Here is a 54,667-nt window from a genome sequence, read left to right on the forward strand (position 1 = left end):
CTGTAGTTTGGGGGGCGTGTGGGGCCGGGGGGCGGCTCCGCTTTCCGGGGCAAAAATCACCGGGTCGGGGGGGTACGGCCCCGCCGCCACCCGACATAAAAAACGGGCCTACCGGCCCGTTTTTTTTACTGACTGTCTTTCTGGATCTTCTTAATGATGTTGGTGGTTGAACACCCGTCCTCAAAGTTGAGCACCATCACCTCGCCGCCGTTGGCCCAGACCTCTTCGCTGCCCGCGATTTGCTCCGGCCTGTAATCCCCGCCTTTTACCAGCAGGTCCGGCAGAATCCCGGCAATCAGGCGCTGCGGCGTGTCTTCTTCAAACGACACCACCCAGTCCACGGCCTCCAGCGCGCCGAGCACGATCATGCGCTGCTCCAGCGGGTTCACCGGACGCGTTTCGCCCTTCAGGCGTTTGGTCGACGCATCGCTGTTGACCGCCACAATCAGACGATCGCCCAGCTTGCGCGCGTTCGCCAGATAAGAGACGTGGCCCGCGTGCAGAATGTCGAACACGCCGTTGGTCATCACCACTTTTTCACCGCGCTTGCGCGCGGCGGCGACGGCCACCTTCAGCTCGTCTTCGGTCATCACGCCAAAACCGGTGTCCGCACGGCCGCGCACCGCGTTTTCCAGCTCGATTGGCGAAACGGTTGATGTCCCGAGCTTGCCGACCACCACGCCCGCCGCGGCGTTGGCGAAGTAACACGCCTCTTCCAGGGAATTGCCCGCGGCCAGCGTCGCCGCCAGCACGCCGATCACCGTATCACCGGCACCGGTCACGTCGTAGACCTCCTGCGCCTGGGTTGGCATGTGAAGCGGCGCCTTGCCCGGCTGCAGCAGCGTCATTCCCTGCTCGGAGCGAGTCACCAGCAGCGCGGACAGCTCGAAGTCAGCAATGATCTTCATGCCGCGCTCAACCAGCTCTTCCTCGGTTTTGCATTTGCCCGCCACCGCTTCAAACTCGGAGAGGTTTGGCGTCAGCAGCGTCGCGCCGCGATAGCGCTCAAAGTCGGTGCCTTTCGGGTCGATTAGCACCGGCACATTCGCTTTACGCGCCAGCTGGATCATCGTCTGCACGCTGGCCAGCGCGCCTTTCGCGTAGTCGGACAGCACCAGTGCGCCGATATTGCCCAGCGCCTGGTTGATGCGCTCGTGCAGCGGCTCGGGATCGACGCCTTCAAACCCTTCTTCAAAGTCGAGGCGGATCAGCTGCTGGTTGCGCGACAGCACGCGCAGCTTGGTAATCGTTGGGTGGGTCGGAACCGAAACGAAGTCGCACTTCACGTTCACGTCCGCCAGCGACTTGCCCAGCGCGCGGGCCGCATCGTCGATGCCGGTCAGGCCAACCAGACGCGACTGCGCGCCCAGGGAGGCAATGTTCATCGCCACGTTTGCCGCGCCGCCGGGACGCTCTTCAATGGTGTCGACCTTAACGACGGGTACCGGCGCTTCCGGAGAGATGCGGCTGGTCGGCCCATACCAGTAGCGATCCAGCATCACATCCCCGACAACCATTACTCCAGCACGTTCAAACTCTGGCAGTGTTACTTTCATTCCTGACTCCAGAAAGATTCACAATTTGCGCGCGATAATATCACACTTGATTTGTTACGCACGGCTCCACCAGCCATTTCTGCCAGCTTGCCGTTACCTGGGCGCGCTCTGCGACAAAACGGTCCAGCGCCACGTGGCCCGGCTGCTCCTGCAGCGCAAGGTGATGAAGCTCGTCGCGCAGCGTGGTGTAGGCGCGGGTTAAGGCCTGCGCCTCCTGCTCGTCCATGATGTCGTTTTGCGCCAGCAGCTCCAGAATGCGCACGTTGTCGGACCAGCGCGTCAGCTTCGGCCTGTCGTGGGCGTGCAGCAGCACCAGATACTGGGTAATGAACTCAATATCGGTAATCCCGCCCTCGTCGGCTTTAATATCAAAGCGATCGCGATGCTTATTGCCCAGGTGCGCGCGCATTTTCTCGCGCATTTCGCGCACTTCGGTTTGCAGCGTGCAGCCCTCGCGCACGGTGGTCATCACCGCTTTACGGATGGCATCGAACTGCGTTTTGAGCTGCGGATCGCCATACACCACGCGGGCGCGCACCAGCGCCTGATGCTCCCACGTCCAGGCTTCATTCTTCTGGTAGTCGGCGAAGGACTCCGTCGAGGTGACCAGCATCCCCGCCGCGCCGGACGGACGCAGGCGCGCATCCACTTCGTACAAAATGCCCGATGAGGTGCGGGTACTGAACAGGTGCATAATGCGCTGGGCCAGGCGCAGATAGAACTGACGCCCGTCAATCTCGCGCTCGCCGTCGGTCATCACGTCAACCGGGCAGTCGTGCAGGAAGATTAAATCCAGATCGGAGCTGTATCCCAGCTCCCAGCCGCCGAGCTTGCCATAGCCGACCACCGCAAAGCCGCGCCCTTCTCGATCGGCAAGGTGCTTCGGCTGGCCGTAGCGGGCAACCATCTGCACCCACGCCTGCTGCACGACCGCGTCGATGATTGCTTCCGCGAGCCAGGTTAAGTGATCGCTCACTTTCATCACCGGCAGCGTTCCGGCGATATCCGCGGCCGCCACGCGCAGCATCTGGGCCTGCTTAAACTGGCGCAGCGCCTCCAGCTGCTGCTCTTCGTCCTCTTCCGGCACGCGCAGCAGATACTGGCGCAGCTCGTCCCGGTAGGCGTCGGTCGCCGTCGGCTGATAGAGGGTATTCGGATCGAGCAGCTCGTCCAGCAGCAGCGGGTAACGCGCCAGCTTGTTGGCCACCATTGGCGAGGCGGCACAGAGGGAAATCAGGTGCTTGAGCGCCCCCGGGAACTCGCTCAACAGCTCAAGATAGGTGGTACGGGTGATAATCCCGCTCAGCAGCGGCATCATGCGCGACAGCGGCACCGGCGCATCCGCGCGCGCGCAGACCTCGCTCAGCAGGTGCGGCATCAGGTGATCCAGCACCTGCCGACCGCGCGGGCCGATGGCGCGCTTGTTCAGCTCAAGACGGAAATCGGCGATCAGCGCCACCACGCGATGGCGCGCGTCGTCGGTCAAGTGCATCAGCACCGGCGTGGTGTCATCTTCCTGAAGCGCGTCCTGCCACAGCTCGCGCCAGTGCTCGGAGATCGCATCGTCCGGCGATTCACTTTCGTCGTCGCCAATCAGATCGTTAAAGATGCGGCGCACGCCTGCCATGTGTTCGTCCAACCGTTCGATCAGCGTTGACCAGTTTTCCACGCGCATCCCCCAGGCCAGACGCGCCCGATTCAGGTCATCGCCCGGCAGGGTCTGGGTCTGTTCGTCGTTGATGCTTTGCAGCAGGTTTTCCAGACGACGCAGGAACAGATAGGCCTCGCGCAGGGTTTGCGCGTCGCCGTCCGGCAGCAGGTGCAGCTGCTCAATGGCGCTCAGCGTCGGCAGCAGCGAGCGGGACTGCAGCGACGGCTCGCGCCCGCCGCGAATCAGCTGGAAGACCTGGACGATAAATTCGATTTCGCGGATGCCGCCCGCACCGAGCTTAATGTTGTCCTTCAGCCCACGACGGCGCACCTCGCGGGCAATCATCCCTTTCATATTGCGCAGGGACTGAATCACGCTGAAGTCGATATAGCGACGGAACACGAACGGGCGCAGCATGGCGCGCAGCTCGTTGGCGTAGGCGTCGTCGCTGTCGCCCATGATCCGCGCTTTGACCATCGCGTAACGCTCCCAGTCGCGCCCCTGCTCCTGGTAATAATCCTCCAGCGCGGCAAAGCTCAGCACCAGCGGGCCGCTGTCGCCAAACGGGCGCAGTCGCATGTCCACGCGGTAGACAAAGCCGTCCTGCGTCGGCTGGTCCAGCGCCGTAATCAGGCGCGGGCCGAGGCGGGTGAAGAACTGGGCGTTGTCCAGCTCGCGACGCCCGCCGCGCGTCGAGCCGTTTTCCGGCCAGGCAAAAATCAGGTCGATATCGGAGGAGAAGTTCAGCTCGCAGCCGCCCAGCTTGCCCATTCCCAGAATCAGCAGCGGCTGAGGAACCCCTTCCTCACTGCACGGCGTACCCCACTCTTTACAGCAGGCGGCGTAGAGCCAGTCGCGCGCGGCGACAATCAGCGTTTGCGCCAGCTCGCTCAGCTGCTGCAAGGTACTCTCTTCGCTCACCAGCGCCAGCGACTGCGCCCAGGCAATGCGTACCATTACCCGACGGCGGAACTGGCGCAGAACGCGCATCAGCGAGGCTTCATCCGCTACCTCCGCCAGCGCGGTGTGCAGCCAGCCGGCATACTGCCGCCACTCGTCCGCCTGCGGGGGGGCATTTTCAAGCTCCGCCAGCCAGTCCGGATTAGCGGTGATACTTTCCTGCACAAAATCACTGAAGGCGAGCACGCTCCTGGCCTGCTCGCTTAACGATGACGCCGGTAATGACTCGGGCAGACGTTCGCAAACGGTCTGCCACTGCTGCTGTAACTGCGAAGAAAGCGGCATTTTGGGGGTTCCTTGCCAGAGTTAACGTTTTCCGCTGTGCAGCCAGAACGGCTCCTGCGAAATGGCCTCGTTACGGAAATGCTCAATCTCAATATGCTGGCGGGTTTCAATGGCATGCTTCAGCCCCTGCCAGTTTTCCAGCCAGGCCTGCGCCCGTGGCCCGTCGTAGGCACCCGAAAGGAGCAGCATGCTGTCGATGTTGCGCGAAAGGCGGGGCAGCTGATCGCCATACTTATCGCCGAGCGGATACGCAAAGGTGCTCTTCAGCTCGGCAGCATGACGGGAAAGATGAATGTCCGCGAAACGCTTAAAGTTTTCCGCGATTTTGGCCTCTGCTTTCGCATCCAGGAAGGCGCGCCAGCCGCGCGTGACCAGAAACTCGGTTAGCGCCAGCTTTGCGGCAGCGGCTTGCGGGCTGTAGATCGCCGTTTGCGCGGAGACGTCCGAGAGCATCAGCGTTTCGGTTTGCGTCAGCAGATCACGTAAGTGAGCGCTCGCTTTGCGAGGAACGATACCGCCGAACAGCGCCAGGGTATGGCGCACCAGGGCAATGGCCGCCAGCACGTGGGTTTTGGCATGCTTCACATTACGCGCCCACAGCTCTTCGTGGTACTGCCACTGCGAAAGCGCCAGCTCCAGCGCGGCTTCCAGACCCTGCTCAACGCTGGCTTTCGGCGCAACGTGCAGGATGGTCGTCTCTTTCAGGACGCGCGGCGCATTTCCGGCGGCCAGATGGTAACCGCGCGCGGCTTTACTCAGGCTTCCCTGACGCAGTCCGGACTGATTCACCAGCCTGCGCGCCAGCTTCAGCACGTCATTCGCGTCCCCTTCCAGCAGCTCAAGCTCCAGTTCGCAGATCGGTTCCTGGTACTCACCCGCCTTCACGTCGCCCAGATCGAGGGCGATTTCGATACGGCTTTTACCTTCCGTCACCAGCCATTTCTCACGCCAGAAATCGGTGCTGAACAGCGGCTGCACCTGTTCCGCCAGCGTGGCAGGCAGTCCACCTTCCGGCCAGACGTCCGCCGGAAAACGTTCCAGCTCAAGTTCTGGCTGGTTGATGTCGATATTGTATTCCGGACGCTGATGTAAACCGCCGACCACGCGGCCAGCAATTTTCATCGTCATCTCGTAGCGGCCGTTCGCGCCACGGATGCGCAGGCCCATATCGTGGCGACGCAGCCAGTTGTCCGGCGTTTCGTAATAGATATTAAGCAGTTGTACCGGTGCATGGTGTTCGCCGGAAAGGGTATGCAGATGCTGGCGGAGTGCGTCAACGCTGTCTTTTTCGACGATAAATTTTAATTCGATTTCCTGAGCCATAGCCTTGTACTTTTGCGGGCGTCACAGACGCGTCAATGAGGGCGAACTTCCTCGCCATTTGTTTGTCAGTACATAGTATTTTGCGCCAAATTGCCATGCAATGAGCAATTTGTCGGGCGTAAATGTGTAGAGTCGTGACACAGATGATTCCGATTGCTGACGAATGCTTTGCGTAGAGACACTGTTGCCACTACTATCGTTCCACTATTTATGAAAATAACGACTGATGATGCTTAAATTACGCCTGATTGGACTTACTTTACTCGCTTTTAGCGCCGCAACCGCAGTGCACGCTGAAGAGAAGCGTTACGTTTCTGACGAACTGAACACCTGGGTACGCAGTGGCCCCGGAGATAATTATCGCCTCGTGGGCACGGTGAATGCCGGCGAGGAAGTCACCCTGTTACAGACCAACGCCGACACCAACTATGGTCAGGTTCGCGACAGCACCGGCCGTACGTCCTGGATCCCGCTGAAAGAGCTGAGCACCGTCCCTAGCCTGCGCACCCGCGTGCCGGATCTGGAAAATCAGGTGAAAACCCTGACCGACAAGCTGAACAACATCGACGGCACCTGGAACCAGCGCACCGCAGAAATGCAGCAGAAGGTAGCGCAGAGCGACGGCGTGATTAACGGCCTGAAGGAAGAGAACCAGAAGCTGAAAAACGAGCTGATTGTCGCGCAGAAGAAAGTGAATGCCGCCAATCTGCAGCTCGATGACAAACAGCGCACCATCATCATGCAGTGGTTTATGTATGGCGGCGGCGTGCTGGGCGTGGGTCTGGTGCTGGGTCTGGTCCTGCCGCATCTGATCCCAAGCCGTAAGCGTAAAGACCGCTGGATGAACTAACTCGTCTTCTCTGCCAGACTTACGTATCATTCTGGAAAAGAGAAAACGGGAGAGTGGGGCGTGAAGAGTTATCTGGTCGGTGGTGCGGTTCGTGATGCGTTGTTAGGTCTGCCGGTCAAAGATAAAGACTGGGTGGTGGTGGGCGCCACCCCGGAAGAGATGCTCGACGCGGGCTACCAGCAGGTAGGCCGCGATTTTCCCGTGTTCCTGCACCCGAAAAGCCGTGAAGAGTATGCCCTGGCGCGTACCGAGCGGAAATCCGGCTCGGGCTATACCGGCTTCACCTGCTATGCCGCGCCGGACGTCACGCTGGAGCAGGATCTGCTGCGTCGCGATCTCACCATCAACGCGCTGGCGCAGGACGAAAACGGCCAGATCGTTGACACCTATGGCGGCCAGGACGATCTGCGCAACCGCCTTTTACGTCACGTCTCCCCCGCGTTTTCTGAAGATCCGCTCCGCGTGCTGCGCGTAGCCCGCTTTGCCGCGCGCTATGCCCATCTCAGCTTCCGTATTGCCGATGAGACAATGACGCTGATGACCGCCATGACCGAGGCGGGCGAGCTTGAACACCTGACCCCCGAGCGCGTCTGGAAAGAGACGGAAAATGCCCTCACCACGCGTAATCCGCAGGTCTTTTTCCAGGTGCTGCGCGACTGCGGCGCGCTGAAGGTGCTGTTCCCGGAAATCGACGCGCTGTTTGGCGTCCCTGCCCCGGCGAAATGGCACCCGGAAATTGATACCGGCGTGCATACGCTGATGACCCTGAGCATGGCGGCCATGCTCAGCCCTGACGTGGACGTGCGCTTTTCGACCCTGTGCCACGATCTCGGCAAAGGCTTAACCCCTAAAGAATTCTGGCCTCGCCACCACGGGCACGGCCCGGCAGGGGTGAAGCTGGTCGAGGGGCTGTGCCAGCGTCTGCGCGTGCCGAACGAAATCCGCGATCTGGCGAAACTGGTGGCCGAATTCCACGATCTGATCCACACCTTCCCCATCCTGAAACCGGCCACCATCGTGAAGCTGTTCGATAACATCGACGCCTGGCGCAAGCCCCAGCGCGTGGAGCAAATTGCGCTCACCAGCGAAGCGGACGTGCGCGGTCGGACCGGGTTTGAAGCGTGCGACTACCCGCAGGGACGTTTACTGCGTAAAGCCTGGGAGGTGGCAAAAGCGGTGCCGACGAAGGACGTTGTCGAGGCAGGGTTTAAAGGCCCGGAGATCCGCGAAGAGCTGACAAAACGGCGGATTGATGCCGTCGCGGCGTGGAAGGAAAAGCATTGCCCTCAGCCAAAAGACTGAGGGCTGTGGGTCATCAGAAGAAGACCACGTATACCGCAGCTGCCACGATAAAACGATAGATCGCGAACGGAATAAACGAGATGCGCTTAATCAGCTGCAGGAAGGTTTTGATGGCAATCAGCGCCACGATAAACGCGGTGATGAAGCCGACGGCGAACATCGGAATGTCGCCAGCCGTCAGGAAGTGATAGCTCTTATAGACGTCAAGCACGGTGGCGCCCATCATCATCGGCACCGCCAGCAGGAACGAGAACTCTGACGCGGCGTAACGGCTCACGCCCATCAGCATCCCGCCGGAAATGGTTGCGCCTGAACGGGAGAAGCCCGGCCACAGCGCCAGACACTGGAAGCAGCCGATCATAAACGCCTGACGATAGGTCATATCGTCCAGCCCTTCCGCGCGCGGCGTTTTTGGCTTCAGCACTTCGGCGGCAATCAGCAGGAAGCCGCCGACCACCAGCGCATACATCACGTTAATCGGATTAAACAGCGATTTGATGGCGTCGTGGAAAACCAGGCCCAGCACCACCGCCGGGATCATCCCGAGCAGAATATGGATCAGCGACAGGCGGCCTTTACCGGCCCCCTCGTGCTGAGGCGGACGGCCAAAGTGAATGCCGATCAGGCCAAACAGGCGGCGCCAGAACATCACCACCACCGCCAGAATGGACCCCAACTGGATCACGACTTCAAACGTTTTCGCGGTATCGCCTTCAAAGCCCAGCAGATGGCCAACGATAATCATATGGCCGGTACTGGAAACCGGTAAAAACTCCGTCAATCCTTCGACCACACCCAGTATTGCCGCCACCAGCAGCGAGTGCATATCGCTCATCTATAAACCCCTAAAAAAGATATAAAAAAACGGCGTCCCATGCGGACCACCGATAAGATACAGTCTTGAGACCGTTATAGCCTAAAATGGTTTAGCTATTATGACGTTAAATCTTTCCTTTCAGATTTGTGCCACGCTCGATGATGACCCCCACGTTGGCGGCGCGCGCCACCGCGCCAGGTTTGCTCAGCTTGATGCGCACCCACGGTGAGTTGAATTTTTTCAGCAGCAATTCTGCGACCTCTTCCGCCACCCGTTCAACCAGCGCAAAACGCTGCCCTTCCACATGGCCGATGACCGTTTCGCTGATGTCGGCATAGCTCAGACAGTCGTTCACGTCATCGCTTTTTGCCGATTTGCGGTTATCCCATCCCATTTCGATATCGAACACCAGCTTCTGCTCGATGGTCTGTTCCCAGTCGTAAACACCAATAGTGGTGATTACCGAAAGTTGCTCTATAAATACAATATCCATCACGACCTGCCTGCTTTTTGGCTAAACCGGATACCACTTCCGGCGAATTATGCGTATTATCCACAGATGCTGAGAATACAGATACCTTTTCAAAACGGAACAGCGTTATGAGTGCAATCGCGCCTGGAATGATCCTCCTCGCCTATCTTTGCGGCTCAATCTCCAGCGCCATTCTGGTCTGCCGCATTGCCGGGTTACCTGACCCGCGTGAAAGCGGTTCCGGGAATCCGGGAGCGACCAACGTACTACGAATTGGCGGCAAGGGAGCAGCCGTAGCGGTATTGATTTTTGATGTTCTGAAAGGAATGCTGCCCGTCTGGGGTGCCTATGCGCTGGGCGTCACGCCGTTCTGGCTGGGGCTGATTGCGATCGCCGCCTGCGTCGGCCACATCTGGCCCGTATTCTTCGGTTTTAAAGGCGGCAAAGGCGTTGCCACCGCCTTTGGTGCCATTGCGCCCATCGGCTGGGACTTAACCGGCGTCATGGCCGGAACCTGGCTACTGACCATTTTGCTGAGCGGCTATTCGTCGCTGGGCGCTATCGTCAGCGCGCTCATCGCCCCGTTTTACGTCTGGTGGTTCAAGCCGCAGTTCACCTTCCCGGTGTCGATGCTCTCCTGCCTTATCCTGCTGCGCCATCACGACAATATTCAGCGCCTGTGGCGTCGTCAGGAGACCAAAATCTGGACGAAGCTCAAGAGGAAGAAAAAAGACGCCCCGTAAGGTTAGTTATGCCTTATAGCCAAATGTGATTTTGGTCACCTTCTGCCTGTGGTAACTGTTAATGACACAACACAACCACACAAGAAGAAAATGGCAGAAATCACAGAAACAACTCCCCTTTCAACGGCAGGAAAACGCCCCGACGGCGACATCCAGTGGGTGCGCAGCGCATCGGATGTATCACGCCTCGTTAATGACGGTTCTCAGGGCCGGGCAAACGCCCGTATCGTGGTCGGTATCGCACTGGGCGGGATATTCCTCGATGCCTACGATCTGGGCGCGCTGGCGTTCGGCATTAAAGACATTACTCGCGAATTTAACCTGACGCCCGCCGGTACCGGTATGGTGGCCTCGGCGATTACCTTTGGTGCCATTGTCGGGGCGCTGCTCGGCGGTTACCTCACGGATAAAATCGGGCGCTACCGCGTTTTTATGGCTGATATGGTGTTCTTCGTGGTAGCGGCCATCGCCTGTGCGCTGGCCCCGAACGAATATGTGCTGGCGGGAGCCCGTTTTGTGATGGGGCTTGGGGTCGGGATCGACCTTCCCGTCGCGATGGCGTTTTTAAGCGAGTTCGCCAGGCTGAAAGGCCCCGGAAACAAGGCCTCCAGCGTCGCGATGTGGTGCCCCACCTGGTATGCCGCCATCAGCGTCTCCTACCTGCTGGTGCTTTTCTTCTACGCCGTGCTGCCGGCAAGCCACAGCGACTGGCTGTGGCGTTTGATTCTCGGCTTTGGCGCGGTGCCCGCGCTGGTCATCATCACCATCCGCAGCCGCTATATGAGCGAATCGCCGGTCTGGGCGGCGAATCAGGGTAACCTGAAAGAGGCAGCGTCGATTTTACGCCAGTCCTATAACATCAATGCCCACGTGCCGCAGGATGCGCTCGGCCGGCCAGCCCCTGTGGTGAATAAAGCGAAATGGTCAAACTATCTGAACCTGTTTCGTGGCATTTATCTAAGGCGCACCACGCTCGCCACGCTGCTGTCCGTCGTCTCCTCGTTTGCCTATAACGCCGTGGCGTTTGGTCTGCCGGCGATCGTCTCCAGCTTCTTTGTCCAGTCGATGCTCGCCACCATCCTGATTTCTCTGGCGCTTAACCTGCTGTTTGCCTTCTTCGGCGGGCTGCTGGCGGTACGCTACGTGCCGCGCTTCGGCGCATGGCGAATGTCGCTTGCGGGGTATGCCTGCCAGCTTGTCGCGCTGCTGGGCCTGGCGCTGATTGGCCGACCGGAAGGCACCGCTGAAGGCGCGCTTGCCGTTGCGATGCTGGCGCTTTTCCTGTTTGGTCAGGGCTTTGGCCCGGGCGCGCATACCATGACGTTTGCCTCGCTGAGCTACCCGACCTCGCTGCGCGGCGTGGGCGTGGGTCTCAACCAGACGCTGATGCGCAGCAGTTCCACGCTGTCGCTGTTCCTGTTCCCGCTGCTGGTCGCGTCGCTCGACACCGCCGTATTCTGGGTGATTGCGCTGGCGCCGCTTATCGGCCTGGCGTCGCTGCTGGCGATCCGCTGGGAGCCGTCCGGATATGACGTAGATGCGGAGGACTATCGGTAACAACACATCGCTTCGGTGGGCCAACCCCACCGAAGCGCTCTTAGAAATCGTCCAGCAGCGTTCTGGAGAGTCTTTTTAACATCTCCAGCTCTTCATCATTCATCCGCATGCTGCAGCGAATCTGGTCCGGCAGCGCCATCACCTGTTTTTTCAGAGCGTTAGCCTTTTCTGTCAGGACGACATTTTTCATTCTTTCATCCCCCACAACCGCGACCCGGTTGAGAAATCCTTTCGCCTCAAGCTTTTGAACCAGCGGGGTCAACGTGCCCGAATCAAAAAACGTCTTATCGCTGAGCTCGCGAAGCGGGATGTTGTCTTTCTCATAAAGCGCCATCAAAACAACGAACTGCGGGTAGGTCAGATCCATCTCCAGCAGTAAGGGACGATACTGGCGAACGAACGCATTGGTGACCGAGTACAGCGAGAAGCAAAGTAAATCGTCTAGCGTTTTGTTTTCTTTCATTTTTCTAGCCACTCCTAATGTGTTGCCTAAAAAAATTATAAATAATGTTTGACTAAAAGTATCTTGCGCGCAAGTATTATGTCAGAAACTAAATAGCGCACTACTTAGTTAATCAATCCGATCAAATACGTTAAAGAGGCAACACCATGAAAACACTCACCGCCATCCTGGTTTCTTCCGTCTTCGCGTCAGCTGCGGCGTCTGCCCAGACCACCAATACCCCAACGCCGACCGCAGGCGTACAGGCATTTCTGAATGTACTGAATTCTGGAAAAGGGAAACCGATGGAACAGATGACCCCTCAGGAGGCCCGCCAGGTGCTGATCGGCGCGCAGCAAGGCGCAAAACTGCCGCCCGCTCAGGTTTCTGAAAAAACAATCCAGGTAAACGGTCAGGCGATCAAGCTGAAAATAGTGAAACCTGAAAACGCGACCGGCACGCTCCCGGCATTTATGTTCTTCCACGGCGGCGGCTGGGTGCTGGGTGATTTCCCAACCCACGAACGCTTAATCCGCGACCTCGTTCGCGCTTCGGGTGCCGCAGCGGTTTACGTTGATTACACACCATCACCTGAGGCCCATTTCCCGGTGGCCATCAATCAGGCCTATGAAGCGACAAAATGGGTAGCCGAGCACGGTCAGGAAATTGGCGTGGACGGCAGCCGTCTGGGTCTGGTCGGTAACAGCGTGGGCGGCAATATGGTGGCGTCCGTGGCGCTGCAGGCAAAACAGTTCAAGGGACCAAAAATTCGCTACAACGTCATGCTCTGGCCTGTGACCGATGCGAATTTTGATACTGCCTCGTATAACCAGTTCGAGAACGGCTATTTCCTGTCGAAAAACATGATGAAATGGTTCTGGGATAACTACACCACCCGCGATGCCGACCGCAACAATATCCTGGCCTCTCCGCTTCGCGCCAGCGCCGCGCAGCTGAAGGGCTTCCCGGAAACGCTGATTCAGACAGCAGAGCTGGACGTTCTGCGGGACGAAGGCGAAGCGTTCGGACGTAAGCTGGATGCGGCTGGCGTCCCGGTGACCGTCACGCGCTATAACGGCATGATCCACGACTACGGCCTGCTTAACCCGCTGAGCCAGGAGCCGACGGTTAAAGTTGCTCTTGAGCAGGCGGGCGCAGCGCTGCATGAGCACCTGAAATAACGGCATCGCGATGTTTGTCAGACAGCACGCCCTCCGGGCGTGCTTTTTTGTTTCGTCTTAACCGCTATCCATAAGCGACTCATATGACAGCCTTCATTTCCGCCAGGGCATACTGAAACGACCCGATGATGAGCAGATGGATGCAGCATGTTAGCAGCTCAGGTCACTGATAATTCGTACAAAGGCTGGCAGGCGTCGCTTGCCCTGCAGTTTTGTCACACCCCTGAGAAAACCCTCCTGTACTCCGCCCACCACGTCGGGCCGCTTACCGTTCAGCGGCCGTTTTACCCCGAGGACGAAACCTGTCACCTCTACCTGCTGCACCCGCCCGGCGGCATTGTGGGCGGCGATACGCTGGACATTTCCGTTCGGCTGGACGCCAAAAGCCACGCGCTTATCACCATGCCCGGCGCCAGCAAGTTCTATCGCAGCAGCGGCCCGCAGGCTCGCCTGAGCCAGCACTTTTACCTTGAAGAAGACGCGACGCTGGAGTGGCTGCCGCAGGACACCATTATTTTTCCCGGCGCGAATGCCGCGCTGCGCTCAGTCTTCCACCTCAAAGCCTCCAGCACGCTGCTGGCGTGGGAGCTGTACTGTCTGGGACGCCCGGTAATCAATGAGACCTTCAGCCACGGCACGCTGGAGAGCCGCCTTGAGGTCTGGGTCGACGACGAACCGCGCCTGATCGAGCGCCAGCATCTTAGCGGAGGCGATCTCGCGCCCGTTGCCGGGCATCCCTGGCTCGGCACCCTGCTGTTCTATCCGGCCCGTGAAGAGCACCTGGAATCGGTGCGCGAGCGGCTCGCGCCGCTGGAAAATTTTGCAGGCGCAACGCTCACCGACGGCCTGCTGTCGGTGCGCTTTCTCTCGCACGACAACCTGATTTGTCAGCGGGTGATGCGCGACGTCTGGCAGTCGCTTCGCCCGCTTCTCACCACCAAAACCGCCTGTTCGCCGCGTATCTGGCAGACATAAGAGAAACGTTATGGAACTGACCCCCAGAGAAAAAGACAAGCTGTTGCTGTTCACCGCCGCGCTGGTTGCCGAACGCCGCCTTGCGCGCGGGGTAAAGCTCAACTATCCGGAATCGGTCGCGCTGATCAGCGCCTTTATTATGGAAGGCGCGCGCGATGGCGAAACCGTTGCCTCGCTGATGGAGGCGGGCCGCCACGTCCTGCGGCGCGACCAGGTGATGGAGGGCGTCCCGGAGATGATCCCGGATATTCAGGTCGAAGCCACCTTCCCGGACGGATCCAAGCTCGTCACCGTCCACAACCCGATCGTCTAAGGAGCGCGTAATGATCCCAGGCGAATACCAGATCCAGCCCGGCACGATTGCGATCAACGTCGGGCGCGAAACCCACACCGTGATTGTCGAAAATCACGGCGACAGGCCGATCCAGGTCGGATCGCACTACCACTTTTACGAGGTCAACCCGGCGCTGAAGTTCGAGCGGGAAGCCACTAAAGGCTACCGGCTGAACATCCCGGCGGGCACCGCCGTGCGCTTCGAACCCGGCCAGAAGCGGGAAGTCACGCTGGTGCAGGTTGCGGGCGCGCAGCGCATCTTCGGTTTTCGCAGCGAGGTAATGGGCGAGGTGCAGCATGGCTGAGATTTCGCGCCAGGCGTATGCCGATATGTTCGGTCCCACCACCGGCGATAAGGTGCGGCTGGCCGACAGCGAGCTATGGATCGAAGTGGAAGACGATCTCACGGTCTACGGTGAAGAGGTCAAATTCGGCGGCGGAAAGGTGATCCGCGACGGTATGGGCCAGGGGCAGATGACCGCCGACGACTGCGTGGATCTGGTGCTCACCAACGCGCTGATCGTCGATCACTGGGGGATCGTGAAGGCCGATATCGGCGTCAAGAACGGGCGGATCTTTGCCGTCGGTAAAGCCGGTAACCCGGACATTCAGCCCGGCGTGACGATCCCGATCGGTGCGGCAACGGAAGTCATCGCCGCCGAAGGGAAGATCGTGACCGCGGGCGGGATCGACACCCATATTCACTGGATCTGCCCTCAGCAGGCGGAAGAGGCGCTGGTTTCCGGCGTCACCACCATGATCGGCGGCGGCACCGGTCCGGCGGCGGGCACCAACGCCACCACCTGCACGCCGGGGCCGTGGTATATCGCCCGCATGCTGCAGGCTGCCGATGCGCTGCCGGTGAATATCGGCCTGCTCGGCAAAGGTAACGGCTCCAGTCCGGACGCCCTGCGCGAGCAGATTGCCGCCGGCGCCATCGGGCTGAAGATCCACGAAGACTGGGGCGCCACGCCTGCGGCCATCAACTGCTCGCTGGAGGTGGCCGAAGAGATGGATATCCAGGTGGCGCTGCACAGCGACACGCTGAACGAGTCCGGATTTGTGGAAGACACGCTGGCGGCGATCGGCGGGCGCACCATCCACACCTTCCATACCGAAGGGGCGGGCGGCGGCCATGCGCCGGATATTATCACCGCCTGCGCGCACCCGAATATTCTGCCCTCCTCCACCAACCCGACGCTGCCCTACACGGTGAACACCATCGACGAGCATCTCGACATGCTGCGCCAGTTCGGGCTGGACGTGGCCTACGCCAGCCTGCCGTTTGAACCGGAAGCGGGCGCGTACGCCAGCGATGCCCACAGCCATAGCCATTCTCACGCTCATTCACATTAAGGATCCCTCATGCGCAAGTATTTACCTCTGTTACTGCTGGCCTTTTCCGTACCGGCGCTCGCCCATCCCGGCCACGGGGCCGACAGCTTTCAGGCCGGTTTTCTCCACCCGCTGACCGGGCTCGATCACCTGCTGATGCTCACCGGCGCGGGCGTGCTCTCGGCGCTGAGCGGCCGCAGGCTCCTGCTGCCGTTTGCCACGCTCGGGATGATGCTCGTGGGCGCCATTGCGGGCAGCCTGCTCGGCGGCTTTAGCGGCATGGAGATGCTGATTATCGCCTCGCTGGCGGTCTGCGGCGTGATGATGTTTAAAACGGAAAACCGCCTGCTGCTGGCGGTGCCTGCCCTGGCGATGTTCCACGGCTGGGCGCACGGCGTGGAGATGTCCGGCCACAGCTTCTGGCTCTTCACCAGCGGCTTTATGTTCGCCAGCGCCACGGTGCTGTGCGCCAGCTTCGCGGCGGGGTTACTGCTGCGCCGTCACGACGGCCTGCGTAAAACCTTCGGCGGCGGGCTGATTGTCTCCGCCCTACTGGCGCTGATGAGCTGATGGAGCACGTTCGCCAGCGGCTGCGCCTGATGCAGCTCTCCAGCAGCAGCCTGCCGGTCGGGTCGTTTACCTGGTCGCAGGGGCTGGAGTGGGCCGTTGAGGCGGGCTGGGTCGCGAGCGCCGACGCCTTTAAACGCTGGCAAATTCAGCAGATGGAGCAAGGTTTTTTCTGCGTCGATCTGCCGCTGTTTATTCGTCTGTTTCAGGCCTGTACGCAGAGCGATCTGGCTGCGGCCAAACGCTGGACCGCCTGGCTGCTCGCCTGCCGGGAAACGCGCGAGCTGCGCGAAGAGGAGCGCAACCGTGGGGCGGCTTTTACGCGTCTCATCAAAAGCTGGGAGCCGGACTGCCCGGCAGAATGGCTGGCGCTGAGTATGCAAAGCCAGCTCACCGGCATGGCCTGGCTCGGCGTGCGCTGGGGCATTGACGCGCGCGAGCTGGCGCTGAGCCTCGGCTACAGCTGGATGGAGAGCGCGGTGATGGCGGGCGTTAAGCTGGTACAGTTTGGGCAACAGGCCGCGCAGCAGCTGATTATCGAACTGAGCGACCATTTTGCCGCCGGGCTTGATCGGGCATTTTTGCGCAGTGATGACGAGATCGGCGCGGCGACACCGCTGTCCGCTATCGCCTCCGCGCGCCACGAAACCCAATATTCACGACTATTCCGTTCCTGAGGAGTCAATATGGCTGATTACAAACATCCCCTGCGCGTGGGCGTGGGTGGCCCGGTAGGGTCGGGCAAGACCGCGCTGCTGGAAGCGCTCTGCAAGGCGATGCGCGACACGTACCATCTGGCGGTGGTGACCAACGATATCTACACCAAAGAGGATCAGCGCATCCTGACCGAGGCGGGCGCGCTGGCGCCGGAGCGCATCGTCGGCGTGGAGACGGGCGGCTGCCCGCACACCGCCATCCGCGAAGACGCCTCGATGAACCTGGCGGCGGTGGAAGCGCTCAGCGAGAAGTTCGGCAATCTGGATCTGATCTTCGTGGAAAGCGGCGGGGACAACCTGAGCGCGACGTTTAGCCCCGAGCTGGCGGATCTGACCATTTACGTCATCGACGTGGCCGAGGGGGAAAAAATTCCGCGCAAGGGCGGGCCGGGGATCACAAAATCCGATTTTCTGGTGATCAACAAAACCGATCTCGCGCCGTACGTGGGTGCGTCGCTGGAGGTGATGGAGCGCGATACCAACCGCATGCGCGGCGAGCGTCCGTGGACCTTTACCAACCTGAAGGCGGGGGACGGTTTAGCAACGATTATTGCGTTTCTGGAAGAGAAAGGGATGCTGCGGGTGTAGTGCGGCTTATTGCCCGGTGGCGGCTTCGCCTGACCCGGCCTACGGTTTTTGTAGGCCCGGTAAGCGCAGCGCCACCGGGCAAAAAACTCACGCCTCCGGCAGTTCCGCCAGCGGCCAGCGCGGACGCACGGACACGCTCAGGTCGGACGTTGCGCCCGCGTTCAGGCGCACCATACCCGCGTAGGCGATCATCGCCCCGTTATCGGTACAGAACTCAGGACGGGCATAGAACACCTCCCCGCGACGCTTTTGCATCATCTCGGCGAGCTTAGCGCGCAGCGTGCGGTTAGCGCTCACGCCGCCCGCCATCACCAGGCGCTTAAAGCCGGTCTGATCCAGCGCGCGCTTGCACTTGATCATCAGCGTGTCCACGACCGCATCTTCGAACGCGCGGGCGATATCGGCGCGGGTCTGTTCGCTGTCGTCGTTATTGCGGATCGTATTCGCCGCGAAGGTTTTCAGCCCGGAGAAGCTGAAGTCCAGTCCCGGACGGTCGGTCATCGGACGCGGGAAGACGAAGCGCCCTTCCGTTCCCTGCGCCGCCATTTTCGACAGCATCGGGCCGCCGGGGTAATCCAGCCCCAGCAGCTTGGCGGTTTTGTCGAACGCTTCACCGGCGGCGTCGTCGATCGACTCGCCCAGCAGCGCGTACTTGCCAATGCCCGTTACGCTAATCAGCTGCGTATGGCCGCCGGAGACCAGCAGCGCCACAAACGGGAATTCAGGCGGATTCTCTTCCAGCATCGGTGCCAGAAGATGCCCTTCCATATGGTGAACCGGAATGGCCGGCACATCCCACGCGAACGCCAGCGAACGGCCAACCGTCGCGCCAACCAGCAGCGCACCGACCAGGCCCGGGCCTGCGGTATACGCCACTGCATCAATCTCTTTTGCCGTTAATCCGGCTTCTTTCAGCGCCGCCTGAATCAGGGGAACCGTTTTACGCACGTGGTCACGAGAGGCCAGTTCCGGCACGACGCCGCCGTAGTCAGCGTGCAATTTCACCTGACTATACAGCTGGTTGGCCAGAAGTCCTTTTTCGTCGTCGTAAATGGCGATGCCGGTTTCATCGCAGGATGTTTCAATACCCAGTACACGCATGACTTGTTTTACCTCGTTTCAATACCGCGCAGTGTAGAGCCTGGGCGGGTTGATGTAAAACTTTGTTCGCCCCAGGAAGAAGGCTCGTGTATACTCCTCACCCTTATTAAAGTCCCTTTCAAAATCGCATCGGTGCTTTACAAAGCAGCAGCATTTGCAGTAAAATTCCGCACCATTTTGAAATAAGCTGGCGTTGATGCCAGCGGCAAACCGAATTTATTAAAGGTGAGAGTTACATGCCGGTAATTAAAGTACGTGAAAACGAGCCGTTCGACGTAGCACTGCGTCGCTTCAAACGTTCATGCGAGAAAGCAGGTGTTCTGGCTGAAGTTCGTCGTCGTGAGTTTTATGAAAAACCAACGACCGAACGTAAGCGCGCTAAAGCTTCCGCTGTGAAACGTCACGCGAAGAAACTGGCTCGCGAAAACGCACGCCGTACTCGTCTGTACTAATTGGTTGAGGGCCTCAGCCCTCAATTGACAGACAGAGTAATAGTCGTAAGGCCGTGCTTCCGGAAGGAATGCGCGGCTTGTTTTCGTTTATAAGTCGCTTAACATTTTGGGGCATATGGCCGGAAGAATCCCACGCGTTTTCATCAATGACCTGCTTGCCAGAACCGACATCGTCGATCTCATCGACGCGCGGGTAAAGCTGAAAAAACAGGGCAAGAACTACCATGCGTGCTGTCCGTTCCATAACGAAAAAACCCCCTCCTTCACCGTAAACGGTGAAAAGCAGTTTTACCATTGCTTCGGCTGTGGCGCACACGGTAATGCCGTTGATTTTTTAATGAACTACGACAAGCTCGAGTTCGTTGAAACCGTCGAAGAGCTGGCGGCGATGCATAACCTTGAAGTGCCGTATGAAGCAGGCAGTGGGCCAAGTCAGATCGAGCGCCATCAGCGGCAAACGCTGTATCAACTGATGGATGGCCTGAATTCGTTTTACCAACAGTCTCTTAAGCACTCTGCGGCTGAGCCTGCGCGTCAGTATCTGAACAAGCGCGGACTGAGCGACGATGTCATTGCGCGTTTCGCTATTGGTTACGCCCCGCCCGGCTGGGACAACGTGTTAAAGCGTTTTGGCGGCAATAGCGAAGATCGTAAGTCTCTCATCGATGCAGGCATGCTGGTCACCAACGACCAGGGACGAAGCTACGACCGCTTCCGCGAACGGGTGATGTTCCCGATCCGCGACAAGCGTGGCCGGGTCATTGGTTTTGGTGGTCGCGTGCTGGGTGATGCCCTGCCGAAGTACCTCAACTCCCCGGAAACCGATATTTTCCATAAGGGCCGCCAGCTTTACGGTCTTTATGAGGCGCAGCAGAATAATGCGGAACCTCCGCGTCTTCTGGTCGTCGAAGGCTATATGGACGTCGTGGCACTGGCGCAGTACGACATCAACTACGCGGTTGCGTCGTTAGGGACGTCCACCACCGCCGATCATATTCAACTGCTGTTCAGGGTGACCAACAACGTCATCTGCTGTTACGACGGTGACCGCGCAGGCCGCGACGCCGCCTGGCGAGCGCTGGAAACCGCGCTGCCGTATATGACCGACGGGCGTCAGCTACGCTTTATGTTTCTGCCCGACGGTGAAGACCCGGATACGCTGGTGCGTCAAGAGGGCAAAGCGGCGTTTGAAGCGCGGATGGAGCAGGCTCAGCCGCTCTCCACGTTTTTGTTTAACAGCCTGATGCCGCAGGTCGATTTGAGTACCCCTGACGGGCGCGCGCAGCTCAGCACGCTGGCGCTGCCGTTAATCAGCCAGGTGCCCGGCGAAACGCTGCGCATCTACCTGCGTCAGGAGTTAGGCAACAAGCTCGGCATTCTGGATGACAGCCAGCTTGAACGTTTAATGCCAAAACAGGCTGAAAACGGCACGGTTCGCCCCGCGCCTCAGCTAAAACGCACAACCATGCGTATACTGATAGGGTTGCTGGTACAAAACCCCGAGCTTGCGCCGCAGGTGCCGTCGCTGGCGGGGTTGGACCACGAAAAATTGCCCGGGCTTGGCTTATTTTCAGAGCTGGTCAACACCTGTTTGTCACAACCAGGTCTGACCACCGGACAACTTTTAGAGCATTATCGCGGCACAAAAGAGGCCGCTACCCTTGAAAAATTGTCGATGTGGGACGATATAGCAGATAAGGACATTGCAGAAAAAACGTTCACCGACTCACTCAATCATATGTTTGATTCGATGCTTGAGCTGCGCCAGGAAGAGTTGATAGCTCGCGAGCGCACACACGGTTTAAGCAGCGAAGAACGCCGGGAGCTCTGGATGATTAACCAGGAACTGGCGAAGAAATAAGTCAAAGACAAAGTATTTAACGGCTTAAGTGCCGAATATCGATCGGGAAGCCCCCGGCAGCCGCACTGAGAGGCAGCGGCAAAAATATAAGTACGCCCTCGCTTTAAAGGTTGGCAGCCCCATCGCCGACACCAATCAAACGAATTAAGTGTGGATACCGTCTTATGGAGCAAAACCCGCAGTCACAGCTGAAACTTCTTGTCCAACGTGGTAAGGAGCAAGGCTATCTGACCTATGCCGAGGTCAATGACCATCTGCCGGAAGATATCGTCGATTCAGATCAAATCGAAGACATCATCCAAATGATCAATGACATGGGCATTCAGGTGATGGAAGAAGCACCGGATGCCGATGATCTGTTGCTGGCTGAAACCTCCAACAACACTGACGAAGATGCGGAAGAAGCTGCTGCACAGGTACTGTCCAGCGTGGAATCTGAAATCGGGCGTACCACTGACCCGGTCCGCATGTACATGCGCGAAATGGGTACCGTTGAGCTGTTGACCCGCGAAGGCGAAATTGACATCGCAAAACGCATCGAAGACGGGATCAACCAGGTTCAGTGCTCCGTTGCCGAGTACCCGGAAGCGATTACCTACCTGCTGGAGCAGTACGATCGCGTTGAAGCGGAAGAAGCGCGCCTGTCTGACCTGATCACCGGTTTTGTCGACCCGAACGCTGAAGAAGATATGGCGCCTACCGCCACTCACGTCGGTTCTGAACTGTCTCAGGAAGAGATGGATGACGACGAAGACGAAGATGAGGAAGAGAGCGACGACGACACCGCGGATGATGACAACAGCATCGACCCGGAGCTGGCGCGCGAGAAGTTTGCCGAGCTGCGTACCCAGTACGAAGTGACGCGTGACACCATCAAAGCGAAAGGCCGCAGCCACGCTGCCGCTCAGGAAGAGATCCTGAAGCTGTCTGAAGTGTTCAAACAGTTCCGCCTTGTGCCAAAACAGTTCGACTACCTGGTGAACAGCATGCGCGTGATGATGGATCGCGTGCGCACCCAGGAACGCATCATCATGAAGCTGTGCGTTGAGCAGTGCAAAATGCCGAAGAAGAACTTCATCACCCTCTTCACCGGCAACGAGACCAGCGAAACCTGGTTCAACGCGGCTATCGCGATGAACAAGCCGTGGTCTGAAAAACTGCACGACGTGAAGGACGATGTCCATCGCGGCCTGCAGAAGCTGCAGCAGATTGAAGAAGAGACCGGCCTGACCATCGAGCAGGTCAAAGACATCAACCGTCGTATGTCTATCGGTGAAGCGAAAGCCCGCCGTGCGAAGAAAGAGATGGTTGAAGCGAACTTGCGTCTGGTTATCTCTATCGCCAAGAAATACACCAACCGCGGTCTGCAGTTCCTGGATCTGATTCAGGAAGGCAACATCGGTCTGATGAAAGCGGTAGATAAGTTTGAATACCGTCGTGGTTACAAGTTCTCCACCTACGCAACCTGGTGGATCCGTCAGGCTATTACCCGCTCTATCGCGGATCAGGCGCGCACCATCCGTATTCCGGTGCATATGATTGAGACCATCAACAAGCTCAACCGTATTTCCCGCCAGATGCTGCAGGAGATGGGCCGCGAGCCGACGCCGGAAGAGCTGGCCGAGCGCATGCTGATGCCGGAAGACAAGATCCGTAAAGTGCTGAAGATCGCCAAAGAGCCAATCTCCATGGAAACACCGATCGGTGACGATGAAGATTCGCATCTGGGTGATTTCATCGAGGATACCACCCTCGAGCTGCCGCTGGACTCTGCCACCACCGAGAGCCTGCGTGCCGCAACGCACGACGTTCTGGCTGGCCTGACCGCCCGTGAAGCGAAAGTCCTGCGTATGCGTTTCGGTATCGACATGAACACCGACCACACGCTGGAAGAAGTGGGTAAACAGTTCGACGTTACCCGCGAACGTATCCGTCAGATCGAAGCGAAGGCGCTGCGTAAGCTGCGTCATCCAAGCCGCTCTGAAGTGCTGCGTAGCTTCCTGGACGATTAATCCAGGTAAACAGCAAAAAGCTCCCAATCGGGAGCTTTTTTTTTGTGTATTCCCTCTCCCTGTGGGAGAGGGTCAGGGTGAGGGCAACAAGCCGCAGAAGCCCCTAAAGCCCCCGCACCATCAGCGCCTCATCCAGCTCCCGATACGCCTCTACCAGCTTATCCAACGAGGCCCTGTTCAGCCCGCTCGGATTTGGCAGCACCCACACCTGCGTCACGCCAATCATGATGCTCTGCTTGCCCCACTGCGTTCCACGCTGGCTAAACGCCTGCTCGTAGGCCTGCTTGCCGAGGATGGCCAGCGCGTCGGGCTGATAATCCTCAATCTTCTTAATAAGTTCGCGTCCGCCGCTGCGCAGTTCATGCAGGTTAACCTCACTCGCCTGTACCGTCGGCCGCTCGACCAGCATGGTAATTCCGCAGCGCGTGTCCAGCAGGTGCTGCTCCTCTTCGGGCTTGAGTAACCTGTCGGTAAACCCGGCCTGGTAAATCACCTTCCAGAAGCGGTTGCCCGGATGGGCGAAGTGAAAACCGGTGTGCGCCGAGGACTTGCCCGGGTTAATTCCGCAGAACACCACCCGCAGACCAGGGGCCAGAATGTCGTTGATCATCTTTACTCCCGCTCGATACATCGTTGGGTAAGTATAAAGGATTGATTATGCGTTGTTTATAAAAACAGCAGGCAGGTGTGAATGGCTGGATTGCTGAGGGGAGTTACTTTATAATTCACCGCCACGGCCCCTTAGCTCAGTGGTTAGAGCAGGCGACTCATAATCGCTTGGTCGCTGGTTCAAGTCCAGCAGGGGCCACCAAATTTTAGATTTAGAATCATATAATTAAGCCACTCGATTGAGTGGCTTTTTTTTATTGGCTCTTTAAACGCCCGCTAACCCTGGCCCAGCGAAGCCGTTTGGGCACGCCCGGAGGCACCGGGAGTCGCAATCAAACGCTCTACGGACTCCATCGTCACGAACGTACAGCTGCAGTCTACATTGGTGCACTGGTGATAGCGCTCTTTGGTATTTTCACTTAAATAGCGACTAGTACGCGCATGCGCTGAATGCTTGCACTTAGGACAATGAAACATGAACCCCTCCGGTTAATTCACACTAAGTGAATTAATAATACCCAAAACAAAACCAATAGCAACGATATTACTCACTATCAACAGAAAATTTTTCGTCGGTGACGTTTAGCTCAAGCTTAAGCTGCGTGGTAAATCCTCCCCTGTCGAGGGTATGAACCACCTCATTGATTATCCACGCCTGCTCGTCAATGACGCGTTTAAAACCGTTGACCCGCACCGGCGTTTCGGGGAACAGATCGGCTCGTCCCAGCGCCAGCTGGATGGAAAACCCCACGGTACCGCGCTGCAAGGCACGCCACTTCGCCTCTGCGGCCCTGAGGGCCTGCTCTTCAGAGGCGTAAACGGTCGTGAGTTCGAACACATTCTCCGCCGATCCCACCAGCCTCTCTTGCGGGTGCGCCTCTTTGCCTCCGGCTGCAGATATCGGCGCGGCGGCATCCGGATGCTGTCGCTCCTCTATAGGCTGTCCGCCAGGCTGGCGATTAATACTCAATTGAGTATTTTGCTGTTTTGGCTCTCGCGTTTGCAGCCATTTCGCCGTCACGCCGGAATAAACTTCACGGTCAGCAACGGAAAAAAGGTGCTTATCGCCGTCCCCACGCTCAATCATCATTAAGGGAAGCGGCGCGCCGCTGGCCGTCACGGCGCTGCCCGCTTTCATAAAGATAATTTTCCCGGCCTTGATTGAAACAAAGGCACCATTACGTTCAGCAAGACGGGAGAGGAACGCCGCGTCAGTCTCCTGAGACTGATCGATATGAGCGATAACGATAGAGGATAGCCCCGACGCCACGCGAGCGGTCAGATGGTTACGCTGAGCGATGGTCTCAACTATCGCGCCAATCGTCGCGTCATGCCACGACTGCTCGCGTCGGAGGTTTAGCTTCCCTCGAAAATCTGCGCTGCATCCGCGAATGGTCAGCGTGTCCGGCGCGCCACGAAATTCAATCGCATCTACCGTAAAGTCCCCTTTCGGCTGGAGCGGAGTTCCCTCCCATCCCAGCCATAGGGAGATCCTTGCCCCCCGGGCAGGCAAGTCCAGCAGCCCGTCGGAATCATCCAGTTGAATATCCAGCCGATCGGCTTCCAGCCCGCGTTTGTCGGTCATGGTCAGACTGATAAGGCGCTGGCTGAAATTTCGCGTAATATCGCGATCGTCGAGCTTGAGCATAAAATCAGGGGCGATTTTACCCCCCGCCCGGATATTCATTTCGGTTATCATCCCACCAGCCCTCCAATGCTATTACGCGCGCTCTCCACCAGCTCTGAGGCCTGCGTTCTCAGATCGCCAAACGTTGTCATCAGCGATTCGTCCACGCGCTTCAGATCCAGGGTGAAGTTAATTTTCCGTGCGGTGCCGTCACTGTAAAAATCCGAATGGGTGTGCGTGACTTTCTCAATGATAAACATGCCGTGAATGATGCCGGTACCGTCTATCAACGGCCATGCCCGGCCTTCATTCGCCATCAGCTCAACCGCCTTGAGGGAAAGCCGCCCTCCCGTGAGTTCCGGGTAGAGCACTCCGGAGAGGGTAAAAGCGGTCACGCCTTCGCCAAGGTACTGCCAGGCCTTGGGTTTGCCGATGCGATCGTTGGACGCCCAGCGGTAGTCCTTTGTAAACTGCATTGTCTGATAGGGTAAGGTTCGTCGTTCAAAGACAAACAGACCCAGCACCATTAACATTTTCTCTCTCCTCAACCATACATAAAGCTGGCTTGCCGCTGTCTCGCTTTATCACGCTCGCTGTTCTCGATTTCCTCCCGAATTTGACGCGTCAGATCCGTTGCGGAGGCCGCGCTACCCTGCAGCGTGATGTGATATTCGCTTTTACTCTGATCGACGTAAGATCGTCCTCCCGGCACGAGGGTTGGCTGATAACTCTGGCCGCCGCCATAGATCCCCGCCTCCTGACCAGGCGAACTACCTGCAGAAGAGGACGCCGCGTCTGCTTTTGCCGCCGTGGCGTCGAGATTACCCGACTCGTTTTTGATAATACCCAGCTTCTCCAGCAGCCAGCTGGCCTTGCCGCTCAGGCTGTTAAAGAGATTTAGCGGCGCCATTAGCGCATCGCCCAGCGCCTGCCCAAATATCACGCCAGCGTTTTTACAGCCATCCAGCGTTTCCTGCGTCGCCTTGATCGGCGCAATCAGGTCGGTAAACCATTGCCAGACACCGCCCAGCTTCTCCGAGATCGCGTCAAATACCGTTATCACCGGCGAGAACAGCGCGCCCAGCGGTGCGAAGGCTGTCGAAAGCCCTTCCATTACCCCGCTAAAGAAGGCGCTGATGGGCTCCCAGTATTTGAAAATCAGTAAGGCTCCGGCGGCAATCGCCGCGCCAAGGGCAATCACCGGCCAGCTGAGGGCCCCCAGCACCGTCATGATGGCGCCCCCCACCACGCTGAATACCGTTCCCAACACCCCGGCCGCGGTAATAATCATATTGACGCCCGTCAGCACCGGGGCGACAACCGTACCAATGCCACCCAGTACGCCAGCAAACGTCTGCGCGCCGACAACGATGCCAACAAGGCCCTGCGTCAGCGCAGGGTTGGCATTCACCCACAGGGAGGCCGTGCCAAGCCAGCCGGTTGCGGTTGTTATCAGGCTGCGCAGCGCGCCATCCGCTTTGTCAAAGACATCAATCCTCAGCCCACTCCACGCGGCCTGGAATCGGCTGATATCGCCGTCAAGATTATCGGTCTGTACGGCAGCAACGCGCGCGGCATCGTTCATCCCCTTTTCCGTCGGCGCGCCACGCTGCGCGATGGACTCCTCAAGCCCCCTACCGGCAGCCTCCGCATCGGCCGGGTGATACCCTGGCCGCGTGCTGCTGAGAATATCGGCCGCTTTTGCCACGTCGATATTTCTCGCCAGGCTGAGGTTAATCGCGGGCGCGGTGGCGGCAATAACGCCATCAGCGTCATAGCCTGAACGGGCCAGTTCAATCTGGGCCTGAACGACCTTATCCGCAGGTACGCCGGTGCTGACGCTTATCTCCCTCGCCTGCTGGCGAATGGCCTTAAGCCGGGCGTCGCCCTTCTCCAGACCAAGGCTTGCCTGAACTGCCGACATCTGCTTTTCAAAACTGATGCCAGGGGCCATAAATCGGGACGTCTGAGCAAAGCCCGCTTTGGCCATGCCCAGGCCCGCATTACCCAGCTGATGAACCCGTGCGGCAACGCGTTTCCCAGACTCGTAGCGATTCTGAACGGCACTCAGCCGCTCCTGCTGCTGATTGACGCGGGCCAGCGCATCCCGCTGTCGGTTAAGCTGCTGCGTTTTTTCGCTGATGTGGGTGCGTAAACGACGCTCATCCGACGAGAGCGTGCGCGTGTTCACCCCTGCCTGGGCAAGTTCAGCGCGCTGGCGCTGAACCGAGTAGCGTAAGCTGTTGTACTCAAGCTTAAGGTCTGATGCCGATTTGCGGGCTGCAGACAGCGCATCAGCCTGCGCCTGGGTGGGGTTTTGCGCGTTTTTAAACTGCACCGCCAGCGCCGCTGCCTGCTGTTTCGCCTGGGCAAGCGACTGCTCCGTCACGGTGAGCCGGACGTTTGCTTCCCTGAAGCCGTTAATATTCCCCACCTGCGCATCGAGCGCGCCCAGCGCCGTCTGCGCATCGCGAATATCGCTTTCGAGCGTGATGCTGGCGATGTGGAGAGCGTTAAGCGGTCGGGTTGCCCGGTCGACTGCCTTAAGCAGATCCTGAAGTCTGACATTATTACTCATGGTGGTTTCCGCTTCGCTGCAGCGCTTTTTCGCGCCATAAGAGGAGTTCGGTCACGCTAAGGGGGTAGAGTTCTGACGGCGGCCAGTGGAAAATCACCGCGATATCCGCCATCAGATCGTCGACCGACAGATTTTCGGGAAATTTCAGCGAGCCGAAGCCGGTGACAAAAAACCGATCACCTTACCTGCAAAAGAGAGCAGATCGCAGGCATCCAGGCGCGCGACCTCATGCTCGGTCAGCGCCGGTGAGGTCATCCGCGGCAGCACCTTGATCAGCGCATCGACGTCAGATTGCGCCAGCGACGCTAGCGACACCCCGCGCAGGGTTCCCGCATTGGGTTTTGCGACGGTCACTTTTTCAATTTTTTGCTCACCGCGCACAACGGGGCTATCAAGCGTGACGATATGTAGATTTTCGTTCATGGCGTTCTCGTTGCTCTTTTCCATGTCGTTACTCTTCAGAAAGTTAACTTACCGGCCGGTCATCCCGGCCGGATAAAGGGTTACAGGCCGATGGCCTTACGGTGTTCTGCCAGACGATCGACGCCGTCGACCTTGAGCACCATGTTGATGATGTCGATCTCAATGATCTCTTTGCCATCAATGGTCAGCTGGTAATACGCGCACTCGGTGGACATCTTGGTGGTGCCGCTTTCGCCCTGCTTGTTCTCACCACCATCAAACTCTTTGTGACGGCCGCGCATCACGATTTCGACGGCGGAGATTTCACCGGTATCATCGCGCTGATAGGAGCCGGTAAAGCGCAGCGGCACGCTGTCCGCGCCCGGAGAGGCATACTGCGCCCACAGCGCGACGTCCGGCAGACCGCCAACGGTCCACTCCAGCGCCAGGGCATCATCGTCCAGGCCGAGGTCGACAGAGACCGAGCCCGGCATACCGCCGCCGCGATACTTCTCCAGCTTGCGGGTAAGCTTCGGTAAGGTGACAGACTCAACAACGCCCATGTAGCTCAGGCCATCGTTGAACATATTCAGATACTTAAGTTTGCGTGGTAACGCCATGCTTCAGCTCCTTAGCTGTTAACCGAATCTGACAGGTCTGCCAGATAGGTATCGGTGATGCGCTGGCGCAGGGTCAGATTTTCCAGCGGCGGGACAGGGGTGTAGTCGTAATCGATATACAGTTTCCCCGCTTTCAGGGTTGACGCGTCATTAGACTCGGGGTCATACCAGCAGGAGCCGTCGACGATATAGCCGTTGGTTTTCAGCTCGCGGAACTTGGCATTAATACCGGAAACGATGTCGCGGATAAGCGTTGGCGTGATGGGTTTATCCATCGCCCACGCGTGCGCTTCCGCCATGGTATCGGCCAGCACCTGTGCGGTACGGGTGTAGTTTTCAAAGACGAATAACGGATCGTCAGAGCAGGTACGGTTACCCCAGAACTTGAAGCCGTCGTTGCGAATCAGCGTGGTGACACCGGCCTGGTTGAGCAGGTTCGCATCGGTAGCCTGTTCCTGGAGATCCCAGGAAACCGAAGCGCTGACGCCCGTGACGCCGTTGACGCCCACGTTTGACAGAGTTTTATGCCAGCCCATTGTCTGGTCGATTTTGGCACGCAGGCCAAGCGCGCGGGCGGTTGCCCAGGCCGTCGTTGTTGCGTTCGTAGTGGTATCCCATGCCAGAAAATCAGGGTGGATAACCATCAGCTCGCGCTGGCTGAAGTTTTTGCGATAGGCGATCGCCTCAGAAATGGTTTTACATCCCCATGCGCTGACGTAGCCGAACGCGCGCAGGCTCTGGCACATCGCGGCCAGCGCGGTCGCCACTTCCTGAGAATCCAGCCCCGGCACGCCGAGAATACGCGGCTTAACGCCGGTCACCGTTTGCGCCGTGAGAAGCGCCTTCAGGCCGGTATATTTGCCGTTTTCATCAGTGGTGCCGATGATGTTGGAAACGGTCTGCTGGCGTGCCTCTTCCGGGGTTTCTGCGGTACCTTCGGCCACGCGAACAACAACGACAACCGGTTTGCACTGGTCGGCAATCGCCTGCAAAGAAGCAGACAGCGTCCCCGCCTTGCCGGCTTTCGCAACGGCGTTTTGCACGTTGGTAATGAGCACGGGCTCGTTTAAAGGAAATGTCTTGTCGTCAGCATCGCTGGCCGTACAGACCATGCCGATGATTGCCGTCGAGACGGTGGAAATGGTGCGGGTGCCATCGTTGATTTCGATGACTTCCACGCCGTGGTGATAGTCGCCCATCCGGTTAACTCCTTCGTTTTGTGGTGAGGCTATTTTCTCTTGGGCGGAGGAGGTATGAAACGTAATGCCGTTGGAGGGAGAGCAGCACAACGCACAGTAAGTGGTTGGCCCGCACGGATAAGGTGACGGAGGGTGTTGAACGATCAATCATAAATAATTGATCATCGGTAACAATTATTTATGAGTAAATACTATCGATATCGTTGCGCGATTAACGGGGGAGGGTGAACCATAAGAATATGAGGAATGCCCTACACAAAAAAACGCCCGCGTGGCGCGGGCGTTTTTCTTTATAACAACCAATAACTTAAACAGATTCACACTCAGGATTTTTAGGCCAGTCAGGCGCATTGAGGTTAACAGCAGTCAGTTCAACAACGTATTTTTTTAGGGCTTCCAGGTGTGTTTTTTCTTCCTCAGTGGCAATCCCCAAATCAACCGCAGATTGCAGCGGAAAAGCGCTAACCGCCGCCTCGCGTTGCCTGCTCAAGAGTTCTCTGCGATTAACCGCGAGGGTTTCTTCTGGTGTTATGGCCGGTGCGGTTATAGTGACCCACTCCATCTGTTTACTCTCAACGTTGTAACCGGGAGCACAGTTAACGGGAGCGGCACCAACAAATTTTTCATGCTCTGAATCACTGACCCGGACAAGGTCATCCGGCAGAGCGTTAACCGATTTGTAATAGCGCAGACTTTTTATCGGATAAAAGCCACGTGTTTTATTGCTGAATAATTGACTATGCATAACTAATATCCTGTTACCACAAAAGAGAATGTGCCATCCGTATTGCGCGTGTGCAAATTGAAAGCGTTAGCGCTTATAGCAGTAGCTGACCACCATGAATCCGAATCATTACCACCATTTCCGCTGTATGAACCTGCAATTGCAAGGATCCCATTCGGGAATGATGCCGGTAAATATACCGTTACGTCCGGGTTTGTTCGTGAACTGGAATATACACCACCAATACACTGCATGAAAATCTGCCCATTTCCGTGACGATAATAGGCGGAATAATTTCCAGTAGTTGTTGACCCCGATTGATTTGGGGGCGGGTTATTTGAAGAGTAAACCCGCACTTGACCGCCCGACTCAAAGAGTCCCTGGCCCGCAACAATATTTGCACCATTACTGATTTGCCCCGCCGCGGCTAAAGTTCCACCGCTGTAGATTTGAGCTGGCGCATTAAAACCTCCACTTGCATCAAATCCAAATGTAGCGCCACTACCGTTATCCCCAATAACCTGAATTATTGCAGAACCAAACTCGCCTTTTCCTGAACGTAATATTCCAAAACTTACAGCTGAGCCGTAGCCATGATAGTCAGTTTGTGTCAGCCCTTTAATCAAGGGAAGATATATAGAGATATCCTTTGGCGTTGAATATCGTAATGGAATCAGAAAAGGGGCTGAGTTTGAATACTGTTCAGCAAAACTCCCGGCACCATACCACCCTGAAGAACCAGCGGGATTTGTCTGATAAAAACTTGCGCCACTTACTGCCCCAGGCACTTCCAGAGTTCCGGCAGAATTAATATTAATTACCGGACCTTCCCCTGCCCGCAGGTGTAACACCTTATCATCAGAGGCGTAAACCAGCCCCATTTCTTTGCCATTCTGGTCATTAAACCAAAGGTGTTTATTACCCGCCCCATGGATGGAAACACTATTTTGGTTTAACCTTATACCACCGTTCAGCGCTTTGATATCACCCGGAACAGTGATGGTCTGGTCGTCCGTATCAAATTGTACTCCACGGAAATAACGCCAACTTATGGTAGCCCCGTCATCTTCACGAATCGCGAGAATCTGATTTGATTTTGAATAATTAACAAATTGTATTAAAGGCCTGTTTACCCGCCCTCCCTGGACAGGACCAGTGGCACACAGGATATGTATGTAATAATAATCTTGTGTCAAAAAGGGCGGATTATTAGTTGAATAACGCGCATCAATGAATAACGACTCACCAACAACAAATGGATAGGTAGCAAAATCAATCGGGCCTTGATATGCGTTGGATTTGAAAATCCCTTTATAACCTATCGGAATTAATTCTCCAGAAGCACTATCTGCGACGTTTCTATGTGCGGCTTCGCCGAGGCTGTTTTTAAGCGTTTTAACATCATCGCTGACGGTCTTCACTGCCTTTGGCGTGGCAGCGAGCGTCTCAGACGCGTTGTCGGTGGCACTATTGAGCAGGACGATACCCTTTTGAGTCGTGGTAGCGTCCTGAGCCGTGTATTTCCCGTTTGCAAGGTCATACACTGTTTTGACTGCTTTCGGCGTTGCCGCGAGCGTCTCAGAGGTGCTGTCGGTCGCGCTACTAAGCTGAGTAAACCCTTTAGCCGTTAGCGTCGCATCAGGATGGTGACGAGATTGCTCATGCTCTTCAAGCTTCTCGTCAACGTACTCCTGGGTCGCCATTACCATGGACGTATCAATCGACAGCTCGACCGAGGCGATATCACTGACCATGATCACCATACGCACGGTCTGCGCACGGCCCGATCCCTCCTCGAGCAATGGTTTATAACTTTCCGCCATGTTACCGACGGCAATCAGCGTGCCGGTGTCATCGTAAAGCCCCATTTCACGCATCCAGAAACCGCCCGCTTCGGGAGGAATAAGCAGCTCCGCGATTACATAGTTCAGCTTTTTATTGTCCTGGCTGATTTTATTCAGCCCATGGCGCCAGACCTCATTAACCAGCGCCGTCTGCCCGGCATCAGGCACCGGCAATGTGCCGCCACCGTCACCCACGGCCATCGCCGTAAAATTGACTTTCTTGCCGTTCGGGACGGTCGCGGCAGCCAGTTTTTCGGCACCGGCTTTGGTGATAACCGTTTTATATTTCACTGTCATTGTGCTCTCACTTATCCGGGATAAACCGTGATGATGTCGCCGTCATAGCTCAGGGCACCGGTATAGAGATAACCCGGTATGTCCTGGATGATATTCAGGCCAATAAGGTGGCGGCTGGCAGGCTTCGCGTCGGCGATGAGCCTCTCCATTTCGTAATACATTTCCTCGGTGATGCCCGTGTCTAAGACGCCGATATCAAGGCGGAAGGTGCCGGGCGGATCGTTGGTTTGCCACCATTCGGTGACGTTGATCAGATAGCCGAGCGGCTCCACCACGCGGCGCACGGCGCCTATCGTTCCCTTGTGGGCATGAATAAACCACGCGGCGCGAATCACATCCCGCTTGGTGGCTTCCGGCCAGTTCTCATCCCAGCGATCAACCGAAAACGCCCACGCCAGCCAGGGCAGCAGATTCGCCGGGCAGGTGTCCGCACTCCAGAGATGCCGCAGCGGAACGGGCGTATTTTCGATCTCCGCACAGGCCCGCGCCGCAGCGACCTCAAGCGACGATGAGCCAACCGGTAAAAGGCGGGCATTACTCATCGTTACCCCCCACGGTTACGCTGTAGTGGCTGCACCATGAGGCCTGCGTTTCATCAAGCACGATGTCAGCCGCGGGGGCGGTGAGCTCCACGCGCTGCACGCCTTCAACGTGAAGGGCTGCATAAATGGCGGACTTGCGAATATCGCGCCCAAGCCGATGCTGAGCCGTGATGTAGGCCTGCAGCCGGGCCCTTGCCGCGTTAAGTACCGGCTCACTTTCAGGGCCGGGAAAAAGGAAAAGCGAGGCTTCTATGCTGTAGTCGACAATGCTGGCCGACTGGACGGTGACGCGGTCGGCAACGGGTCTGACGTCCTCATCGTTCAGCGCATTGCGAACCACGGCGAGCAGTTCTTCGGACGCCACGCCGTTATTCTCTCGGGAGAGCACGGAGATCGTCACGTTGGCCGGCAGTGGGCTGGTCACAGAAATATCCGCCACGCGGCCATCAGCGCTGCGGCCGTGGAACTGATACGCGCCCGTCGAACCGGCGACGCTCAGCCCCTCCGGCGCCTGCTGGATCCGCAAGCGAAAATCGGTATCGGACTCCATTACAGCCGGGGTCGGCGGAAGCGTGGTGTCGTCTGCAGGGGTAATGACCAGGCGCGCAAGGTTAGCGTTGGCCCCAATCTGGTCCAGATCGCTGCCCGCGGCATAGGCCAACATCACCGCACGCGCGGCCTCGTTAACCCGCTGGCGCCAGATAACTTCCCGGTAGGCGTTCTCCTGCAGGAGCTTCACAATCGGCTCGGATTCCAGGGTCAGCGTCCGTGCAATCGCTTCTCGCTCCTCTTCCGGAAAGAGCGAGACAAAGGTGGCCTTTCGTTCTGCCAACAGCGTTTCATAATCCACCTCCTCCACGACATCAGGCGCGGCGAGCTGGCTCAGATCAACAATAGCCATAGCGTTTAACTCAGTGAAATGGTGATAGAAAAGGAGTGTCCGGAGGTCGGGCGCGTGCCGGTAATATCGACATACAACGTCCCGTCGTTCTCCGAACGTTCGAAAGTGATGGCCGTCAGGCTTATCCGCGGCTCCCATTTCTGGATGGCGGAATAGCATGCGGCCATGATCTGCAGGCGCAGCGCCGGGCTCTGTGGCCTGTCGATCATCGCCGCCAGCAGCGAGCCGTAATCACGCCGCATGACCCGCGATCCAATCGGCGTGACCAGAATGTCGCGCACGCTTTGCCGGATATGTTCAGCCTCCGAAAGGCTCAGCCCGGTCTGCCTGTTCATTCCTCTGTAACGCACCGTCATTGTGTCCCCTTAGTCCAGCTTCCGCCGCTTTGCACACCGCCGTGCGCATGGTTGTCCACCTGCACCCCGTTGGAGGTGAATTTACCGCCGGAGTGCTCAATGTCTCCGGCCATCACGCCACCCTTCTGCACTTCAAGAGAGGCCGTGATTAATCTGTTGGTACACACCACTTCAGGCGTATCCAGCGTGATGCGGGACGTTGCCGTCACCCGCACCTCCGGCACGGTGGCGGTCAGCGATTCAGAGGCGGTAATGTCGGCCGATTTAATGCCTGAAACCGTCAGCGCCCCGCGCCCGGGCTCGTACTCGATCACCGCGCCGTCAGGAAACGCGACGTGAAACGCGTCAGGCGACCCGGACGGCGCCGGATGGTCGTCCGAGAAAATGCCCGGCAGCACGAAAGCGGTATCCAGCTCGCCGCCGATGGCCAGCAGCAGTACCTGTTCTCCCTCGGAAGGGGCCCACCACACGCGCGAACGTCCCGCACGACAGGTTAGCCAGTTCAGCCAGGTGGTTTTCATCCCGCCGGTCTGGACACGACAAAGCCCTCTGCTGAGGTCAACGTCAGTCACAACACCGATACGAATCAGATTGCGGATCGCGCGAGCGATACCGTTCATGGAAGTTAATGTATTCATGAGAAGAGAATGCCGTTCAGGAGGAACGGCAGCAACGAGGCGGGGTTTTCTGCGGGATGATACAACAAGCGGCCAGGACAGCAGGCGGCTGGCGGCCTTCAGCGCGGGAAGACTAGTCCTCCCACTGGCTGACCAACTCGCCGTTGATGTACAACGCCTTCGGGCGCGTAACGGGCTCCGGCAGCGGTGGCTCCGGGGAATACGTCGCGTGCAGAGCGCCCTGATCCTGAGAAACAAGAATGCGCTCGGTCACCTGCACGCTGATGCTGATATCGGTCGTATCGTCATCATTTAAGACGGCCGAGAAGGTGTAACCGTTTTTGCGCCCTTCATCGAGGGTAAAAATGTCCGGCTGGTTTTCCCGCAGCCAGGCCAGCACCGGGACAAAAAATCCCTCGCTGTTGCCGGTGAACCCGCTGACCGTCGCGTTCAGCGCATACCGCTTTTCAAAGGAGAGTGAGGACGCCAGGCGGGCGTCAATGTTGCCGCTGCCGACCGACATCTGCAGGCGCTCCGGGTTGGCATTCAGCTGGGGGATCGCGTCAATTAATGCCTGACGCAGGCTCTTGAGTTTGTGCATCGAGTTTATCCTGACAGTCTTTAATGGTTTCAACCTGCAGCGCGCAGGCGATAAGGGCGTATTCAAGCCTACGAATATCCGCGCTGAGATCGCCGTTAGTGGCGGGCTCGCTTCCCGGCATCGGGCAACGGCTCACCTTCGGACAGGCGTTGTAAACAATGGGCTGCGGAGGCGCAGGCGGTGCGGGTGTGCAGCCTGCGGACAGCATCAGGCAGCTGAGCGGTATACCAGCGGCGTAACGCTTCATTTTCATTAAGTAATCTCCCGATAGTGGCTTCCCGTCTTGCCCGCTCCTCACCGGCAGTGACAAACTCTTCACGCAGCCTGACCTGGGCGTTTTCGTTTGCTCTGGCCATCCGTTGCGACTGGGAAAGCTGCTGGTTAAGCGTGGCGAGGGCATTTTTTTGCTCGCTGGCGACCCGGTTTGCCGTGGCTAAGGAACGGGATAAGGTCAGGTTGTCATGGCGCAGCCACAGCGTGATGGCCAGCAGCCCGGCCAGCGCCAGCATCAGGGCCCTCACGGCAGCCCCTTCATGCACCAGGCCTTCTCGCGAACGCGACGATTTTCAAGCCCGGCATTTTTGACGCCGTTGACGTACACCCAGCGGGTTAGCTGTTCGCACGCCTGCGGCCACTGTTTACGCTTAATAAAGGACACCAGCGTCGAACGGCAGGCGGCGCCTACACCGACGTTAAACGTAAAGCTCACCAGCGCGTCGTAGACCCGGGGCGGCATCTCCACTGCCACGCACGCCGCCAGACGCCGCTCAACGTTGAGTACATCAGCAACCAGGTTTGCGGCAGCCTCGCGCTCGGTAACGTCCCGCGTCGGCACGACGTTTGCCGTGTGGCCAATACCTGACGTCCATACACCGGCGCTGCACCGGTAGGGCGAGAGGCGACATCCTTCGAGATCGGCAATCAGCGCCAGCCCCTCCGGGGACGTTTTCAATAATCGAAAGTCAGGCATCAGCACCGCCAGGGCCAGCACGCTGGCGACGCTGCAACGCTTAATGATTGAGTTCACGAATGCTCTTCTTATCGAGGCCAAGAGACTGGAGGTAGCGCCAGGTTTTACGCTTAAACCAGTAGTTGGTCAGCGCGGTAAAAATGGCGCAAACGCTCCCCACGTACAGCGCGACTTTCTCAGGAGACATCGCCCCGAACCAGGCCAGCGCCACGGCCAGCCAGTAGGCGATAAACGTGGTGATTTTCTCCAGGCTCAGTCCCATAGGTTTACGGATTCTTTGGTGGGGGCGCTATTCACCTCCGGCATCTCGACCGGCGTGCCGTGAGGCAAAATAACGCCTTGCTCCGCGAGGCCAGGATTGGCCTTCAGAACGGCTTCAACGACGCCAGCCGTGCGCCCATAAAAGCGGGCGCAAACGGCATCAAGCGTGTCCCCCTGCATTGCATAAATTTTCATCAGACGCTCCCAACATCCGGTCTCCAGGTACCGTAGAGTTTCCCGGGCCAGCCGCTTTTTCGCTATCGCTGAAGGATGGACAATCGCGGGCACAACAGGCCGTCCGCGAGCAGCGAAGCGACTTTTAGCGGAAGCGCAAAATGTGAATGAGGGTGTGCGTTCGGGCGATAACGCTAAGGCTAGCGCCAGCTTTCGTCTTCCCAGACTTCCCGGAGAATAGCGTCCAGCATTTCGCGATCGGCCTCTTTTTCAAGCCCCTGGAGCTCGACCCCCGTCACCGATCCTATTTTCACGGTCACCCGCGATGACGGAAACAGGGATCGTACTCTGCGGGTCAGTTCGCTCTGAAAAGCCTCAACGACGGCAGGAGCAATCAGTTGATCCTTATCGAGAGTAATGTTCACCCGAACGTTGCTCTCTTTTTTGATTCGTTCCGGAACAGGCGATGCTGAGAAAACCACGGTAAACGCGTTGTTCTTGATTAAATTTCCCCGCGCAATCTCAGCAATCAAATTCAGGGCAATCTCACGATCTCTTTCCTGACACGTTCCTTCGGTCGTCAGTCGCGCAATCATCTCGACGCGTTCAATCATGACCTGCTCGTTCAACTCTCTGTCCACACAACCTCCACCACGAGATACTGTATAAACATACAGTAGCATGTATTCATAAAAAGAGTGAAGCGAAAAATCAGAACCTTTCGCGGTATGTACATGATATGGATGGAGATTAGCGTGTTCTCTGAGCGAAGCAATCCGTTAAATACCCAATACGTTCAAGGATTTTCCGCGCCTTTTCCGGGTAGGAACACGGTGCAGGAAATAGCGATCCGTCAGCTGCGCCTCTGCACCATTTATCGTTAAAGCGGCTGACGCCACCTGCCATAAGATGCAGCGCCTCTCCCCGGCTGATGGCGATAGCGGTGGTGAGCCGTATCTCCTCGATCACCTTTTCCGGGATCCCGTTCTGCGGATCGCTCGCGAAGACGATGGCCGACGTCGCGCCGGGGCGGATAAATTTGATGCGCTCGGTTAATGCCCGCCTCGCACGACGGCTGAGAGGTTGAGAAAGATCGGTGAGCGTACAGTTATCGACAGAACTCCGAGAGGATCCAGGCGCGCTCTTAAGATCCGCGACCCGCTTCGGCACAATTTTCCACTGGGTGAGTCGGGTTATAATCGGGCTGCCCGCGCCAACGACGGCATCGTACACGCCGCGGATGCGGACCGTTTCCTCCCCGTACTGGTTAAACCCGGCGCGCGGCGCGTACAGGGTGCGCACCTGTAAATCATCGCGACGCACAAACGGCCCGCCCTGCGCGGTGACGTAACCCGCCCAGTCGCCGGCGTCGGCAGCCTCATGGACGGCGGCAAACTCAACGCTCAGACCGCGCGTGGCCTCGGTATCCGCCAGACGCCTCAGCTCGCGGTAGACCGTTACCGGCGCACCGCCGATGAACTGAAACTGGCGAATATGCCAGCGCCCCGCCCAGGCCGACACGGCGGACGCGGAGTCCTTCAGCAGCCCGCCGCTTTCGTTATCGGTCTCGCCATCAAGCGCATAGCCGTCGATATTCTTCGAGATGTATTTTGCGATATAGCCGGTTGCACTGCCTTTCTGCGGATCGATCGCGTCCGCGTAAAAGCGCGCCCGTCTGGCGCTTTCGCTCTGCAGCTCATCAGCATCCTCCTGCCGCGCGTAATCCCCGATAATCCGGCGAACGCATTCAACATCTTTCGGCAGCATGAACATCAGCATGTGCCAGTGGGGCGTACCGTCGTGATGGGGTTCCGCAACGCGGATTCCGAAAATACGGATCCCCTCCCGGTGCAGCTTTGCGCGGATACACGCCCACTGCCGGGTAAAGTAGCCTTGCGTATCCGCCGGGCTGGCGCCGTTCCACTTCGCGTTCGGGTAGCCCGATTTCAGCGTCGCGTGATACGGCGCGGGCGCGGTTAAGGTATAGAACTCGCCCACATAGCCCAGCGCCTCGCAGATATTTTCAAACCCGCGGATGCGGGTCATCAGCTCACAGCGGCGTATCGCCGGATTGGCCACCGAGGTATCGTATTTTTCAATCAGGCTGATGCGGTTGCCCTCCTCATCTTCCAGCTCCATCCCCTTGAGAAATTCGCGGGTGCGGCGCTTCTGCTCGCGCCACTCGGTCACGCAGCGTTTGCTCGCATACGCCGTTCTCTTTTTGCTGACGTTGCCGAGGGCAATCTGCAAATGCTCGCGCCAGGCAGCCGCGATCCGACGCAGACGCCCGCGCCACCACGCCTCGGAAAACAGGCGGATCACCGCCGCCGCTACGTCATCTTTGTCGAAAAACGTTTTCGACACCCGCTCCCAGTGAGGAGGCGACACGTTGAACTGCCGGGCGATCAGTCCGGCGCGTTGATACCAGACGTACAGCGTCTGGTATTCGCCCATCTCCGCATCGTTAATATTCGCCAGCTCGCCGCGAATAAAGCTGGCGATATCGGCGGCCAGCAGGTCGATATCCGCGCGGGACATATCCGGAAGGCGGTTATAGCGGGCAACCAGCGCGACCATCCGCGAGGCGAGGTATTGCAGAAGTGGAGTGTCGAAATGACCGTCAAAAACGGCCCTGGAGACCTCGTCGTGCAGGCCTGCGCAGCTATAGCGTTCAGAGACCTGCCGCAGGCGGGGTAACATCCTGTTGCAGAAGCGGATCAAGAAGGCATTGGCCTGCGGGCTGCCCCGATGTTGCTCGAGGGCGTCAACCGTGCGCCAAACCTCAAAGCGAACGCAGTCAGGCTGCTGTGAGAGGGCCATTCTTGCCTGCTGCAGCGCCGCGAAAAGGCGGTTGCGGCGCTGCTGCTGGGCATGGGTGAGATAAGGGCTGGCAATGGCCGACCGCGGAGCATTCCACGGATAAGCAAATGGCGTAGCCAATTCATCCTCCCCGGACGTGTTTATTTTTCATCTCCGCGATCTCCTGACAGGTGACGCACAGGGCCACGCCGGGCACCGCCATCCGGCGCGCCTCGGGTATCGGAGCCTCGCACTCCTCGCAGAGGAAACGCGAAGGCGATGCGGGCCGTCTGCGGGCGCGATCAATGTAACGCTCCCTGTCTTCCTGCTCGCGCGCCTGAGCAAGATCGATAAAGTCGGCCATCAGTGCAGCTCCTGGGATTCACGCTCGTAGCGGGCCGCCTCGTGGCACAGCAGTTCCGCCACGTCTTCACCGCTCATGCCGGTTTTGTAGATATGGCTCGCCAGCGCCTCCAGACGCAGGGAGACCGCGAGGGCTCGCGCGCATCGTTCCTCTGTTTTTGCTTCCGCCAGCAGGCGTTGCAGCTCTTCGTTCCCTATCGGGTAAGGGCGGTTTTCACCGTGTCGCATCACGCGTTCTCCTTAATTTCAGGCAATAGAATGCCCGGCGGGTTTACGCCATAAGTTTTTGGGTTGGGTTACAACGGCATGGTCAGCCGTTCAGGAAATAAACTCACGACAGCACGAATATGGTTCATGGCGTTAATCAGCGCCCTTTTCTCCTCTGTGGCCAGCTCGCTGAAATCGCACTCATGACGGGCGACGGGCAGTCTCGCGAGGAAAAAAAGGGCGGCCAGCGCCCTGCCGTTCTCCTCAAAACAGGGATCGCGCCTATCGCGCATGTCAGCCATAAACCGAGCCAGATCTTTTCCGCTATCGCTTCCGTATCGGGCGCGGAGTTCAGCGACGTGGTTAAGCCCGCTAAGACGCTCCCCCACGCTAAGTGGAACCCTTGCACGGGCAGCTTCTATTGCCATATCACCTCTCGCGTAAATGTATGCACGCTAATGCATTCAAAACGGGCAGAGCACGGCTTTTTCCGCCGTTTGGTGATTGCGATTTCAGATGCCATGCTTCATGATTCCCATTTTGATACTGTCTGCAATCATTAGCCTCTGTTTGCCAACGTCTGCTGCTGATTGCCCGCATTTGCAATGATATTAATACCCAAATGAGTATTAGTAAACACCCAAAGGAATATATTTTGATATTAGATTCTCAAGTGAATAATGAAGAGTTACTCGATAGAATCTGTCAGGTATATGGTTTCACCCAGAAAATCCAGCTCGCACGCCACTTCAATATCGCCGCCAGCTCGCTTCAGAACCGCTACGCGCGCGGTACCATTTCTTATGACTTTGCGGTGCAGTGCGCGCTGGACACCGGCGCGAGCCTTCGCTGGCTGATGACCGGACAGGGTGCGCAGTTTGAAGGTCACGGCGCGCCGGGCGATCCGGTTTCGGTTTCGTCTTTCACACTCAGTGACGGCAAACTCGAAGAAAATTCCATTTTGAGTATCGACTCTGCTGTCTTTAGCAAACCGCTGGCGCGCGGTATCGCCATTCGGGCAGAGGGGAAGCTGCACTTTATTGAAAAAGACGCCTCGTTAACCGACGGCCTGTGGCTGGTTGAGATTGAAGGCACCGCCAGCATCCGCGACCTCACGCTGCTGCCGGGGAAAAAGCTCCACGTGGCGGGCGGCAAGGTGCCCTTTGAATGCGGTATCGACGAGATAAAAACGGTGGGTCGCGTGGTGGGGATTTACAGCGAGGTGAGCTGAGGCTGCCAGATTCAAGGCTGACGACAATCGTCAGCCTTTTGATTGATTTACAACGTTATTTTTCGATGTAGTTGTATGAAGTCAGAATTCCTTTGTCAGAAAAATCGACGGACAGGTGCTGCTTGCGATCCAGATTAAGTGGAATGATGAGATAGATACGCCGGTCGAGGATCTGCGACGTATACTCCCAGTGGCGCGTATTGTTGTAGTCAGCCGTATTTGCAGGTACGCCAAAAGCAATCAGCACATCTTTGCGGGTCGTGACCTCTGGGATCAGCTTCTGCTTTATCTCTTTTTCTGAATACTGAGCCAGGCTTGTCGCCTTGGTTCCGTCGTAGTTCGATGCACATGAGGCGCTCAGGAGACAGGCTAACGCCACGCCGAATATGTTAATGGCTCTCACTGTACAAAATCCTTTTCAACATAAATGCCATTGACGGTATCAAGCGCGACTTCTTTCATATAAAGCACGCAATATCCCGTTTTATCGCTATAGCTAATATGCCCTTCGTAGATTTTTTTCTTTTCTGGCGTGAAAGTGAGCGATACATTACACCCCTGGTATAAAGCATGCTGAATAGTCGTTTTTTCGTCTGGCACAATCAGCGTTTCGAAATAGTCTTTATCGTATTTCTTTCCCGTGACTTTAGGGAGACCGATATCTTTCGTCGACCCAAGGAAAGGATTCAGATAGCGATTGTGTTTAAGTACCCACCCACCTGTTTCTTTCCCATATTTATCATACTGATAGATACCATAACTCATCGGCGGGCCAATGAGGCGGATCTTAGCCACATCCTCGCTATTCGCGGGAGGCGTGTACATTTTCGGCTCAGGAAAAAAAGTGCTACAGCCAGAAAGACTCACTATTGCTGAAATAATTATATATTTTAAAAATCGCATACCGTTACCTTTATATATCTATCATTGCTTATTTTTCGGGAGACAATGCCGAGGCATTAACATCCCGAAATGTTATTAACAAATCACTCATAGATTTAAGGTCAATTAAAAAAAATAAATTTAGGTTTAGTGTAATAAAAATGAGCGTGACGTCGGATTTTTGAGGAATTTACTAATACGATTTGTACATTGAAATGGCCATTGTTACATGATGTTCCTCAGGCACGGAGAGCGCTGCGAGCCCCATAGCAAAGCTATGGAAGCATGTGCAGAGCGGGAACGAAGAACACAAACCATCATGTCTCTTTAATCACAAACCTAAAAACTAAAGAAATCCCCCATCGCGCCGATCATCATCCGTGTGTATTATTTCCTGTAGCGTTTACAACAACTAACCTTAACTCAAATACTTAAGCGCCAAAGCGAAAGGCATCATGAGCACACCGATCAAACGGCTAGAAATCATTAAAAATGCCATTGAGCTGGAAGATGACGACATCATCCAGAGCCAGCTGACACGCCTGAAAAATGAAGCGTTTGACGATGAGCTACAGGCAATCGTCGTGGCGCTCGAGGAGAAGAACTACACCGCGGCCATGGCGGCCATTACCGCGTGGCTCCAGGGCCAGCGCGCCGTAACCCCGTGGCGCGACCCGCAGGTGGCCGCCAGCAAGCTGGAGCTGAAGGCGCTGGAAGAGCGTCTGCGCGATCTCATTGACCGCCGCAACGCCCGCGTGCAGCAGCTTGATGAGTTTAACGACCTCTACTTCTCGCGCCTCGGGCCGCTGATGCAGCAGATCCTCGCCCTGCGTAAAACGCTGGCCGAGCTCAACCTGCGCCGTCAGCAGGCGGAGGCGCGTCGTCGCGAGGAAGATTACCGTCGCTGCCAGCGCTATATGGCGCAGGCGGTAGAGGTGCTGGCGACGCTCACCCAGCGCTGGCGCGATCTCCCGGCCGACTCCGTTCAGGCCGCAGAGGCGCGTAAGCATCTGGAGCAGCAAAGCAATCTGATTGCCAACCTGCTGGCCGAAGCGCTGGAGCTGGAGAGCGGCTTAACGCGCGAAGAGGAGCCTGCACGTCAGGCGCGCGACGACGCTAACGAAGAGTACGAGAAGTATCGTGAGCAGCATCACGATGCCGAGGTGCGGCTGCGGAAAGGGAAGCATCTTTCAGAAGAAGATCAGAACGAGCTCAAGCGTCTCTGGCGGCAGGCGAGCAAGCTCTGCCACCCGGACCTGGTGGCGGACGATCTGAAAGAAGAAGCGAACAATATGATGGTGCAGCTCAACCAGGCGAAGCAGCGCGGCGATGTGAAAGCCATTCGCTCGCTCGTGGCCCGCCTGCAGCAGGGCTTCGAGCCATTAATGGCAAGCGACAGGCTGAACGATCTGGAACGTATCCGCAAAAAAATGGCCCAGGTCCGCGAGCAGATCGACACCCTGGTAAACGAGCTGGCTGAGCTGGAGAAAGAGGAGTCCTGGCTGCTGGTCTCCTCGCTGAGCAACATGGAAGCATACTTTGCCCAGCAGGAAAAAGCGCTGCACGAGGTTCGCGCCTCGCTCGAACATCAGGTGAACGAAGCGCAGCTGGATTCGGCAGCCTGATTATTTGGCGTGCCAGTACGCGCTGGCACGCACCAGCTGAGGGTCAATGTCGTCGGTTTCAAACTGACGGCTCAGGCTTTTCACCACCTTCCCTTCTCCGGTCAGCCAGATAAAGTAGTCGTCCCCCGGAACGGTCAGCGCCGCCAGATGGTCCGCGACTGCCTGCTCGCTGTGGCCTACCACCCAGGTGATGTTGAACTCGCTCAGGTGCGCCAGATAGGCCTTATAAGATTCATCCCCGACCGTCACGACCGCATGAACGTCCGGGCGAACCGGCAGTTTCGCAATCGCCTCCAGGCGTCGGCGCAGCGCGGGCATGCCGGATTCATCGCACGCGTACAGCTGCCAGGCGTAATCCTCCGGCACCACCAGCGAACCGCGCGGGCCGCCGATGGTCAGCTTGTCGCCTGCTTTCGCGTTTAACGCCCAGTTGCTGGCAATGCCGCCGTCATGAATGAAGAAATCGAGCGCCAGTTCATGACGAGACTCATCGTACAGCGGCGTATAGTCGCGCGCCTGCGGACGCACGCCGTCGCCCCAGTCAATGCCTTCATCGGTCACTACCGGCGGTACAAACGTTGCCCCGGGTGCCGGGAAAAAGACTTTGGTGTGGTCGTCGAAGCCGCGGGAGCTAAACCCCTCCAGCGCCTCGCCGCCTAACACAATGCGCTGGAAACCCGCGCTTACGCGCTCAACGCGGAGCACCGTCAGCTCGCGAAAACGCAGATCGTTACGAACACGCTGTGGGTAACGGGTAGATGCCATTTTTAGCCCCTTCTCTGGTGAATACGATATATCTAAATCAATTCTTAAATGATAATGATTACTAATAATGAAAAATGCAAGATCTTTTAGATTGCATCTGAATATATCTTAGATATAGTTTAGATATATCAAATTTAAGGGCCTGTTATGCGACACGAACACGAAGGCGGCGGGCGTCGGCCGCGCTTTTTCGGCCACGGCGATCTGCGGCTGGTCATTCTCGATATCCTGACCCGCAGCGCGAGCCACGGCTACGAGCTGATCAAAGAGATCGAGAACCTGACCCAGGGAAACTACACGCCAAGCCCGGGCGTCATCTACCCAACCCTGGATTATCTTCAGGATCAGACCTTTATCACCATTACGGAAGAAGAGAACGGGCGTAAGAAGATTACGATCACCGCTGAAGGACAAGGCTGGCTGGACGAAAACCGGGAACAGCTGGAGCAGATCCAGGTGCGGATCAAAGCGCGCGGCGTCGGCTTTCAGCTGCGCAAAAACCCGCAGATGAAGCGGGCGCTGGATAACTTCAAAGCGGTGCTGGACCTGAAGGTGAATCAGGGCGATCTCAGCGACGCGCAGCTCAGACAGATTATCGGCGTCATCGACCGCGCGGCGCTTGAGATCTCCCAGATGGATTAAGCCGGTGCGTGCTCGCTCACGCGGAAGACGCGTACCAGCTCTTTCAGGTGCATCGCCTGTTCGTTAAGCGATGCCGCCGCCGCGACGGACTCCTCCACCAGCGCAGAGTTCTGCTGGGTGGTGGCATCAATCAGGCCAATCGCGCTGTTAATCTGCGAAATGCCTTCCGTCTGCTCGTGGCTGGCCTGGCGAATTTCGCGCAGAATCACGTCCATCTCCTCCACGTTGCCGACCATCCCGTTGATCAGCGCGCTCGCTTTTTCGACCAGGTTCATCCCGTCCTGGGTCTGGCTGGTTGAGCTCTCAATCAGCTCGCGGATTTCGCTGGCAGACGACGCGCTCTTCTGGGCAAGCTGGCGCACCTCTCCGGCGACCACCGCAAAGCCGCGGCCGTGCTCACCGGCGCGCGCCGCTTCCACCGCCGCGTTCAGCGCCAGAATGTTGGTCTGGAAAGCAATGGCGTCGATCAGGTCGATAATGTCGGACATCCGGTTCGACGTTTCGTTAATCAGACGCATTTTGCTGGTCACCTGCTTCATCATCTCGCCGTTGTTTTTGACCACCGTGGCGGCATCCGCCGAGAGGTTGGTCGCTTCGCCGGTATGCGAGGCCGTATTTTTCACCGTCGCGGTGATCTGCTCCATCGAGGCGGCGGTCTGTTCAACGGAACTGGCCTGCTCTTCCGTGCGCGCGGCCAGATCCTGGTTCCCGGCGACAATCTGCGCGGCCGCGCTGGAGATATTCTCCGAGCCGGTCTGTACCTGCTGCACAATGTCCAGCAGACGCGTTTTCATCTCCATCAGCGCATGCAGCAGCAGGCCCGTTTCATCTTTGCCGTGCGGCGTGATGCTGCCCGTTAGATCGCCTTCTGAAATGGCTTTAGCAAAATGCACCGCCTCGCCGAGCGGACGGGTGATAGCGCGCACGATAAACCAGCCGATCAGGCTGCCTGCCGCGACGCTAAAAAGCGTAATCAGGATCAGCAGCAGGCGATTAGACCTGAAATCCTCTTCGACCTGCGCGCCTGCGCTCTGCATCTCGCCGTTTTGAATGGCAATCAGCTCCTTCACCTTCGCTTTATAAGCCTGCTGCACGGCGAGGGTGGTGGTCATCATCTCCTGAATGGCACCCGCACGGTTGTTGTTCTGCACCGCCTGCAGGATGCGGTAGCGCGAGTCCAGGTACTGCTGGCGCACGCTGCGGATATCCGCCAGCACCTGCTGGGACTTCTGATCCTGCAACACGTTGTTCAGCTCGCCCAGGATCACCGTGATGTGCTCGCTGATCTCTTTCAGGTGCTGCTGAGATTGCCCCGTGTAGGTCCCCTGCTCGTCCAGCAGCATCAGCTGTTGCGTGCTAATAAATTCCTGGAAATTATCGATTAACTGGTTCGCTTTTACCGTGGTTGGATAATCACTGGTAATAATGGATTGCATCCCGTTATTTGCCCGGTTCAGGCTCAGCAGAGACAGGCTCGCGCTGATCGCCATCAGGACAATAAAGAACCCAAATGCCAGAAATAATTTCGTGCCGATCTTTACGTCATGTAAGAACATATTTTCTCCATCGATGTGATTATTTCTCAGACGATCGCTGTTATCGGTAACGATTTTGCTAACTTTATGACTTTGATCGTTTTTTTATTTCATAATCACCACAATGGATAGGTACAGACTATTAATAACGCCACATCGATCGTTACCAGACCACCAGAGGGGTAATTTTCAAAATAGCACGCTGAATAACTGACTTAGGCAGGGATAAATAACTGAGACACTTTCTTTAGTTATTTAATATTAAATTAACAATAAAACTCAGCAATAGTCACAAGCAGACGTTAAAAAGCCGCTTATTCCTTACGGAATAAACGGCTTTATTGGAACATGACTGACTCAATGGAGCACGGTCACCGCATCCTTAAGACGCCCGGCGCGGTGCTTCACCATGGACGAAATGTGCGCGCTCTCCTCAACCAGGTCGGCGTTTTTCTGCGTGATGCTGTCGAGTTCGGCCACCGAACGGGTCAGCTCTGACAGCCCGGTTGCCTGCTCGGAGGTCGCGTGGCTGATCTGGGCGATAAGCTGCGTCACGTTTTTCACCTGCTCGACAATATCGTCCATCGTGCGGCCTGCGGCGTGTACCTGCTCAGAGCCGGACTGCACCTTGCTGGCGCTGGCATCAATGAGTTTACGAATATCATTCGCGGCGCTGGCGCTGCGGCTGGCGAGATGGCGGACTTCGCCCGCGACCACGGCAAACCCTTTCCCCTGCTCGCCTGCCCGTGCCGCTTCAACTGCCGCATTGAGCGCCAGAATATTGGTCTGGAAGGCAATGTCGTTAATCAGGGAGGTGATCGAGCCAATTCGCTGCGTGCTGTCGGCGATGTCGTCCATGGTTTTGACGACGGTCTGCATGGCATTGCCGCCCTTCGTCGCCGCGCTGCTCGCGGCTACGGAGAGTTTATCCACCTCGGCGGCGGTTTCGGAGTTGCTCTGCACCGACGCGGCCATCTGGTTCATCGTCGCGACGGTCTGCTGCACGTTCGCCACGGTCTGACGCGTCCGATCGTTGAGATCTTCATTCCCCTGCGCCAGCCTGTCGCTGCCGTCACGGACGCTCACCACCTGGCTCGACACGTCATTAATCAACCAGCGGCACATCAGGCCAAGCTGCCCTACCGCCCGCAGCGTTAGCCCCAGCTCGTCGCTGCGGTTCAGGTGCTGCACGCTGTTGCGCTCGCCGGTGGCCACCCTCAGCGCCTGTCGCGCCACATTCTCTACCGGACGGACAATCTGTTGTTCAAACAGCACGGTTCCCAGCAGCATCACCGCCGCCGCCGCCGCGAGCGGTGCCCAGCCTGCGGAGGTCGTTACCAGCGTAGCGGTGAGGAGGGCAAAGAGCGCCGCCATCACGCTGCGCACGCGCCAGCGCAGCGGCATGGCCGGCAGTTTGCCCAGCCAGCCCTTGCCCACCACCAGCCCTTTGTGAATTCGCTTCTTACAGCGCCCGTCGTTCAGCGCCCGGTAGAGCGGCTCCACGGCGGCAACCTCTTCCGCGGTGGCTCGGGTACGAATCGACATATAGCCCGTCACCTGCCCGCGGCGCACCATCGGCACCGCGTTAGCACGCACCCAGTAGTGGTCACCGTTTTTGCGTCGGTTTTTGACAATCCCGCTCCACGGCTCGCCCTGCTGCAGCGTGTACCACATATCGGCAAACGCGGCTTTTGGCATATCGGGATGGCGCACCATATTGTGCGGCTGGCCCGTTAGCTCATCCAGCTGATAGCCGCTCACCTGCACAAAGGTGTCGTTGGCGTGGGTAATGTAGCTGTGGACGTCGGTGGTAGACATTAAGGTGGTGTCATCGTCCAGAGGATATTCATTCTGGGTGACAAAGGTTGGAGAGGACATGGCGTGCATCCCTTGCAGGTTATTTGAATGTTAATTTTGTGGGTCAATGTTTTTTCGGCGGTAAACAATTTATCTTTAGTTGTTAAACTTGATGGAGATCGCAGATTTGACTTAAACCATACTTTTTGTACGATTTTTTAATTCATTGATATCTAATACTTTCAAAAAGAAATTACCTGTAAAGCATGACCCGTTAACGCCCACTTAAGTTGCAGCCTATGCACTCCTTTAGTGCAGCGCCGCGCTTCCCCCCTGTCTTTTACTCTCTACCCTGTACCGCTAAATACCGTTTGGCTTCTATCGGCATGATTAAATATTGTGCAACATTATTTTAACCTGGCGTTTATCCCGATTTTCGTTAAGGCATCTGAAGTGGCGTAATCCCTGCAATACTTAAACCAGTATCATGTGATACGCGATCCCCGGGAGCACATTTTGAACAGGTTACCTTCCAGCGCCTCGGCTCTTGCCTGTACCGCGCACGCACTGAATCTCATTGAGAAGCGAACGCTCGATCATGAGGAGATGAAACAGCTTAACCGAGAGGTCATTGATTACTTTAAAGAGCACGTCAATCCAGGATTTCTGGAGTATCGCAAATCTGTTACCGCCGGCGGGGATTACGGAGCCGTAGAGTGGCAAGCGGGGAGTCTGAACACGCTTGTCGACACCCAGGGACAGGAGTTTATCGATTGCCTTGGTGGTTTTGGTATCTTCAACGTGGGGCACCGTAATCCAGTTGTGGTTTCCGCCGTACAGAATCAACTTGCGAAACAACCTCTCCATAGCCAGGAACTGCTCGACCCGCTTCGCGCCATGCTCGCGAAAACGCTGGCGGCCCTAACGCCCGGCAAACTGAAATACAGCTTCTTTAGCAACAGCGGCACGGAATCGGTCGAAGCGGCGATTAAGCTCGCCAAAGCGTACCAGTCGCCGCGCGGGAAATTCACCTTCATTGCCACCAGCGGCGCGTTCCACGGTAAATCCCTGGGCGCACTGTCGGCGACCGCTAAATCCACCTTCCGCAAGCCGTTTATGCCGCTGCTGCCGGGCTTCCGCCACGTGCCGTTTGGCGACATCAACGCCATGCGCACCGCGCTGAGTGAATGCCGTAAAACCGGCGATGACGTGGCGGCGGTGATCCTGGAGCCGATTCAGGGGGAAGGCGGCGTGATCCTGCCTCCGCAGGGCTATCTGCCTGCCGTGCGTCAGCTGTGCGATGAGTTTGGCGCGCTGCTGATCCTCGACGAAGTGCAGACCGGAATGGGGCGCACCGGCAAGATGTTTGCCTGCGAGCATGAGAACGTTCAGCCGGACATTCTGTGCCTTGCGAAGGCGCTCGGCGGCGGCGTGATGCCAATTGGTGCGACGGTCGCCACCGAAGAGGTCTTCTCGGTGCTGTTCGACAACCCGTTCCTGCATACCACCACCTTTGGCGGTAACCCGCTGGCCTGTGCGGCCGCGCTGGCGACCATCAACGTGCTGCTGGAGCAAAACCTGCCCGCGCAGGCGGAGCAGAAAGGCGACATGCTGCTGGACGGCTTCCGCCAGCTGGGCCGGGAATATCCGGATCTGGTGCAGGAGGCGCGCGGCAAGGGGATGCTGATGGCGATTGAGTTTGTTGATAACGAAATCGGCTACAGCTTCGCGAGCGAGATGTTCCGCCAGCGGGTGCTGGTGGCCGGCACGCTTAACAACTCGAAAACCATCCGGGTTGAACCCCCGCTGACGCTGACGATTGAGCAGTGTGAGCAGGTGCTGAAGGCGGCGCGTAAAGCGCTGGCCGCGCTGCGGGTGAGCGTGGAAGAGGCGTAATAAAATGCCGGGTGGCGCTAACGCTTACCCGGCCTACTTTTTATCGGTGAAACTCCGCCACGGTCATGGTGAAGCGAAGCACGGTATCACCCTCGTTGGCATAGCCGTGCGCCGCTTCCGTTTTCGCCACCGCCGATGCGCCAGCGTTAACCTGGGTCACCGTCTCGTCCACCGTCAGGGTTAACACGCCCGCGTTTACGTGCAGCAGTTCAAAGGTTCCCGCCGGGTGCCCCGGAGAGGTAAACCGTTCTCCCGGCTGCATTTCCCACTGCCACAGCTCAATCATATCCGGGCCCGCTGTGCCTGCCAGCAGTCTGGCGTAACCACCCTGTTCACCCTGCCACAGCACCGGGATGGCCTGTTCTTCAATAACGTGTACAACCGGCTCGCTGGAGACGTTGACAATATCCGCCACCGACACGCCGAGCGCGGCGGCCAGCTTGCACAAGATGGCAATGCTGGGGTTCGCTGCCCCTTTCTCAATCTCAACCAGCATCCCTTTGCTGACGCTGGCGCGGCGGGACAGCTCGTCCAGCGACATTTTTTTATCTTTACGCCAGTTGCGGATGCGGTTCGCCACGGCCAGGCTTACCTGGGCAACATCGGCTCCCTGCGCAGTCATTATATTGACTTTATCAGTCATTGGTCACTACCATGGTATAAAACAGTCAATACAGGATTATTTATGTCTCTCGTTACGCCGTCAATAGATCCGCGTCTTGCCGGAATTGCCCCGGGCTTTCGGGCGCTGAGCATTCTGGTTGAAGCCGCACCGATTACCCATCCAGAAGTTGCCCCTGCCGCGCTGGCGCAGGCCTGCCAGCAGGTGTTAAATGATGATGTGCCGTGGGCAGATGCGCACCTCTCAAACTGGGATGAGGTATTTAAAGCCTTCGGCGCGAAACCGAAACGCACGCCCTGCTCCGCCGCGGCCCTGCGCAAGCGGGTCTTAAAAGACGGCTCGCTGCCGTCGTTAGATCCGGTCGTGGATATCTATAACGCAGTGAGTATTCGCTACGCCATTCCGGTAGGGGGCGAGAATCTCGCGGCCTACTCCGGTGCGCCGCGCCTGACGCTGGCCGAAGGTCATGAACCTTTCGATACCTTTAAAGAGGGCCAGCCGATGTTGGAATATCCGGAGCCGGGCGAGGTTATCTGGCGCGACGACCTCGGCGTCACCTGCCGCCGCTGGAACTGGCGACAGGGGGTACGCACCCGTCTTGATAGCGAAGCGCAGTCCATGTGGTTTATTCTCGAAAGCCTGCCGTCGATGCCCTTAACGGCGCTTGAGGAGGCGGGCGCAGAGCTCATCAACAACCTGCAACGCCTCATGCCAGGCGCAACGGCTCAGGTTCAACTGCTGGAACTGTAAGAGGACAACACGATGTTTCACGGGTTAAGTGCGTTTTCGTTAACGCCCCTGAAAGCGGGAAAGTTTGACGAGCAGACCTTTATCAACCTGCTGCGCCCCCTGGTCGACGCGGGGGTGGATTCGCTGGGTGTTCTGGGTTCAACGGGCAGCTATGCTTACCTCACCGTTGAGGAGCGCACGCACATTACCCGCTGCGCGGTGGAACATGCCAATGGCACTCCGGTCATGGTCAGTATTGGCGCACTGAGACTGGATGACATTCTGCGTCTGGCCGAGCACGCGCAGAAGGCGGGTGCAGCCAGCGTGCTGATGGCACCGGTGTCGTACCAGCGTTTGACGACGGACGAGGTCTATTCGCTGTATGAGACGGTAACTCGCCAGCTCTCCGTCCCGCTGTGCGTTTATGATAATCCCGCCACCACCGGGTTTGAGTTTAGCGACGAGCTGATGTTTGCCGTAGCGGCGCTGCCCAATATTGGCTCGGTGAAAATGGGCCGCATGCCGGAGGATGTGTCGCAGGTGCGGGCGCGTCTTCCCAAGACGGTCACGCTGGGGATAAGCGGCGACTGGCGTGCAGCATCCGCCCTGCAGGCCGGGTTTGACGTCTGGTATTCCGTCGTCGGCGGGCTGTTCCCTCGGGCGGCACTGGCAATCGCGCACTCGAAAGACGGTACGGAATCAGAACGTCTGGCGCCACTGTGGGCGCTGTTCCGCCGTTACGGCAGCTTGCGGGTGATGGCAGCGGCAGCCGAGATGCTGGGAAAAGTGGAGGCACCGGCGCTCCCCTTCCCGCTGCAGGCGATTCAGGGTGAGCCGCGCGAGGCGCTTGCTGCGATCCTGGCGGAGCTGAAGCTGGCCTGAGAAACGCCGGGTGGCGCTTACCCGGCCTACAAAACTTCATCCATCTGTTGCGTCCCCGATCAAACGAGGAATCTCGCAATAATGATTCCTTTTTCAGGATGAGATATCATTTCCAGATAATCGGCCAGCAGCCTCTGAGGGACCATGCGCTATTTTTTTCTGGGATACAGCGCCTTTCCGTTCCTGGATTATGTCGCCGGTATGCCGTGTAAAAAGTGCTTATTCTCCGCGACGTCCTTGACGCCCTGATGCGTAAATATAGCTTTGATCCCGCCATATGAGCCTATTCGCGCAAATGTGGTGCGCACATTAACATCGGCACTCGAAAATAGCGGCTTCAAAACAGATTTCTACCTGCTGGATAAGTACGGTAATCAGGATAGCCATCCTGATAATTGTCAAATAAACAACTCAGCCATCAGGAAAATACTGCGCAGACAGCCTGCTCGCAACACTGCTGGAGTAAAACCTGGCCGCGCTGCTGGCGAGCGTGGAAGAGGTATGACATAAAGACCTACTCTTCAGATGTAGAGGGCGTGTTTTCAATTGTCTATATGATTCAATAATATTTCTTGAATATATTTATAGAAAATTCTGTCATCGCGTTAATTTATCGACCGCATCAATAACTTCACAGCATTAGCCGTCCCTTCGATTTTACAAAATACTCCCAACGCATGTAACAGGTATAAAGTACAGTGTTATTATAAACACTAATAACCTTAATAGTACATCAATAAATACAAGGCGTTAAGAATAAAGTAATGCACCACGCCAAAATCATTAATTACAAGTTAATTCATTTTTAAGTAAAAATAATACTAAAGGAGTAGTCCCAATATTGATCTTTTTTTCACCTAAACATAAAATAAACTTCAACGTTGTTTATTTGTAAAGCTAATATCATCCTTCCACTTCACATGCTAACGGATTGAGAAAGCCGTTCCAAACAAATTAAACATCAAATCAACCAAATAGAACTTTATTTAATAAAAGGATTTGTATGAAAAAGAATATTTTGGCACTGGTCACTGCTGCAGCAGTGACGGGCGGTATTTGCGCGAACGCGCAGGCTGATACCGTAACCGTCTCTGGCGGTACCGTTGATTTCGTTGGGCAGGTTGTCAATGCCGCCTGTTCTGTTGCTGCTGATTCTGTCGACCAGACCGTTATTCTGAGCCAGGTTCGTACCGTGAAACTGACGCAGGCAGGGATGCTGGCCAATCAAAAAGAAGATTTCCAGATCAAACTGGAAGACTGTGACACCTCCGTAAGCCAGAACGCGGCGGTC

General features: G+C 57.2%; 61 protein-coding genes and 1 tRNA gene (1 of these 62 cut by a window edge). 23 read left to right on the forward strand and 39 right to left on the reverse strand.

Annotation, left to right across the window (positions count from 1 at the left end; translation table 11 throughout):
* Positions 1-125 precede the first annotated feature (125 nt).
* The 3 genes from hldE to L6R44_RS07530 are packed head-to-tail and all read right to left on the reverse strand — an operon-like array spanning position 126 to position 5,775.
* Positions 126-1,556 (reverse strand): bifunctional D-glycero-beta-D-manno-heptose-7-phosphate kinase/D-glycero-beta-D-manno-heptose 1-phosphate adenylyltransferase HldE, encoded by a 1,431-nt coding sequence (hldE, locus tag L6R44_RS07520; RefSeq protein ID WP_237423740.1) that lies wholly within the window; start codon positions 1,554-1,556, stop codon positions 126-128.
* Between the two features lie 40 nt (positions 1,557-1,596).
* Positions 1,597-4,452, reverse strand: a complete 2,856-nt coding sequence (glnE, locus tag L6R44_RS07525; RefSeq protein WP_237423741.1) for a bifunctional [glutamate--ammonia ligase]-adenylyl-L-tyrosine phosphorylase/[glutamate--ammonia-ligase] adenylyltransferase — start codon at positions 4,450-4,452, stop codon at positions 1,597-1,599.
* Between the two features lie 21 nt (positions 4,453-4,473).
* Entirely contained in the window at positions 4,474-5,775 is a 1,302-nt protein-coding gene (locus tag L6R44_RS07530) for a CYTH domain-containing protein (RefSeq protein ID WP_237423742.1), read from the reverse strand.
* 229 nt (positions 5,776-6,004) lie between these two features.
* Between L6R44_RS07530 and L6R44_RS07535 the strand changes: the two genes are divergently transcribed.
* Positions 6,005-6,625 (forward strand): TIGR04211 family SH3 domain-containing protein, encoded by a 621-nt coding sequence (locus L6R44_RS07535; RefSeq protein ID WP_024906484.1) that lies wholly within the window; start codon positions 6,005-6,007, stop codon positions 6,623-6,625.
* Positions 6,626-6,685: 60 nt separating this feature from the next.
* Entirely contained in the window at positions 6,686-7,927 is a 1,242-nt protein-coding gene (locus tag L6R44_RS07540; protein ID WP_237423743.1) for a multifunctional CCA addition/repair protein, read from the forward strand.
* A gap of 13 nt (positions 7,928-7,940) precedes the next feature.
* On the opposite strand, the gene bacA is transcribed toward L6R44_RS07540, so the two are convergent.
* Both bacA and folB read right to left on the reverse strand, forming a co-directional pair.
* Positions 7,941-8,762 carry an undecaprenyl-diphosphate phosphatase gene (gene bacA, locus L6R44_RS07545; protein ID WP_032642108.1) on the reverse strand — a complete coding sequence of 274 codons (822 nt, stop codon included), beginning with the start codon at positions 8,760-8,762 and terminating at the stop codon, positions 7,941-7,943.
* A gap of 106 nt (positions 8,763-8,868) precedes the next feature.
* Positions 8,869-9,237 (reverse strand): bifunctional dihydroneopterin aldolase/7,8-dihydroneopterin epimerase, encoded by a 369-nt coding sequence (folB, locus tag L6R44_RS07550; protein WP_008502956.1) that lies wholly within the window; start codon positions 9,235-9,237, stop codon positions 8,869-8,871.
* Positions 9,238-9,344: 107 nt separating this feature from the next.
* Here folB and plsY point away from each other — a divergent pair, with 107 nt between their 5' ends.
* Both plsY and L6R44_RS07560 read left to right on the forward strand, forming a co-directional pair.
* The gene (plsY, locus tag L6R44_RS07555; protein WP_008502955.1) at positions 9,345-9,959 is read left to right on the forward strand and encodes a glycerol-3-phosphate 1-O-acyltransferase PlsY; all 615 of its coding nucleotides are present in this window, start codon (positions 9,345-9,347) and stop codon (positions 9,957-9,959) included.
* A gap of 90 nt (positions 9,960-10,049) precedes the next feature.
* Positions 10,050-11,516, forward strand: coding sequence for an MFS transporter (locus tag L6R44_RS07560; protein ID WP_237423744.1), 1,467 nt, complete (start codon positions 10,050-10,052; stop codon positions 11,514-11,516).
* A 40-nt stretch (positions 11,517-11,556) separates the two neighbouring features.
* Here the strand turns inward: L6R44_RS07560 and L6R44_RS07565 are convergent, their stop codons facing one another.
* Complete coding sequence (locus L6R44_RS07565; protein ID WP_237423745.1) at positions 11,557-11,979, reverse strand: MarR family winged helix-turn-helix transcriptional regulator; 423 nt, start codon at positions 11,977-11,979, stop codon at positions 11,557-11,559.
* 146 nt (positions 11,980-12,125) lie between these two features.
* Here L6R44_RS07565 and L6R44_RS07570 point away from each other — a divergent pair, with 146 nt between their 5' ends.
* The 8 genes from L6R44_RS07570 to ureG all read left to right on the forward strand — a co-directional run bounded on the left by L6R44_RS07570 (position 12,126) and on the right by ureG (position 17,653).
* Positions 12,126-13,139, forward strand: a complete 1,014-nt coding sequence (locus tag L6R44_RS07570; protein ID WP_032642115.1) for an alpha/beta hydrolase — start codon at positions 12,126-12,128, stop codon at positions 13,137-13,139.
* A 147-nt stretch (positions 13,140-13,286) separates the two neighbouring features.
* The gene (locus L6R44_RS07575; protein WP_237423746.1) at positions 13,287-14,114 is read left to right on the forward strand and encodes an urease accessory protein UreD; all 828 of its coding nucleotides are present in this window, start codon (positions 13,287-13,289) and stop codon (positions 14,112-14,114) included.
* 10 nt (positions 14,115-14,124) lie between these two features.
* Entirely contained in the window at positions 14,125-14,427 is a 303-nt protein-coding gene (locus L6R44_RS07580) for an urease subunit gamma (RefSeq protein ID WP_006811999.1), read from the forward strand.
* A 10-nt stretch (positions 14,428-14,437) separates the two neighbouring features.
* Entirely contained in the window at positions 14,438-14,752 is a 315-nt protein-coding gene (locus tag L6R44_RS07585; RefSeq protein ID WP_237423747.1) for an urease subunit beta, read from the forward strand.
* A complete protein-coding gene (locus L6R44_RS07590) occupies positions 14,745-15,803 on the forward strand; it encodes an urease subunit alpha (RefSeq protein WP_442876501.1) in 1,059 nt (352 codons plus the stop codon). Before L6R44_RS07585 ends, L6R44_RS07590 begins: the two co-directional genes overlap by 8 nt.
* 9 nt (positions 15,804-15,812) lie before the next feature.
* The gene (locus L6R44_RS07600; protein WP_237423748.1) at positions 15,813-16,352 is read left to right on the forward strand and encodes a HupE/UreJ family protein; all 540 of its coding nucleotides are present in this window, start codon (positions 15,813-15,815) and stop codon (positions 16,350-16,352) included.
* Positions 16,352-17,026, forward strand: coding sequence for an urease accessory protein UreF (locus L6R44_RS07605; RefSeq protein WP_237423749.1), 675 nt, complete (start codon positions 16,352-16,354; stop codon positions 17,024-17,026). Before L6R44_RS07600 ends, L6R44_RS07605 begins: the two co-directional genes overlap by 1 nt.
* A gap of 9 nt (positions 17,027-17,035) precedes the next feature.
* Complete coding sequence (gene ureG, locus L6R44_RS07610; RefSeq protein WP_024906473.1) at positions 17,036-17,653, forward strand: urease accessory protein UreG; 618 nt, start codon at positions 17,036-17,038, stop codon at positions 17,651-17,653.
* Between the two features lie 87 nt (positions 17,654-17,740).
* Here ureG and tsaD read toward each other — a convergent pair whose 3' ends face one another.
* Positions 17,741-18,754: a tRNA (adenosine(37)-N6)-threonylcarbamoyltransferase complex transferase subunit TsaD gene (gene tsaD / locus L6R44_RS07615; RefSeq protein WP_237423750.1), complete on the reverse strand. Its 1,014-nt coding sequence runs from the start codon at positions 18,752-18,754 to the stop codon at positions 17,741-17,743.
* 236 nt (positions 18,755-18,990) lie between these two features.
* Here tsaD and rpsU point away from each other — a divergent pair, with 236 nt between their 5' ends.
* The 3 genes from rpsU (at position 18,991) to rpoD (ending at position 23,079) form a co-directional block, all read left to right on the forward strand.
* On the forward strand, positions 18,991-19,206 hold the full coding sequence (rpsU, locus tag L6R44_RS07620) for a 30S ribosomal protein S21 (protein WP_001144069.1): 216 nt from the start codon (positions 18,991-18,993) through the stop codon (positions 19,204-19,206).
* Positions 19,207-19,321: 115 nt separating this feature from the next.
* The gene (gene dnaG, locus L6R44_RS07625) at positions 19,322-21,067 is read left to right on the forward strand and encodes a DNA primase (protein WP_237423751.1); all 1,746 of its coding nucleotides are present in this window, start codon (positions 19,322-19,324) and stop codon (positions 21,065-21,067) included.
* 164 nt (positions 21,068-21,231) lie between these two features.
* Positions 21,232-23,079 carry an RNA polymerase sigma factor RpoD gene (gene rpoD, locus L6R44_RS07630; RefSeq protein WP_032642138.1) on the forward strand — a complete coding sequence of 616 codons (1,848 nt, stop codon included), beginning with the start codon at positions 21,232-21,234 and terminating at the stop codon, positions 23,077-23,079.
* A gap of 103 nt (positions 23,080-23,182) precedes the next feature.
* Here the strand turns inward: rpoD and mug are convergent, their stop codons facing one another.
* Positions 23,183-23,689, reverse strand: coding sequence for a G/U mismatch-specific DNA glycosylase (mug, locus tag L6R44_RS07635; RefSeq protein WP_032642140.1), 507 nt, complete (start codon positions 23,687-23,689; stop codon positions 23,183-23,185).
* Positions 23,690-23,814: 125 nt separating this feature from the next.
* On the opposite strand from mug, the gene L6R44_RS07640 reads away from it, so the two are divergent.
* A tRNA-Ile gene (locus L6R44_RS07640) sits at positions 23,815-23,890 on the forward strand.
* 74 nt (positions 23,891-23,964) lie between these two features.
* Here the strand turns inward: L6R44_RS07640 and L6R44_RS07645 are convergent.
* The 25 genes from L6R44_RS07645 to L6R44_RS07765 all read right to left on the reverse strand — a co-directional run bounded on the left by L6R44_RS07645 (position 23,965) and on the right by L6R44_RS07765 (position 41,198).
* A complete protein-coding gene (locus tag L6R44_RS07645; protein WP_237423752.1) occupies positions 23,965-24,165 on the reverse strand; it encodes an ogr/Delta-like zinc finger family protein in 201 nt (66 codons plus the stop codon).
* Between the two features lie 67 nt (positions 24,166-24,232).
* Positions 24,233-25,387 carry a phage late control D family protein gene (locus tag L6R44_RS07650; RefSeq protein WP_237423753.1) on the reverse strand — a complete coding sequence of 385 codons (1,155 nt, stop codon included), beginning with the start codon at positions 25,385-25,387 and terminating at the stop codon, positions 24,233-24,235.
* Positions 25,384-25,848 carry a phage tail protein gene (locus L6R44_RS07655; protein WP_237423754.1) on the reverse strand — a complete coding sequence of 155 codons (465 nt, stop codon included), beginning with the start codon at positions 25,846-25,848 and terminating at the stop codon, positions 25,384-25,386. The genes L6R44_RS07650 and L6R44_RS07655 overlap by 4 nt, the downstream gene beginning before the upstream one ends.
* A gap of 11 nt (positions 25,849-25,859) precedes the next feature.
* Positions 25,860-27,893, reverse strand: a complete 2,034-nt coding sequence (locus L6R44_RS07660) for a phage tail tape measure protein (protein ID WP_237423755.1) — start codon at positions 27,891-27,893, stop codon at positions 25,860-25,862.
* A complete protein-coding gene (locus tag L6R44_RS07665; protein WP_151347832.1) occupies positions 27,886-28,005 on the reverse strand; it encodes a GpE family phage tail protein in 120 nt (39 codons plus the stop codon). The genes L6R44_RS07660 and L6R44_RS07665 overlap by 8 nt, the downstream gene beginning before the upstream one ends.
* 32 nt (positions 28,006-28,037) lie before the next feature.
* The gene (locus tag L6R44_RS07670; protein ID WP_237423756.1) at positions 28,038-28,340 is read right to left on the reverse strand and encodes a phage tail assembly protein; all 303 of its coding nucleotides are present in this window, start codon (positions 28,338-28,340) and stop codon (positions 28,038-28,040) included.
* 56 nt (positions 28,341-28,396) lie between these two features.
* Positions 28,397-28,915 (reverse strand): phage major tail tube protein, encoded by a 519-nt coding sequence (locus tag L6R44_RS07675; protein WP_045329926.1) that lies wholly within the window; start codon positions 28,913-28,915, stop codon positions 28,397-28,399.
* Positions 28,916-28,926: 11 nt separating this feature from the next.
* A complete protein-coding gene (locus L6R44_RS07680) occupies positions 28,927-30,114 on the reverse strand; it encodes a phage tail sheath protein (RefSeq protein ID WP_237423757.1) in 1,188 nt (395 codons plus the stop codon).
* 307 nt (positions 30,115-30,421) lie between these two features.
* A complete protein-coding gene (locus L6R44_RS07685; RefSeq protein WP_237423758.1) occupies positions 30,422-30,859 on the reverse strand; it encodes a tail fiber assembly protein in 438 nt (145 codons plus the stop codon).
* Between the two features lie 2 nt (positions 30,860-30,861).
* On the reverse strand, positions 30,862-32,979 hold the full coding sequence (locus L6R44_RS07690; protein ID WP_237423759.1) for a phage tail protein: 2,118 nt from the start codon (positions 32,977-32,979) through the stop codon (positions 30,862-30,864).
* A gap of 11 nt (positions 32,980-32,990) precedes the next feature.
* Entirely contained in the window at positions 32,991-33,521 is a 531-nt protein-coding gene (locus L6R44_RS07695) for a phage tail protein I (protein WP_237423760.1), read from the reverse strand.
* On the reverse strand, positions 33,514-34,422 hold the full coding sequence (locus L6R44_RS07700; protein ID WP_237423761.1) for a baseplate assembly protein: 909 nt from the start codon (positions 34,420-34,422) through the stop codon (positions 33,514-33,516). Before L6R44_RS07700 ends, L6R44_RS07695 begins: the two co-directional genes overlap by 8 nt.
* Before the next feature lie 5 nt (positions 34,423-34,427).
* The gene (locus tag L6R44_RS07705) at positions 34,428-34,778 is read right to left on the reverse strand and encodes a GPW/gp25 family protein (protein WP_237423762.1); all 351 of its coding nucleotides are present in this window, start codon (positions 34,776-34,778) and stop codon (positions 34,428-34,430) included.
* On the reverse strand, positions 34,775-35,416 hold the full coding sequence (locus L6R44_RS07710) for a phage baseplate assembly protein V (protein WP_237423763.1): 642 nt from the start codon (positions 35,414-35,416) through the stop codon (positions 34,775-34,777). The genes L6R44_RS07705 and L6R44_RS07710 overlap by 4 nt, the downstream gene beginning before the upstream one ends.
* A 112-nt stretch (positions 35,417-35,528) precedes the next feature.
* The gene (locus L6R44_RS07715; RefSeq protein ID WP_237423764.1) at positions 35,529-35,996 is read right to left on the reverse strand and encodes a phage tail protein; all 468 of its coding nucleotides are present in this window, start codon (positions 35,994-35,996) and stop codon (positions 35,529-35,531) included.
* Positions 35,959-36,204, reverse strand: a complete 246-nt coding sequence (gene lysC, locus L6R44_RS07720) for an Rz1-like lysis system protein LysC (RefSeq protein WP_229226321.1) — start codon at positions 36,202-36,204, stop codon at positions 35,959-35,961. The genes L6R44_RS07715 and lysC overlap by 38 nt, the downstream gene beginning before the upstream one ends.
* A complete protein-coding gene (lysB, locus tag L6R44_RS07725; RefSeq protein ID WP_272930049.1) occupies positions 36,092-36,505 on the reverse strand; it encodes an Rz-like lysis system protein LysB in 414 nt (137 codons plus the stop codon). The genes lysC and lysB overlap by 113 nt, the downstream gene beginning before the upstream one ends.
* 8 nt (positions 36,506-36,513) lie before the next feature.
* The gene (locus tag L6R44_RS07730) at positions 36,514-37,023 is read right to left on the reverse strand and encodes a lysozyme (protein ID WP_237423766.1); all 510 of its coding nucleotides are present in this window, start codon (positions 37,021-37,023) and stop codon (positions 36,514-36,516) included.
* Positions 37,007-37,228 (reverse strand): HP1 family phage holin, encoded by a 222-nt coding sequence (locus L6R44_RS07735; RefSeq protein ID WP_023616187.1) that lies wholly within the window; start codon positions 37,226-37,228, stop codon positions 37,007-37,009. Before L6R44_RS07735 ends, L6R44_RS07730 begins: the two co-directional genes overlap by 17 nt.
* Positions 37,219-37,422, reverse strand: a complete 204-nt coding sequence (locus L6R44_RS07740; protein WP_237423767.1) for a tail protein X — start codon at positions 37,420-37,422, stop codon at positions 37,219-37,221. Before L6R44_RS07740 ends, L6R44_RS07735 begins: the two co-directional genes overlap by 10 nt.
* Before the next feature lie 179 nt (positions 37,423-37,601).
* A complete protein-coding gene (locus tag L6R44_RS07745; protein ID WP_237423768.1) occupies positions 37,602-38,042 on the reverse strand; it encodes a DinI-like family protein in 441 nt (146 codons plus the stop codon).
* Positions 38,043-38,151: 109 nt separating this feature from the next.
* Positions 38,152-40,341 carry a replication endonuclease gene (locus tag L6R44_RS07750; RefSeq protein WP_237423769.1) on the reverse strand — a complete coding sequence of 730 codons (2,190 nt, stop codon included), beginning with the start codon at positions 40,339-40,341 and terminating at the stop codon, positions 38,152-38,154.
* A gap of 1 nt (position 40,342) precedes the next feature.
* The gene (locus L6R44_RS07755; RefSeq protein WP_237423770.1) at positions 40,343-40,564 is read right to left on the reverse strand and encodes a TraR/DksA family transcriptional regulator; all 222 of its coding nucleotides are present in this window, start codon (positions 40,562-40,564) and stop codon (positions 40,343-40,345) included.
* Positions 40,564-40,791 (reverse strand): DUF2732 family protein, encoded by a 228-nt coding sequence (locus L6R44_RS07760; RefSeq protein WP_237423804.1) that lies wholly within the window; start codon positions 40,789-40,791, stop codon positions 40,564-40,566. Before L6R44_RS07760 ends, L6R44_RS07755 begins: the two co-directional genes overlap by 1 nt.
* A 68-nt stretch (positions 40,792-40,859) precedes the next feature.
* A complete protein-coding gene (locus L6R44_RS07765) occupies positions 40,860-41,198 on the reverse strand; it encodes a DUF5347 domain-containing protein (RefSeq protein WP_237423771.1) in 339 nt (112 codons plus the stop codon).
* A 227-nt stretch (positions 41,199-41,425) separates the two neighbouring features.
* Here L6R44_RS07765 and L6R44_RS07770 point away from each other — a divergent pair, with 227 nt between their 5' ends.
* Positions 41,426-42,001, forward strand: coding sequence for a phage repressor protein CI (locus L6R44_RS07770; protein WP_237423772.1), 576 nt, complete (start codon positions 41,426-41,428; stop codon positions 41,999-42,001).
* Between the two features lie 55 nt (positions 42,002-42,056).
* Here L6R44_RS07770 and L6R44_RS07775 read toward each other — a convergent pair whose 3' ends face one another.
* Both L6R44_RS07775 and L6R44_RS07780 read right to left on the reverse strand, forming a co-directional pair.
* On the reverse strand, positions 42,057-42,404 hold the full coding sequence (locus L6R44_RS07775) for a hypothetical protein (protein WP_237423773.1): 348 nt from the start codon (positions 42,402-42,404) through the stop codon (positions 42,057-42,059).
* Positions 42,401-42,904, reverse strand: coding sequence for a hypothetical protein (locus L6R44_RS07780; RefSeq protein WP_237423774.1), 504 nt, complete (start codon positions 42,902-42,904; stop codon positions 42,401-42,403). Before L6R44_RS07780 ends, L6R44_RS07775 begins: the two co-directional genes overlap by 4 nt.
* Positions 42,905-43,338: 434 nt before the next feature.
* Here L6R44_RS07780 and L6R44_RS07785 point away from each other — a divergent pair, with 434 nt between their 5' ends.
* Positions 43,339-44,508, forward strand: a complete 1,170-nt coding sequence (locus L6R44_RS07785; protein ID WP_237423775.1) for a DNA repair protein — start codon at positions 43,339-43,341, stop codon at positions 44,506-44,508.
* Here the strand turns inward: L6R44_RS07785 and L6R44_RS07790 are convergent, their stop codons facing one another.
* Entirely contained in the window at positions 44,509-45,273 is a 765-nt protein-coding gene (locus L6R44_RS07790) for a siderophore-interacting protein (protein WP_237423776.1), read from the reverse strand.
* Positions 45,274-45,420: 147 nt separating this feature from the next.
* Between L6R44_RS07790 and L6R44_RS07795 the strand changes: the two genes are divergently transcribed.
* Entirely contained in the window at positions 45,421-45,915 is a 495-nt protein-coding gene (locus tag L6R44_RS07795; RefSeq protein WP_032642214.1) for a PadR family transcriptional regulator, read from the forward strand.
* Here the strand turns inward: L6R44_RS07795 and L6R44_RS07800 are convergent.
* A complete protein-coding gene (locus L6R44_RS07800; protein ID WP_045890495.1) occupies positions 45,912-47,471 on the reverse strand; it encodes a methyl-accepting chemotaxis protein in 1,560 nt (519 codons plus the stop codon). The genes L6R44_RS07795 and L6R44_RS07800 overlap by 4 nt on opposite strands.
* Positions 47,472-47,807: 336 nt before the next feature.
* Positions 47,808-49,328, reverse strand: coding sequence for a methyl-accepting chemotaxis protein (locus tag L6R44_RS07805; RefSeq protein ID WP_237423777.1), 1,521 nt, complete (start codon positions 49,326-49,328; stop codon positions 47,808-47,810).
* 435 nt (positions 49,329-49,763) lie between these two features.
* On the opposite strand from L6R44_RS07805, the gene ygjG reads away from it, so the two are divergent.
* Positions 49,764-51,143 carry a putrescine aminotransferase gene (gene ygjG, locus L6R44_RS07810; RefSeq protein ID WP_237423778.1) on the forward strand — a complete coding sequence of 460 codons (1,380 nt, stop codon included), beginning with the start codon at positions 49,764-49,766 and terminating at the stop codon, positions 51,141-51,143.
* A 40-nt stretch (positions 51,144-51,183) separates the two neighbouring features.
* On the opposite strand, the gene L6R44_RS07815 is transcribed toward ygjG, so the two are convergent.
* Positions 51,184-51,786 carry a helix-turn-helix domain-containing protein gene (locus L6R44_RS07815; RefSeq protein ID WP_237423779.1) on the reverse strand — a complete coding sequence of 201 codons (603 nt, stop codon included), beginning with the start codon at positions 51,784-51,786 and terminating at the stop codon, positions 51,184-51,186.
* Positions 51,787-51,828: 42 nt separating this feature from the next.
* Here L6R44_RS07815 and L6R44_RS07820 point away from each other — a divergent pair, with 42 nt between their 5' ends.
* The 3 genes from L6R44_RS07820 to L6R44_RS07830 form a co-directional block, all read left to right on the forward strand.
* On the forward strand, positions 51,829-52,515 hold the full coding sequence (locus L6R44_RS07820) for a B3/B4 domain-containing protein (protein ID WP_237423780.1): 687 nt from the start codon (positions 51,829-51,831) through the stop codon (positions 52,513-52,515).
* A gap of 12 nt (positions 52,516-52,527) precedes the next feature.
* On the forward strand, positions 52,528-53,376 hold the full coding sequence (locus L6R44_RS07825; protein ID WP_237423781.1) for a dihydrodipicolinate synthase family protein: 849 nt from the start codon (positions 52,528-52,530) through the stop codon (positions 53,374-53,376).
* A 1,003-nt stretch (positions 53,377-54,379) separates the two neighbouring features.
* Positions 54,380-54,667: the 5' portion of a fimbrial protein BcfA gene (locus L6R44_RS07830; protein WP_032642229.1), read on the forward strand. Its footprint extends 255 nt past the window's final position; 288 of the gene's 543 nt are visible here — the first part of the coding sequence; its start codon is at positions 54,380-54,382; its stop codon lies off the right edge, out of view.

The organism is Enterobacter cloacae complex sp. ECC445, assembly GCF_021892025.1.
Taxonomy (GTDB): domain Bacteria; phylum Pseudomonadota; class Gammaproteobacteria; order Enterobacterales; family Enterobacteriaceae; genus Enterobacter; species Enterobacter chengduensis.

What these genes read in the sequence shown, in the direction of transcription:
- hldE (WP_237423740.1), bottom strand. Translation starts at nt 1,556, where the DNA reads ATGAAAGTAACACTGCCAGAGTTTGAACGTGCTGGAGTAATGGTTGTC.
- glnE (WP_237423741.1), bottom strand. Translation starts at nt 4,452, where the DNA reads ATGCCGCTTTCTTCGCAGTTACAGCAGCAGTGGCAGACCGTTTGCGAA.
- L6R44_RS07530 (WP_237423742.1), bottom strand. Translation starts at nt 5,775, where the DNA reads ATGGCTCAGGAAATCGAATTAAAATTTATCGTCGAAAAAGACAGCGTT.
- L6R44_RS07535 (WP_024906484.1), top strand. Translation starts at nt 6,005, where the DNA reads ATGCTTAAATTACGCCTGATTGGACTTACTTTACTCGCTTTTAGCGCC.
- bacA (WP_032642108.1), bottom strand. Translation starts at nt 8,762, where the DNA reads ATGAGCGATATGCACTCGCTGCTGGTGGCGGCAATACTGGGTGTGGTC.
- folB (WP_008502956.1), bottom strand. Translation starts at nt 9,237, where the DNA reads ATGGATATTGTATTTATAGAGCAACTTTCGGTAATCACCACTATTGGT.
- plsY (WP_008502955.1), top strand. Translation starts at nt 9,345, where the DNA reads ATGAGTGCAATCGCGCCTGGAATGATCCTCCTCGCCTATCTTTGCGGC.
- L6R44_RS07560 (WP_237423744.1), top strand. Translation starts at nt 10,050, where the DNA reads ATGGCAGAAATCACAGAAACAACTCCCCTTTCAACGGCAGGAAAACGC.
- L6R44_RS07565 (WP_237423745.1), bottom strand. Translation starts at nt 11,979, where the DNA reads ATGAAAGAAAACAAAACGCTAGACGATTTACTTTGCTTCTCGCTGTAC.
- L6R44_RS07570 (WP_032642115.1), top strand. Translation starts at nt 12,126, where the DNA reads ATGAAAACACTCACCGCCATCCTGGTTTCTTCCGTCTTCGCGTCAGCT.
- L6R44_RS07575 (WP_237423746.1), top strand. Translation starts at nt 13,287, where the DNA reads ATGTTAGCAGCTCAGGTCACTGATAATTCGTACAAAGGCTGGCAGGCG.
- L6R44_RS07580 (WP_006811999.1), top strand. Translation starts at nt 14,125, where the DNA reads ATGGAACTGACCCCCAGAGAAAAAGACAAGCTGTTGCTGTTCACCGCC.
- L6R44_RS07585 (WP_237423747.1), top strand. Translation starts at nt 14,438, where the DNA reads ATGATCCCAGGCGAATACCAGATCCAGCCCGGCACGATTGCGATCAAC.
- L6R44_RS07590 (WP_442876501.1), top strand. Translation starts at nt 14,745, where the DNA reads ATGGCTGAGATTTCGCGCCAGGCGTATGCCGATATGTTCGGTCCCACC.
- L6R44_RS07600 (WP_237423748.1), top strand. Translation starts at nt 15,813, where the DNA reads ATGCGCAAGTATTTACCTCTGTTACTGCTGGCCTTTTCCGTACCGGCG.
- L6R44_RS07605 (WP_237423749.1), top strand. Translation starts at nt 16,352, where the DNA reads ATGGAGCACGTTCGCCAGCGGCTGCGCCTGATGCAGCTCTCCAGCAGC.
- ureG (WP_024906473.1), top strand. Translation starts at nt 17,036, where the DNA reads ATGGCTGATTACAAACATCCCCTGCGCGTGGGCGTGGGTGGCCCGGTA.
- tsaD (WP_237423750.1), bottom strand. Translation starts at nt 18,754, where the DNA reads ATGCGTGTACTGGGTATTGAAACATCCTGCGATGAAACCGGCATCGCC.
- rpsU (WP_001144069.1), top strand. Translation starts at nt 18,991, where the DNA reads ATGCCGGTAATTAAAGTACGTGAAAACGAGCCGTTCGACGTAGCACTG.
- dnaG (WP_237423751.1), top strand. Translation starts at nt 19,322, where the DNA reads ATGGCCGGAAGAATCCCACGCGTTTTCATCAATGACCTGCTTGCCAGA.
- rpoD (WP_032642138.1), top strand. Translation starts at nt 21,232, where the DNA reads ATGGAGCAAAACCCGCAGTCACAGCTGAAACTTCTTGTCCAACGTGGT.
- mug (WP_032642140.1), bottom strand. Translation starts at nt 23,689, where the DNA reads ATGATCAACGACATTCTGGCCCCTGGTCTGCGGGTGGTGTTCTGCGGA.
- L6R44_RS07645 (WP_237423752.1), bottom strand. Translation starts at nt 24,165, where the DNA reads ATGTTTCATTGTCCTAAGTGCAAGCATTCAGCGCATGCGCGTACTAGT.
- L6R44_RS07650 (WP_237423753.1), bottom strand. Translation starts at nt 25,387, where the DNA reads ATGATAACCGAAATGAATATCCGGGCGGGGGGTAAAATCGCCCCTGAT.
- L6R44_RS07655 (WP_237423754.1), bottom strand. Translation starts at nt 25,848, where the DNA reads ATGTTAATGGTGCTGGGTCTGTTTGTCTTTGAACGACGAACCTTACCC.
- L6R44_RS07660 (WP_237423755.1), bottom strand. Translation starts at nt 27,893, where the DNA reads ATGAGTAATAATGTCAGACTTCAGGATCTGCTTAAGGCAGTCGACCGG.
- L6R44_RS07665 (WP_151347832.1), bottom strand. Translation starts at nt 28,005, where the DNA reads ATGGCGGATATCGCGGTGATTTTCCACTGGCCGCCGTCAGAACTCTAC.
- L6R44_RS07670 (WP_237423756.1), bottom strand. Translation starts at nt 28,340, where the DNA reads ATGGAAAAGAGCAACGAGAACGCCATGAACGAAAATCTACATATCGTC.
- L6R44_RS07675 (WP_045329926.1), bottom strand. Translation starts at nt 28,915, where the DNA reads ATGGCGTTACCACGCAAACTTAAGTATCTGAATATGTTCAACGATGGC.
- L6R44_RS07680 (WP_237423757.1), bottom strand. Translation starts at nt 30,114, where the DNA reads ATGGGCGACTATCACCACGGCGTGGAAGTCATCGAAATCAACGATGGC.
- L6R44_RS07685 (WP_237423758.1), bottom strand. Translation starts at nt 30,859, where the DNA reads ATGCATAGTCAATTATTCAGCAATAAAACACGTGGCTTTTATCCGATA.
- L6R44_RS07690 (WP_237423759.1), bottom strand. Translation starts at nt 32,979, where the DNA reads ATGACAGTGAAATATAAAACGGTTATCACCAAAGCCGGTGCCGAAAAA.
- L6R44_RS07695 (WP_237423760.1), bottom strand. Translation starts at nt 33,521, where the DNA reads ATGAGTAATGCCCGCCTTTTACCGGTTGGCTCATCGTCGCTTGAGGTC.
- L6R44_RS07700 (WP_237423761.1), bottom strand. Translation starts at nt 34,422, where the DNA reads ATGGCTATTGTTGATCTGAGCCAGCTCGCCGCGCCTGATGTCGTGGAG.
- L6R44_RS07705 (WP_237423762.1), bottom strand. Translation starts at nt 34,778, where the DNA reads ATGACGGTGCGTTACAGAGGAATGAACAGGCAGACCGGGCTGAGCCTT.
- L6R44_RS07710 (WP_237423763.1), bottom strand. Translation starts at nt 35,416, where the DNA reads ATGAATACATTAACTTCCATGAACGGTATCGCTCGCGCGATCCGCAAT.
- L6R44_RS07715 (WP_237423764.1), bottom strand. Translation starts at nt 35,996, where the DNA reads ATGCACAAACTCAAGAGCCTGCGTCAGGCATTAATTGACGCGATCCCC.
- lysC (WP_229226321.1), bottom strand. Translation starts at nt 36,204, where the DNA reads ATGCTGTCCGCAGGCTGCACACCCGCACCGCCTGCGCCTCCGCAGCCC.
- lysB (WP_272930049.1), bottom strand. Translation starts at nt 36,505, where the DNA reads ATGCTGGCGCTGGCCGGGCTGCTGGCCATCACGCTGTGGCTGCGCCAT.
- L6R44_RS07735 (WP_023616187.1), bottom strand. Translation starts at nt 37,228, where the DNA reads ATGGGACTGAGCCTGGAGAAAATCACCACGTTTATCGCCTACTGGCTG.
- L6R44_RS07740 (WP_237423767.1), bottom strand. Translation starts at nt 37,422, where the DNA reads ATGAAAATTTATGCAATGCAGGGGGACACGCTTGATGCCGTTTGCGCC.
- L6R44_RS07755 (WP_237423770.1), bottom strand. Translation starts at nt 40,564, where the DNA reads ATGGCCGACTTTATCGATCTTGCTCAGGCGCGCGAGCAGGAAGACAGG.
- L6R44_RS07760 (WP_237423804.1), bottom strand. Translation starts at nt 40,791, where the DNA reads ATGCGACACGGTGAAAACCGCCCTTACCCGATAGGGAACGAAGAGCTG.
- L6R44_RS07765 (WP_237423771.1), bottom strand. Translation starts at nt 41,198, where the DNA reads ATGGCAATAGAAGCTGCCCGTGCAAGGGTTCCACTTAGCGTGGGGGAG.
- L6R44_RS07780 (WP_237423774.1), bottom strand. Translation starts at nt 42,904, where the DNA reads ATGCGATTTTTAAAATATATAATTATTTCAGCAATAGTGAGTCTTTCT.
- L6R44_RS07785 (WP_237423775.1), top strand. Translation starts at nt 43,339, where the DNA reads ATGAGCACACCGATCAAACGGCTAGAAATCATTAAAAATGCCATTGAG.
- L6R44_RS07790 (WP_237423776.1), bottom strand. Translation starts at nt 45,273, where the DNA reads ATGGCATCTACCCGTTACCCACAGCGTGTTCGTAACGATCTGCGTTTT.
- L6R44_RS07795 (WP_032642214.1), top strand. Translation starts at nt 45,421, where the DNA reads ATGCGACACGAACACGAAGGCGGCGGGCGTCGGCCGCGCTTTTTCGGC.
- L6R44_RS07800 (WP_045890495.1), bottom strand. Translation starts at nt 47,471, where the DNA reads ATGTTCTTACATGACGTAAAGATCGGCACGAAATTATTTCTGGCATTT.
- L6R44_RS07805 (WP_237423777.1), bottom strand. Translation starts at nt 49,328, where the DNA reads ATGTCCTCTCCAACCTTTGTCACCCAGAATGAATATCCTCTGGACGAT.
- L6R44_RS07815 (WP_237423779.1), bottom strand. Translation starts at nt 51,786, where the DNA reads ATGACTGATAAAGTCAATATAATGACTGCGCAGGGAGCCGATGTTGCC.
- L6R44_RS07820 (WP_237423780.1), top strand. Translation starts at nt 51,829, where the DNA reads ATGTCTCTCGTTACGCCGTCAATAGATCCGCGTCTTGCCGGAATTGCC.
- L6R44_RS07825 (WP_237423781.1), top strand. Translation starts at nt 52,528, where the DNA reads ATGTTTCACGGGTTAAGTGCGTTTTCGTTAACGCCCCTGAAAGCGGGA.